This window comes from uncultured Butyricimonas sp., from assembly GCF_959596855.1.
GTDB classification, from domain to species: domain Bacteria; phylum Bacteroidota; class Bacteroidia; order Bacteroidales; family Marinifilaceae; genus Butyricimonas; species Butyricimonas muris.
Window position 1 is genome coordinate 1 of sequence record NZ_CAUFYA010000029.1, and the last position, 57,671, is coordinate 57,671.

Sequence of the window (57,671 nt, forward strand, 5' to 3'; positions counted from 1 at the left end):
CGTGATTTGTAATCTCGGGGTCGTTGGTTCGAATCCGACAAGAGGCTCAAGAAAGTAAAGTTCTTTCAGTTGCTGTTGTAGCTCAGGGGTAGAGCACTTCCTTGGTAAGGAAGAGGTCTCGGGTTCAAATCCCGATAACAGCTCAGGGATAGCAGTCAATTTCTTGACTGCTTTTTTTGTTTTATAGAACTATTATTCAGTTCCGCTATTTCTCAAATTATTTACTCCCCCGTCGGTTGCGACAAACCGATGAAAATCTAAAATAAAAAACATGGAAAAGAAGAAAGTAGTAATCGCAAAAATACAAGTAATCAAGGGAAAGGAAAATAAATTCATTGCACTCGTTTCGCCACTGACCGAGCTGTCTAAAGCAGAACCGGGCAATCTGGTTTACAGTTTATATCAAGACACTTCGGAAAACAACCGGTTTATAGCATACGAGGAATATACCAATGAAGAAGCATTTAACTATCATTGCAGCACCGCTCATTTTCAAGCTTTCGTAGAAAATGTAAAACCATTGCTTGCCGCAGAGATTGATATTCAAGTCTTTTAGAGTAAAGAGGGGACTGCCGTTCCCGGTCAGTCCCGCGTGCATGTTACTCGTGTAGAGTAACACGCTTTTTACTATCTTAGGCAAGATGTAAAATCCTTTATTATTTCAAGAGCAATTATTATCTACCGTGATTCAAAAGCCGAAAAACGGGGGGACAGCAGTATCACGCCTCGCATTAACCTGCCCTTAACCTGCCCATAAATTGGTCTTAACCCGACAGGCCTATTTAACGACACGTTTACGGCAGGTTTACACCCGTTTACCCGTTAGCGTGACACCCTTAGGCAGATTTTACACGTAATCTTCTCGTATCTCTCCGGTAAAGCACCTTCACCCAGTGTTCTATCGTTATTGCTCCGTTGTAGATATACCCCGAAGCGTTTCTACACTGTATCTATAACAAACGTGCGACCACATTACTCCTCAAGTATTGCCCGTTCGAATACTTAAAACAGGGGAAACGGGACTCAATTAAAAAAGGAGCTATGTCTATTACAAACATAACCCCCAAAATCCATGCAAACTTCGCATGCGTAAGTCTGGTGTGAACAATTAGACATCACCTACTTCAATAACTGTTCTTGAATAATCTTCTCGTATTTTTCCGGTAAAGCACCCGTTTCTATAATCGGTTTACCCCCGACAGGGATAAAAAACAAAGTCGGCAGTGCCACCACGTTGAATATACTGCACAATTCCTTCTCTTGATCGGCGTTCACTTTCAAGAATATAACTTTATCCTTGTATTTCTCCGCCATCTTTTCCAATTCGGGAATCAATCGCATACAAGGCCCACACCACGTCGCCCAGAAATCAATCACGACAGGTTTGTCGCCCTTGAAAACGAACTCTTTATCCGCACGGTAATCATACACGTGTTCGAGAAAATAATCACGGGTAATCGAGTTCAGTTTACCCGCTTCTACCGTTACTTCCATCCCGGATTGTACCTCATCCTTCACTTCCGCCAAGTCAAAAGATTGGAAATACACTTTCTGTTTTTGAAAATCAATAGAAATAATCCCCTCGTTCAATATCCCGGTCCCCAGCACGGAACAGGGTAAATCCTTATTTTCCGACACGAGTACACCGGGCAAATCATTTTTCACGAAAGTACACTTCTTTGCCAACTTCGTGTCATTCGTGGTCACGGCTTCTGCGTAACTGTTGAACAATTCAGCGGAACTTCCGGTCGTACCGTTTATTTTGGTATAATCGGCGGGAGTCAACGTGAACATTCCATTGTTCCAAGTATCAAATACTAACGACAAAGCAATACCGTCAAGGGTTACGAGAAATGTAGCCACACTTCCCGGCAGCGTGCTCATATCCGCCCGATGATCCAATTTCATGTACGAGGGACGGTAAGGTACGGAGGTCGTGATCTTCTTCCGCTTGCTGTCGATTGTCAGCACGACATTTTGGAACAACGCACCCCCGATTATTCCCGCCACTCCAAGTTTCCGCAAATAAGGTTGCTCTTCCAACACGAAAGCCGATACATTGTTCCCGAACACGTTGTTCCCGAAAGCCATCGTGCCGATGGAAACGCTTCCGGCAGTGGGGACTTTTTTGTACAAAAATGTATCGTAACGGAAATCACCTTTCGAGGCGGTATCTATATGGAATTTTTCGGCATATTCCGGTAAGATGGCATTATGACCGGACAAGTCCAGCACGAAATCCGCCCGCTCACCGTTGACGACCATTTCGATAATGATTTTACCGTCCGTTTCCCGATAATCCCTTACCTCAGTTGCGGTATTTTTGGATTGGGCAAACGTCAATAACGGGAGTAACACGATTGCCAACGACATAAATATTTTACTTTTCATAGGTCTTAGAATTTTCTAATTTCAACTTTCTTTTCTTTACCGTCCTTCAAGATTACGATTTCGGTGCTGTCCCCTTCAATAGCATCGAGCAAAGCATCTATCTCAAACTGACTTTGTTTCAACCCGGACAAATCTTTCCCGTCTACCCGAATAACATGATCTCCCAACGCAACCTGTTCCCGCACGCTGTTCCATACCGTCGTAATCTCGAAATGGCCTCCCACGGGCAATATCCCCACGTTCCAAGTTTTTAACCTGCCGGACAAATCTTCGATCGTATCTTCATAAGGGAAAAAGTAAAAACGGTCACGGGCATAATCTATCACCACTTTGCCATATTGCAACATCTCCACTCCCAACAAAGACATTCCCATTTTGATCGTGACGCTCTCCATGTTCGTGAATTTCTTTCCCGTAAAGTTGACCTCGTTGATTCTGACCTTACTCATTTCCGCGGTATTCTTCAAGTCAAAGCCGCCTATACCGACGTTTTTTATCCCGTTAGCCGTTCCCAACAAACAGTTGCCCGCATTGTCTTTTAACCCGGTGTAATCATCGGCGGAAAGCGATAACAATCCGCTGGCACCGGTATCGAATAACACACGGCGGGTGATTCCCCCGAAATCAACATCCACGATCGAGTGATTGGCACCACCCGGGTAAAACGGCACACCGTCCGTAATCTTCAACCCCGCGGGACGGTATGGGTAGTTGATGATCATTATCTTGTTCCGGGCATCAAAGGTGACAACCGCTTGCGCGAAAGCGTCGCTCCCGAGTATGCCAGCAACCCCGAGTTCACGAAAGAAACCGTTCGGCGGGAAAATGATACTCTTCATCTGAGCCAATTTATAATTCGGGCTTAACTGCACGTCCTTTAAAACGGCTTCCTCGTAAGAAAGGCTCATCCCGTTCACGTCTGAAACCCCGCGGACACCCATCCCTTGCATCGCTTTCATTTCCGCAGCGTACTCTCTCACCGTGCCTGTCTGCCCGCCCGTGTCCACGATATATTTCACGGTCACCCCGTTTACCGTCACGGGAATAATGATTTTCTCGCGGATGAACTCGTAATGAATCGTGTCACATACCCGTTTCGTATTTTGCTGCGCGTTCCCATTTAAATATAAACACGCGATGCTGAGAAACACAAGTAATATTTTAATATTCCGCATACGCTATTCCTTTTGATAAACGATTATTCTCTCCCCTTGTCGGGTCTGTATCGCCAGCTTGGTTTTCTTTTTCGTTTTTAACTCGGGAATCCCGTTAATAATACTCTCGCAGAAATCGTATTTCCCCACGGGCTTCCCGTTGATCTTCGTGACTTTGTCACCGACCTCGACCACGCCTTTCATATCGCCCCACACGACAGACACGATCAACTCGCCCTCTTTTACCCGCAACGCCACGTTATAATGTTTGCTCTCCAGATCGTTTTCCGGCTCATAAGCTTCAAAATAAAAGCGGGCACGCGGATAATCGAGCGTGACGTTACCGTAATCCAACAATTTAATACCTAACAAAGTAAAGGGCGGCGTAGATGTTTCGGCACTCACGTTTCTAAATTTCGTACCTCCCACGGACAACAGAGGAAAACATACACGACGGGATACATTAGCGGCAGCCATTCCGGCAACCCCGATGGAACCTTCCCCGTATCCTTCCGCCAGAATATCAAACGCGGCAGCGGATTGCAATGCCTCGAAATCCGTGTCTTTCAACAAAAAAAAGCCGGGACATCCGGTATCAAACAAACAGACGATGTTATTTCCCGCACCTGCCTGCAACGCTATAACCGGTATACCCGACCGCGTGAAAGGAATCATTTTCCGCAATGATATCGCAGAAGCCCGCTCGGCAGAAGTGAGCGTGACCGTTTTCGCCTTCCCGTCAATCTCGACAATCATACGCCCGAGCAAATCGCTACCGATTAACCCGTCGGCACGGAAACACTCGAAGGGCGAGGGTTCCGGCAATTTCATCGCCGGCACGTTTCTGAAATTGATTTTCTCGTCGGAAGTGAGCAAACTTTCGATTGCCACAATCGGATAGGCTGCCACGTTACTGTTCACGTCCGTTACCTGTAAAGAATCTACCACGACCAATCCCAATTCCTCGCATATCTCTCCGGTCAAAGCCGTACGCCCGCCCGTATCAAAAATAAAAGAGCGAGGCGTTCCGTTCATTACCATATCCACGATCATTTTACCCCCGATTACCCGGTAGGGCAGCACAGCCTTATATTGCTGTGCCGCCACCGGATATATGATCATAAAAAACAGCCATGAAAAGATTATCTTATTTCTTATCCTCATATTGAAATCATAAATTATTTACTCCATTTATCGGCAGCCACAAGGGCACGGTAAGCGTTCAGTACTCCGCCCGACAAGCACAAATCATCGAAAAGGAATAAATCCTGTGCCTGTTTCCCACCGACTTGAATCCCTTTCTCTACCTCTGCCCCCTTTCTGGATGTTACGTTTTGTAACAATATATCACGTACTTGAGAGCCCGACAATTCCGGGTAATAAGCCTTAATCAAAGCTGCCACCCCCGCCACGGACGCTGACGCCAGACCGCCACCGCTTCCCGTTTGGTATGTATCACCTGTATAGGTAGAGTATATATCGATACCCGGAGCAAATAAATCCAGTTCCTTTGCCCCGTAGTTCGCGTTCAACGACGGGTTCCCCTCCTTGTCCGAGGAGCTGACGATCATGAGGTTTGTCAATTCCTTGTCGCCGGTCATCCGACGGTTCGGGTAAAACGTCTGTTTTGCCAGATCCTGAGATAATTCCCACGCGGGTACAATCACCAATACTCCTTTGCTTTCAGCATAGCGCAAAGCCTTGCTCATCCACGCCTTCTGCCCGTCGGGATACAACGTGTTCTGTTGAGGTAACACGATCACGTCAGCACCGTGATCCACCGCGTAACGGATGGCTAACACCATATCTTTGATGTACGGCTCTCCGCCCGAAGCAGATACGCGCAATGTCATGATTTCCGCCTCATCCATGATACCGTCACCGCCTAAGCCGTTACCTCTTTTTCCTCCGATAATACCCGCCTGCATCGTCCCAGCACCCGCATCGGATGTCAGCAACACGCTGTTGCCGTATTTGTTATCGTTTATATCCAAATAATCGTCACCGACAACATCCTTACGACCATCATAACCGTAATCTTTCAACGCTTCCTCGTAGGATTCTTTACTTCGGGCAACACTGGTTTCCACGAATGTTTTGTACACGAGATCAATGTCATCGGTTTTATATAGCTGGAATGCCGTGGCAATAAGCGTGAATGTAACATCTCTTAACGTATCTTGTGGTGCATTCGGGTCATAACAAGTCTGAAATTCCTGTAACGAGATCTTCCGTCCGGGAAATTTCGCATTCAATTCCTCTTTAAACTTTTGCCCGTATTCCTCTATAACATAAGCCATATTCCACCCGCCATAGATTCGGGCAAGTTGGGATTCGGGCATAACCACATTCTTATAATAAGAATACTCGGACAAGTTCTCCGGCGCCGGAACTTTAACTCTTTTCCCGTCCATTATCTTGAAAAATTCCCCGTTGCTCGTGATATAATCCCCGTATTTATCTTTCAGACGCAGAAATTCCCGATCACCCTCCCGCATCAGTATTTCCATGACTTGCCCGTCCTGACCGCCCAAGAAGTTCCAACCGTTAATATCATCCGCCAAACCATTCTTGTCGTTATCCTTACCGTCCGCCTTTTCTTTCGGGTTTACCCAGATAGCCTGCCGCAAATCCTCGTGCTCCACATCTAACCCGCTTCCGATCAACGCAACTATCGGTCTTTTCTTTATTTTCTTTCCTTTCAGAAATTCATAAGCTTTATTTATCTCTGCCCCGTACACCCCGTCTTCCTCGAAAGAACAATTGTACCAATCCAGATCCGCTTGTTTCTTCGGAGACTGGCTTTCCTGTTTTATCAGTTGTGCACTCGCAACACAAGCATACAACCCGATCGCAAGTAATAAAAAATACTTTTTCATCATCTACAGAATTTATCATGTTATACAATACGAAAAAAATATAAAGTTACTCGTGCGGCTGGAATCAAAAATCTAAAATCATAAATCTAAAATTATTCCCGTCTGGCTTTTAAAATTGCCTCTCTTACTTGCTCTCCCCGTAAGCCGCGCTTAAGGATTTTACCCTCTTTGTCTACCAGAAGGATAAAAGGTATACCATAGAAGCCATAGGCTTTTTGAAGCTCGTTCGGGGCATCGCCAATCGTGAACCCCTCTTTATTCCAAAGCATTACCCAAGGCAAATTCTCCATTTCCAACATCTTCCGCCAATCCTTTTCCCGTTTATCGAGCGAGATACTGATAAATACCAGATCCTCCCCTTTCAAATCGTTATAGATCGGCAAAAGGCTTTTCATCTCATGCCTACAAGAACCGCACCATGAAGCCCAGAAATCAATTAACACCAGTTTCCCCCGAAAGTCACTTAAACGAACCATATTACCTTCCGGATCTACATAATTAAAATCGAAGGCTTGTGCCCCTACCGCAAATCGAGCCAGACTATCCACCCGTTTCGTCAACCATTGCACGGTCAAAGCATCCCGATCTTCCCCCGTGATTTGTTCCAGCAACATTTGGTTCGGTTCATACGCCTCTATTTCGGACAGATATGCCAACGCACTGTACATCGTTCCCCGTAAACGCCCTTTTACTTCCGGATTGATCGTTTTCTTTTTTTGGCTTTTCTCCGCAGGCATCCATTTCAACAATTCCAAGAAATCGTCAATCCCGGAAAAACTCAAAGAACTGTTCTCCGGTTTCATCTCATCGTAATATCCTTTAATCGAAACTTCGGTATTCGTTAGGTATACCGCCTGTCGCGTAGTCCCGATCCATAGGATATACAAATCCGGTTTTATATCCATGACGTCAGTCGCAAATACCCCATCTCGAGGGACTTGAACCGCTAACAAGGATTCTCCGTTTATCGTTTCTACCCGAATCTCCGTGGGATTCAACATACGCAATTTACCCGATAGTCTGAATCCCGTTTGTGCAAAAACAGATATCGTACTTCCCCAAAAAAGAAGCATTATTCCCAATCTCAACATATGTCAGTTTTATTATTTATGGGCTGTCCGATACTCGGGACAGCCCATAATTATAATCAATTGATAGCAGCGTCGCCTATCTTCTGCAAATCAATTCCATATTCCTTGAAATGATTTATAATCGCCGTGTATTTTTTTCTAATTAATCCATACTTGTCTTTACGGTCATTCAGTATACCATGGAAGGATTCATCCGAAGCCTCTACTTCACGAGTCAAATCATCATACGACGTGAAGAGTATCGCTTCCAGATAATGCCGCCAATCCGTGTTCGTTTTATCATTATTATCATACATGACAAAACCACGTTCGTAATAGTTACCATAAGTCATATCCGTATCGTAATTGCTATAACTGTAAAATTCCGTCGATGCCGGTATCTTATCGTTACTCTTCAATCTCAACAAGAAGGTCAAATTTATATCCAACTTCATTTCAGCCTTCTCCCCGGATGACAAAGACAGTATTCGCTCCGACCCCCAGTTAAATGCCAAAAGATCAAAGCTACTGTATATATTTAGTTTCCGACGTTCCCCGTAACCATCAATTTGCTCTAATTCTTTGCATAACAACATCTTTAAAGGCAAACACCGTTGTAAAGTGGAATCCGGATAGAAAGACAGAAATAATTCCTCTATCAAATCCAATTGTTGTCCCACGTACTTCTCGTCTGCTTGTTCTCCATAATAACCTGTTATCCAAGAATAACCATTCTCATCGGTATCCTCTTTCGCCTCATTCCACTTCGTCGGGGACCAATACAAATCTCTCGGACTCCATTTGTACAAAGCGAAAATGTTGTAACGATTCTTCCAGTCAACAATTTTATCATCATAATCATGTTCACCCTGCGGTACAAAATAACCGTACACATCCCCTTCGGAAGGGCTCAACTTATGCTCGTCATTACAAGCGAACATACTTATTGTAAAACTTAAAAGTAAATATCCTATTATTTTATTCATAACACGCTCTGTTTAAAATTCGACAACTAACGAGGATTCTGTTGTAAATAGGGATTACGGTCGCTTGCCTCCTTCGGGATAGGCAATACATACCACGGGGAATTAGCTTCCAACACGAAAACCCGAGCATCATTCTCCGACTCGACGAAGAATTTATGTTCGATACGAGGCATTCCCATCCGGCGTAAATCAAACCAACGATGGTCTTCGAAATCCAACTCCCTACGCCTCTCATCTTGATAGAATTTATACAGGTTCTCCGGCGTCGATACATCCAGCTCCGCCCGGTCTTCAATATTGACATATACCGCTTCCAAAATGTTATAGCGACTCGCTCGCAAAGTATTCAAATCGGCTAAAGCTGCCGTGCGGTAACTGTTATCACGCGTTTCCATGTACTTCTGTATATTTGCTTCCGCCCGGTTCAAATACACTTCGCCCGTGCGAATCCCTTTTGACCCCTTGTCCGTACCCGTTCCCTTGTAACCGAAACAATAATAAGTCTGATAGGTCGTGTAGTCTATTCCCCTCTCGTGCTCGGAAATTAATCTCAAGTCATCCTCCTCGAACAAAGCCACCAACTCATCCGACATGGTAAAAGCGGGACGATAACCAAAACCTCCATAAGTGAAGAAAGTAAGGACTGCCTGTTGGCTCTCGTAAATCCATAATACCTCTGTGCTAACATCCAAATCGAAGAGTCGCGTGAAAGTATAATAATCCCAATCCGCTCCTTGCGCCAATGATGTCAACACAGGCTTTTCGTTCAATACTTCCGTCGCGTACGCCGCTGCTTCATCCCATTTTCCCATGTATAAATACACGCGGGACAAAAGCGCTTTCGCCATCAAGGGCGAAGCCTTGTATAAAGTCACGTTCTGCCGGTTTTCATCCATCAATTTAATGCCTGTCAACAAATCACCCTCGATTTGCTCGTACACCTCGAACACGGAAGAACGGGTAAAATAACGGTCATCAACCTCCATCGTCAGCTTCAAGGGAACTCCCGGATTTACTTTAGGATCACCCACCGTGTAAGGCAATCCATAGAGATTCACGAGAAAAAAATAACTCCACGCCCTCATCACCAACGCCTGTCCCCGCACATTCTCTTTCATTGCCTGCTCCCCTTTCACACGATCCAGATATTCCAACACGGTATTACAACCCATAATTCTCGTGTAGAACTTCGCCCACGAGTTCATCCCGTTCAGATTAACCAGATCTTCATACATTTTCTCGTCCCATGAAAATATCAAACGACCATTCTCCAGTATACTTCTATATTGATCCTGATTCTGCATCCCGTTACATTTGGCATTATCAGTCAATAGTTCCAGATAAGGACATTCAAAAGAATTCATCGGATAAACCTCACCAGTCATCAATTGAATCAAATCGTCCACCGTCGTCGGGCGAATCTCGTCCTGACTTGTCTCTTCCAAGAAATCGCTACAACCGCTTAAACCAAACACGAGTAGCACACCCCATATAATTATTTTATACTTCATACTCTCTTTTCATTTATTAAAAACTCATTCTTACACTAAACGTATAGTTCTGGCTTATAGGCTGTGAACCTGTGGCTACTTCCGGGTCTTTTCCCTTGAAATCCTTGCTCACGATAATGAACGGATTGGAAACGGAAAAAGACAAACCTACATTCTGGGCAAACTTCGAAACCAGCGATGAGGGGAGATTGTAATCCAACGAAATATTATTACATCTCAGGAAAGAAGCCTTGGCAACCCGGATATCCGAGAAATTGTACATCCGATAAAGTAAATCCGAACCGGAAGGTAATTCTATCGAGACTCTTCTATACTCCGGCAATGAAGGAATATTCGTGTTTTTCTCGTCACCCGGCTTTCTCCACCTCTTCACGAGGTCTTTCGGCAGATTATTATATTCATTCGGCGTCGTGTTGGTCATATCCGAATCAAACATCGGCGCTAAAAATTTCTTCCCTCCCAACTGTACGTTAAACGATGCAGACAACGTCAACGTTTTGTAACGAAAAGAGGTCGATAATCCTGCCGTTAAATCCGGATCCAGTTTACCCATATATTTCATGTATTGCGTCGCATCCGTTTCTGCCAGAATATTGTTTTCCATTCCACTCAGGTTAAATTCGGGATTCCCGTTCTCCGCCGAAAGTCCGGCAAATTCAAAAGCCCAAAAGCCGGAAACCGGATACCCTTTCTTATGCAACGTCCCGGACTTTGCCACCTGCCAACTTTCGTTTGAAGCCAACTCGCTCGTCAACTTATTGTAATTCTTCGACGTGTTGAAACTCACTGACCACACGAAATCCTTCGTCCGCACGGGTGCGAAACTCAAGCTAATTTCCCAACCGGAATTTTTCATCGTTCCTCCGTTCATCGGCATGTTAGCAACTCCATTTTCCAACGGAACTTCCTTCATCACGATAATATCTTCTCCTCTTTTCCAGTAATACTCGAAAGAACCGGAAATCTTATTCTTCCAGAACACGAAATCCACCCCTAAATCCGTCGTTTTATTCTTCTCCCACTTCAATTTCGGATTCGGCAAACTCTTGATTTTAAGCAAATATTCACCCGTCGCATCACTGATTCCTTGTGAACCGTCCGGGATATAAGCTATCAAATCCGGTCCCGCACCTTCACTCACGTTTCCTTGGAAACCATAAGAAGCACGGATGCTGAACTCGTTAAGTATATCCTGTCCTTCTAGGAAACGCTCGCGTCCCATATTCCATCTCAAACCAACAGACCATACCGGTTGATAACGGGCACTTTTATCCTGCCCGAAACGATTGGATGCATCCGTACGGATACTGGCATTCAACACGTAACGTTCATCATACGTGTACGTGAAAGCGCTATAAAAAGAAAGCGTGTTTATTTTGCTATCCGAGATTTTCGTGGATATTTGGTTGTAAAGTGTATTCTCCCGTAAATCTCCCATAGTATTCTGTGTCGTCAGAGGAGGATTGACCACAATCTTACCGCGTCCCGGTATATAGCCGTAAAGTGTTTGCGACAAACCGTCGTATTTTGCGCTCGTCACCTCTTGACCAGCCATAGCGGTAATTAAATGAGTACCAAAATTCTTCACGTATGAAAACTGATTCCTCCACGTGTAGTTTGACTTTCTATTCTCTGTAATAGACAATTCACCGCCATGAGGCAAACTCGACATCTTATAATCCAGATCCGAAGACAAGTATTCGCCGAACTCGTACCCGCGGATATTAGCGATATAATTCGAATATTCGGTAGCGTGCGCCTCCCCGTAAGAAGACGAATAACTGTACCCGAAGGTAGACTCGAACTTCAATCCTTTCAAGATTTCTAACGTCATTTGCAAATTCGCGTTAATGGAATTTGTCGTGTTTTCATTCCCGGTATTTTCCAACTCGTTCAGTACATTATATTTGCCACCATTACGAGCCGTGTAGTAAAAATATTCACCCTGATCATCATAAGCCTCAATCACCCGGCTGGTGGTTGACGCGTAAGTGTAAGGCGCTACTTTATTGAAACCGCTTGTTTTAGATACATTTCCCGCCAGTCCGGCATTTATTTGAAGTTTATCCCACAACAACGTGTTCAAACTCACGTTTCCCGAATAACTCTCCGAATCATTTCCCTTGGCGGTTCCGTTATTCTTCGTGATACCGAAAGATGCATAATATGAAGTCTTTTCACTTCCTCCCGAAATACTCAGGTTATGCTTATGGCTAAACGGGTTCTCGAATAAAAGATCGAACCAATCCGTATTCGTAACCTCCAATTTTTTCACCCCCTCGTTAAACTGGGCATAAGTGATTTTTTCCTGCAAATAAAGTTGCATAAGCCCCTCGAATCCCACGGAAGTCAATGCCTGACTTCCCACCAAACCTCTCTCGAAAATCTCTTTCGACACATCCATACGCTCCTTGGAATTCATCAGATTCATCTTATCATAGGTCACTTTGGAGCCGACCGAAAAGTTGCCGCTATAATTAAGCGACAATCTTCCTTGCTGCCCTCTCTTCGTCGTGATCACAATTACACCGTTCGCCGCCTTCACACCGTAAATAGCTGTCGCTGAAGCATCTTTCAACACGGTTATATCCTGAATATCGGACGGGTTCAACCAAGCAATGGCACTACCCACGAAATTACGGATCACATCAATATTATCCTGATTGTTTCCGAACAAAGTAAACTCCTCTGTCTTAAACGGAAGCGGGTCTTGCTGAATAATTCCGTCAACCACCCAAACCGGCTCTTGGCTACCCAAAAGAGTAGAAGTACCGCGGACACGCACTTTCTGGCGGGTTCCCACCAAACCGTCTTGATTGGTGATGACCAAACCCGGTAGCTTCCCCTGTAATGCCTGTTCCAATGACTGCGTTCCGTTCAATACCAATTCGTCCGCACTAATCGTACTCACGGAACCTGCCATATTGGATTTCTTGACAGTTTGGTAACCAGTTACCACGACTTCGTCCATTTCACGGGCATCCTCTTCCAACACCACGTTCAACTCTTTCTGCCCGTGCCATACCACTTGTTCCGTTTTCATTCCCACGAACGAGAATAAAAGAGTGACGCTATCTCTTCTTACCGTCGTGAAAGTAAATTCTCCCTTCACGTTGGAAGCCACCCCGACACTCGTTCCCTTTTCGATAATTGTCACGCCGGGTAAGGGCTCTCCGTTTTTATCTTTCACGCTACCCTTAATGACTAACATTTTATCTTCCGGCTCCTCGTCCTTCGCCCGAATCACGATCAGACGTCCGTTAATCTCGTAAGTCAATTTCGTTTTAGCCAGACAGATATCCAACACTTCTCTCAAATCTGCTTGCTTCACGTTAATATCAATAGCTGAAATATGATCCACATCCTCGATAGAGTACAGAAAAGTAAATTCCCCCTTCTGTTCTATCATTTTGAATACACTCTCCAACTTTCCCCCCGTCACGGAAATATCATATTTCGCTGTCTGGGAATACGCTCCTGCCATACTTTGCAGAACGCTCATCAAAAGTAATAACACTGTCACTCTCATTTTCAAAAAAGTAATTTGCATTTTTCTCCTGCCGAGAAAACTCGATTCTCGCTTTTTTTTCATAGTTTTGTACTAATTATTAAGGTTAAACCCGATTGCAAGCTTGTTGGCGCAAGCAAACAATCATGAAACTTTAAGCAAGGACGTGTTGGCGCACGTCTTTGTTTTTTATCTAATTCTCACAATAATTTTCTGTTCATCCACTGTAAATGATACTTTACCTGTTTTTTCCAACATCCTCAAAGTTTCCGCAATATCGGAATATCTTTCCATTGTACCGGAGAACAAAATATCCTTCGCCCGGCTCTGCTCGTAGAATACAGTCACGTTATACCACCGCGCGACATCGTCCAGAATAGACTCCAAACGCTCGCGACGGAAGACAAACTGTCCTTTCGTCCATGCCCGATACGCCTCGGCATCCACTTCCCGTACCTCCAGTTTATTTTCCCCGACAATCAAATCCGCCTGTTGGTTCGGTTCAAGTATCACGCTCTCCGATAGTGTTTTTACCTCCACCTTTCCACTTAGCAAGGTAGCGGTCGTCCGCTCGTCGGAAGGGAACGATTTCAAGTTAAAGGAAGTACCCAACACCGTTACCTGCATCCCGTTTACTTCTACACGGAAGGGTTTCGTATCATCTTTTTTTACTTCAAAATACCCCTCACCCCAAAGTATTACCCGCCGTTCATTCCCCACGAAAGCAACCGGATAAGTCAACTTCGACCCGGCATTCAGCCACACCCTCGTTCCATCAGCCAAGGTCACGTTAAACTCTCCCCCTTTCGGGACTTCCAGCACATTCAACCTTTCCGCCTGCACATCGGTTTCCGCTTGATAAACCAAAGTATTGTCTATTTGCTCTATTTTCCCGGATAGGCTATCGTTCACAATCACACCGCTATTTTTTCCCAAGACAACTTGTTTGCCCGTCTCCAGATGCAAAATAGCTTTCCGCTCTCCCGGTACTATCGCCACCACCTTCTTCACCTCCTTTTGCTCATCTACCCGTCCCGTCATCATAACGGCGAACCATCCCGCCGCAACCAGCACAATCACGGAAGCCGCGTAACCAATCCATCGCCACGACAAGTTCCGGCGACGGGGCGCAATTTGTTGCTCCAACCGACGCCATACCTCTTCCCGGTGAATCGCACGATACTCGTCATAACTCCTGCTCAACGCACTTCCCTCGAACAACTCGTCAAATAGCTGACGATTAAAATCAGACTCATCCACCCAAGCGAACAACTCCCGTTTTTCCTCATCGGTAGCAATCCCTATTTTTACTTTGTAGATTAAATCCGCTATCTGAATATATCTTTTTGTCATATATTTATTGCATTTACACTACAAAAACAACCGAGAAGAAAAAACGGGTAGTGAAAAAGAGAAAAAAATTTGGAATGTCTTAAATAAAAAAAAGAAGATAGAAGTTATCCCTTAATTTCTCACGCAACAATTTATAGGCATTCTTTTTATGGAATTTCACCGTGTTCAACGTGATCTTCAATTCCTCGGCAATCTCCTGATTATCCATTCCTTCCATATACAACAAGCATACTTTCCTGCTGTGTTCGGGCAAAGAATCAATCGCCGTGAATATCAACCGTCGGGTTTCCTCCTCTATCACCGACTTCATGTAATAAAGTTCGGTGTCCTCCTCCCGTAGCATATCATTCACGTATTCCCGCTCCACTTTACGATGCTTCAACACGTTCAACGCCTTGTTGCGCACCGTGGTATAAAGATAAGCCTTCACCGAAACCTCATCCGGAAATTCCCGTCTATTCTCCCACAAAGCCAGAAAAGTATCCTGCACCAGTGACTCACATTCTTCCCTCTCTCCCAGATAACGACCAGCGAAAAGAACTAAAGTATTGAAATATTGATTGAACACGCTCTTGAAATCAAGACGTGTACCGTTACCCAATATAATACTGTAATTCCTGTTCATAACTGCTTCTTTACTCACCTCAAAGCGTAGCAAATATGCGAATAAATTTTGAGTATCCATCCGTTTGAAACAGAAATTCGTTTTTCCCGTATTACAAAAAAATACAAATCATTTACAATTATGAAACATAAACTACAAATCTTACTGGCACTCTTTATCGCCATAAACTTGCAACCGCGATTCCTAAAAGCCTGCACCGGAATATCTTTTACCGCTAAAGACGGTTCCCGTGTCGTGGCTCGTACCATCGAATGGGGCGGCAGCAACCTCAACAGCCAATACGTTATCGTACCGCGAGGCTTCAAACAACAATCTTACACGCCCGACGGGATTGACGGAATGCCATTCACCGCCCGGTACGGCTACGTCGGTCTAGCCGTAGAACAAAAAGAGTTTGTAGCAGAAGGTCTTAACGAAGCCGGGCTTTCTGCCGGGTTATTCTACTTCCCGCATTACGGGAAATACGAAGCGTTCGAGCCGAACCAAAAAGCGACAAGTATATCCGACCTACAACTCGTTTCCTGGATACTAGGCAGTTGCAAAAATATCGACGAAGTAAAAGAGGCCATTAAAAAAGTACATATTATTGGCATCGTCCCACAAGCCTCCACCGTGCACTGGCGTTTTGCCGATCCTTCCGGACACCAAGTAGTTCTCGAAATCATTAACGAGAAACCTATCTTTTACGAGAATAAACTAGGAGTACTAACCAACGCTCCGGGATTCGAATGGCAAATGACCAATCTTAATAATTACGTCAATCTCTTCCCCGGTATGGCTTCTCCACAACAACTGAACGATATAAAACTTTCCTCCTTCGGCAACGGTAGCGGATTTCTAGGAATACCGGGAGATATCACTCCCCCCTCTCGTTTCGTGCGTGCCGCTTTTTACCAAGCCACCGCCCCCCAACAAGAGTCAGGCTTAAAAACCGTTCTTCAATGTTTCCAGATTCTAAATAATTTTGACATTCCTATCGGGATTGAATATTCACCGAACACAAACCCCATTGACATACCTAGCGCCACGCAATGGACTTCGGCAACCGACATGACCCACCGGGTAATCTACTACCGCACGATGCACGACAGTGCAATCCGTAGTATAGATTTAAATAAGATCAATTTTGCCCGTGTCAAATACAGAGCCATTCCTCTTGACACAGTACAACAACAACCTATTATCCAGATAGATATTAAATAATTAAAACGAGGAGGAGAGTTAAACACTCCTCCTCGTTTTAATTATTTTTCTTCAATTGAATAATCTTCTCCCACCGAGCCTTTTGAGCGGGAGTAGCCGAAGCTAAAGGACAATCTTGATATTGCAAAAATGGACCAGCTAAACGAAAAAGCACCCAAAGTGCTAATTGAGAGTCACCTTGTAAAATAGGTATCTCTTTTTCACACACATCCAACAATTCGTCAATATCACCACCCTCCACCACCTTAGCGATTTCCAAAGAAGCTAATAAACTTTTCTCGTTCACCAATTTCATTTTTTTGAGCTCTTTCTCTATCGCCTTCAAACGCTTACTTCCGACATTCACCATCTCCCCTCCCATTATAGCCAAAATTTCATTACAAAGATCTTCTCCCAATCGTTTATCCACCTCTTCACGACCAATCGCTACGTAAAATCTTTCTCGTTTATCTCTTAAAAATTTAAAAGCTTTGGAATCGGAAGGACTCAATTGCGAATTACCAAAAATAAACCAATAATCTTTGGATACCTTTTCTTCATCACTTGCCACTTTCAACAACTCATCTACCACCACCACCGCTTTTGACCATTCATTAAACTTGTTCAATTTCTGAAGATATTGAAACAAAAATGCCTTATCTCGATCTCCGGTACGAAATTTCTCCTCCCAATTTCCTAATGATTCTGTACCCTCTATGCCTTCTTTTACCAATCGGATAAATTCATCTGCCTCGTATGCGCCAGAAATCTTATGTTGTATAGAACCATCAGGCAAGATAAGGAAAAACGTGGGATAGGCTGCAACATTATATTTTTGACCGAATTTCTTCCCCTCTTCTTTTTCCATATCAAACTTCACGGCAACAAACCTCGGATTAAAAAACTCGCCCACTTTTGCGTCGGGAAATACCTTTTCAGACATCAACTTACAAGGTCCGCACCAAGTCGTATAACAATCCACGAAAAGCAATTTATTCTCCGCTTTCGCTTTCGTTAAAGCCTCCTCAAAAGTAAGAATTTCAAAATTCACGCCCCCCTGCCCCCGAACTGCGATACAAGCCGCAAAAAAAACAATAAATAGTATAAACCTTCTCATCACGAATAACTCTAAAATATTAATTTTTTTAATCCACCAACAAGACCAATTTATACGTCTTTCCCGGCTCGAACCAAGTATCATACACCAACAACATATCATCAGACAATGCCACTCGCCAATCCTGCTCGGGTGCTAAACGAGGATTTTTCAAACGCTCCGGAAAAATAACAGCAAACGGTATTTTACCAACCGTGGCAGGCTCTCCCGGTATTTGGTCATCAAACGTTCGCATATAAATTCCATCCAATCGATCCACAGAAAAATTCTCTTTCGTTTTCAATGTAATCACATACTTTTTCCCCTTACGAACCGTCTTCACGGTATAAGTCTCTTCCTCCGGTCGGAATCGCACATCCCATTTCGGATCCCCGAAATAAGCCAATAAATCCCGCTCCTGCCAAAAACCAAGAATATCCCCAACAGCTTCTTTACCCATCACCTTCGCCATCCGATCATATATACCGGATATATCATTCATAACATCCCAATTGAAATCAAAACTTGCTTCCAACAAACTCGGAGAAAAATTTTGTAACGTATATAATATATGCTGTTGTCCTAAAAAATAAGCCTCTGCCATCGTGTAACGCCCGGGCGTTACATGCCAGAATTTCAAACCACCCCACACGGCTTGCCCCAACATCACTTGGTTTACCGGGTATCCCACCATTGAAGTTACATTCGGACGCCCCATCCATGCCAACGCACAACTCTTTTCGGGCTTATCCACATCACAACCGTAAGATCCTGCGGCAATATATACTTTCCGCTCACCCGCCCAATTCATCTCGTTATCCGACGTGTCTTGACGAGATATCTGATTATCTTCAATTTTAACCTCCTGCATCACGTGATGAAAAATACCATCCCGGGCATAAATTCTCTCGTGTACGCTGAAGTTATCAGGCATGGACAAATGGTAATTAGAAGTATAAGACTCACTCAACACGAAATCAGGCTTCACTCTTCGATAAAGATCATTAAATTTTTCAACCTGTTTCACGGCTGGCCAATACTCCATTGCCAACGTATCTCCTCGTTCCATTTTCATTCCTGATTTTCCCCAACTCACATACCCAAACCGCTCCCAGTCCGCCTCAGTCAATTCCACTCTATTCTGTGATATCAACCCGTTGCGAATCTCAAGTGGCTCTTTAGCATTATTCACCATCTTCATCGCCATATCCGCATCAAGCCCCGTGATAATTCCCCACATGAAATCGGCATATATCGAAGAAGTTACTTTACGCGACAAAATATGCATTCCAATAATATAATCCCGGGTAATCTGCTCCGGTTTCTCTACCACCGCAACATAACGAGGGCGCATACGTCGCAATGCCTCCAATGTCTCAGCAGGCTTCTCCGCGTAATATACCACCTCCGCACCGTGCAATCTCTGTAAAGCCTCTACAACCCCATTCCAAGCTTTATCCTGTTCTACCGATCTACTAGCCAACACAACATATTCGCATCCATCCACTTTCATTGACCGACGATTGCTGGCAAATACACTACCAGCAATCAACAAAAACAACACAACAATACTTTTTCTCATCTCCTTAAATTCCTTTCAATTCTAATAATCGTTTCAACGTTTCTGGATCAGAAGGACGCGTCATATCAGCATCCACAATTTTCCCTTTCTTATCTAACAAAATAAAACGAGGTATTCCATTTATGTGATAGGCTTTCATAAACTCCTCTTTCCCCTCTGCATTTAATTGTACGCCCCCCATCTTCTTATCTTTCACGTATTTCAACCATGCCTTCCGACTCTCGTCCACCGACATACTCACGAAAACGATCTTTTTACCACGCATCTTCCGCTCCAATTCTTTCAAATGGGGAATCTCAGCACAACAAGGTCCGCACCACATCGCCCACACATCAATATACACGTATTTTCCCCTCAAACTTTTTAATGTCACGATTTTACCGTTCACATCCCGGTAACGAAAATCCGGTGACGCCATCCCGGCTTTCAGCGTATCCGCCACATTCTTCTCCACGCTCCCCGAGGTAGAGGCAATGGCTTGTCCCCCGGAGAAACCGAGAAGGACAAGCACGAAAAATATATAAATCTTTGTCATTTGTTTTTATTTTGTATCCTTATAAAATAATTTCAACGGTTTATCAGCCACACCGACAAAACTGTTCACCAATTGCAGGTTTTCCGTTTTATAAATATAAACGCTTCCCTTCAATCCGGTTGCCGCAGGGTCGTAAGTTCCAACGTACAAATACTCTTCATCAGGACTTTGCGCCATACAGGTAATTTCTCCGGGCACGGTGATAACCGACTCCACCTCAGAAATATCGGAGCCATGCCTCCAACGATATATGGAGTTACCGCTATTGTAGAAAATGCTATTACTATACTTCGTGTTATACAACATATCGGATTCCTCGGTCAAAGTCAACGGAGCAGAAAGTTCGTAAGACTTATCACTCCATTTCTCGTCCCCACTTTCATGCCCGAAAATTGCCTCCATATTCCACAATACCTCAATCCCCGAAACATAATTCGTCACCCACACCTTCCCGGGGTCATTTTTAGATTGGCTTACCACGAGCAAACTCTTTTTCAAATTTGTATTCCCCACTATCAAAAAATTGACAATCCGACGTCCTTCAAAATCAGTGCCGGAGTCAAGTGATGCCTTTCCCAAAAGATTTGTATAGCATACCAATTTTTCATCCTCCGCCACCACAGGCAGTGACATCATTACTTCATCCCAATCATTCCAAAGCATCGCCTGATACATCTTCGTTCCTTTCATCTTTGCCCCCCAAGCATCGCTCATCAATCCGTTCGACGTCAATTGAGATCCTACCACGATTCCATTCTCGGACAGCACCACCAATTCATCTCTACACGGAGACAATGCCACCGGTTGTATATTCAATTCCGACACCAAAAGAGTCAAATCTATCTTGCGCAACACGAGTAGCGTATTGGGCTCCAATTCATACGCACATCGGTTGGACTTGGAAATCACAAACACGGAATTTTTATACGCCCCATAATTCATCAAACTCATGTCCAAAGCATCCACTAACTCATAGTCTGGATTTATTCTGCTCCACACCTCCCAGTCAAAGTCTTCTTTCTTTGCCTTCAGCAATTCATTCGCATCTTCCAGCACAGAACAGAAGGACAACCGACCTTTCCCCGCATCATCAGAACTTAACACCAGCAATCCCCTTTCCATTCCAGCCTTGATTTCCACCATCATGTAGTAAAAAGCACTACTAAACCCATCAGACACCCGCAAACGTACCAAGAACTCCCCTACTCGATTAAAAGAATGTTCCAACACCGGTTTCTCCGAAACCAAATACAACGAATCCATCACCGGCTTTCCGTCTTTCCATCCGTTTACGTATCCCACCTTCCATTCATACACCACCTCATTTTCGGAATGATTCACCTCCGCTTCAAAATGCACTGGCATCATAAATTCTGCGTACGCCCTCTTTCCCTCTTCGTTGACGCCCTCTCCCTTAACTTTGACAATCGAAAGCTCGGGGATTTCGTTCACAAATCCGGTTGTGTCGTCATGAATACAGGAAACCATTCCCGCAGACACTACAAACAACCACAACAACAATCGTATATATATCTTTTTCATATTATGTTTTATTTAATTAAAGATAAGGATCAGGCATGCTTGTATAGTCTCCGTCTTTCGGATTATTTTTCAAATGATCATACAAGGGACGGGCCACATATTTCCGAAGCAAGGTCCCATAAGGCTCATGCCATTTCTTACTAAACCAATAATAATAATAATGAGTTCCATTAGAAACATATTCACAATCCCTACCCAAATTCGGTTCAAAATACGACGTCCACACATAAGGTTCTTTCTGTTCCACCGCATGATAGAACCGCATAAACAACTCGTGCAAGCGAGGTGTCCACGGCGCCCCAAACATATTACTGTTTGCAGACCACCAATCGGGTTCTGTCAGTTTATACGGAAGCAAAAGGAAACACTCCTGCGAAACCATCACGGGACGGAAGTTGTCATTTTCCACAATTCTCAACCCAAGCGAAAAAGTGTCCGTTTCGGAATAGGCATAAGAAAAATTCAAGAAACCGAAAGTTTCGCCAGCCGTGATATTACACGTGTCCTTGAAAGAGAAACAGTCGGCAGGTATCGTGGTCAAGGAATCGACCACCTCCACCTTGAAACGCCGGTCGACATCCCGGGTAAATCCGAGGATATCCACCCTCTCACCGTACACTATCCATTTTTCTCCTCCCGATGCCCTTGTAAACACATGAACAGTGTCTTTCCCTCCCAGAAAATACACCCCGTCCTTTGCCTCGGCGTCGTACCACAAATATTCTCGTTCGCAGCCCCCAAAAGCGAAAACCGCCAAAAGGGAGCAACAAAGTCCAAAAAATCGATTCAATATCGTATTTATTTTCATATTCTGCTCTATTTACATTGTGAAATCTTCTCTAAACTCAAATTCATCGTCCGGAATAAGCAATTGCCACATCTCTTCGGTCATGGTGACGACGTTCCTATCCACCGCTTCCACGGTTTCCGGGTGACGATGTTTCATCCTGAACCACACCTGCCCCTCCTGTGCCAACTCTCTCCGCCACTCCTTATCAATGTTCTCCAACGTCAACTCACCCTCAAACCGTTCCAAACCGCGCGAAGAGACTAAATCCTCCAAATATTTCCGTGCTGTTTCCGGGTGACTCTCCAACGCCGCCTCCGCTGCTATCAAATACATTTCCGTCACGCGGATCTGATTCACCCCTTCCACGCCCGCTGGCATCAAGGAAGAAATACCCGCCTCCACAGGATCGATTATTTTGACCCATCGGGTAGAACCACCGGTACCTGGAGGTGCGATAAGCCACTCCTTACGCCAATCGTTTCCCGCCTTAGATTCGTAGAGACTCATATCACTATCGGAAGGTTTATACGCACTGTAATCGGAAGTCGTCAGAAAACACTCGGCCATCGGATCGTACAAATTCTTATTGGATAGCCCCCAAACGGCTTCCGTTTCAGCCACCACTCCCGCCACGACAAAACGGGCATCTTTCGGATCACTGATCAAAGGAAACTTCTCGGAATCAATGACCGCCCGGGCATATTCCCCCGCCTTTTCCAAATCACCCGGTTCCCCGCGCATGTAATAAACCCGCGCCAGAGTAGCCTGCACGGCATACCAATTAAAATGCACCTCACGATTTCGGCAGATCACAAACTCATGCGAACGCACCCGCGGCAACATCAAGAGCGTGTCGTCCTGCCGCAACAGTTTCTCAGCTTCCAACAAATCGTCGATGATCAAATTGTAACACTCCTTTACTGTCGAGAACGAGGTCACCGAAGAACCAAACCGGGTAATATAAGGAATGCCCCGCTCTCCCAATTTTACCGGAGCATACATCCTGAGCAAATCAAAATGCAGGTAAGCTCGCAATCCCAACGCTTCTCCCCGGTAAAGATCTCCGAACATGAGGCTCTCTCCCTCGTAAGCATCCAAATTCGCCAAAAAACTATTGATGTCGCTAATCGAACGGTACATCGTTTTCCAAATCGAATTGCACACCTCCCTTCCCGCCGGTTTCAAAAAATCATAATGCAGCACATCATACAACGCAGTATTTCCAGGTTTATAAAACTGTGCTAACAAATCCATCCGGCAAGGCACATAAAAACCGTATAATTCCGGTTTTGCCAATCCGCTATATATCCCATACAGCGCATCTTCCACACCTTCTCGGTCTGCAAACAACGTCTTTTCCAACACTTGCGTATTATCTCGCGAAGTCAGAAAATCATCGCACCCTCCCCACAAGAGAGCCACGAAAACCCATAATATCGTTAATCTTTTCATCGTATCGTCAATTTTTAGAATGTCGGACTAATGGTAAAATTGTATCCTCTCATATAGGGATAACCGGTACCCCGTTCATACTTCACCGTACTCAACCGGGCAATGTCGCTGAAACCGATCCCCAACCCTAACCGCCTCAATCCGATTTTTTTCAACCAATCACCTTCCAAATTATAAGAAATGTTGATGGAGGAAAGATACAATTCGTTATTGCGCTCCACGAAACGTTCCGTGTGACCGGTTGACGGCTCTTTTACATTCGGATACATCACGTAATCGTTCACGCTCTTCCAACGTTCGGTGAACGCCCGACGGTCCACGTTGTTTTCGATGGTGATATTCTCAATTTTTCCTGCCCGCGTGGTATTATAGATATCTCCTCCGAACGTATAGGTCAAGCCGGCAAACAGCGTGAGGTTTTTCCACCGAACACCGGTCGAAATTCCCCCCTGCATAATAGGGATTTTGTTCCCGATCGCCACCTTGTCCTTCGGATCATAAATAAAAGTGTAAGTACCATCCTTTTTGATAAAAATCTCTTTTCCCGTTGCCGGGTCTATACCGGCGGAACGCACGGCATAAATTGCGGTGGAGGATTCTCCCTCCTCCAACTGGATTCTCGGCGAAGAGGTGTTTTCGTCCCGATTTTCCGAATTTATATTTTTCAGTGAATTACTGATCTTTTTGATTTTGTTCTCCGTGTGACTCGTCGTGAAATTCAATGTCCAGCTCCAATCCTGCGTACGAATAACCGTTCCAGCAATAGCAAGTTCATACCCCCAGTTGGCACTTTCGCCCAAGTTGTATTTAACCTTGTCATATCCTATGGAAGGCGGCAACGAAACATCCATCAACAAATCCTTAGAAATCTCCTTATAGAAATCCAACTTCACTCCTAAACGGTCATTGAATAAGTTGACATCCATGCCGACATCCAATTTCAACGTACGTTGCGATTTCAGTTTGTCATTTCCCATCGCCGACGGCAAAGCCCCGAGATTGTCGTCATACGCATTATCACTATAACTATATATAGTTTGTGCTAGAACTCCCCCGAAATTGTTGCTTCCCACATATCCCGCACTTCCCCGAATCCGGAAACTCTGTACCCATGCCAAATCAGCAATGAATTTCTCGTTATGCAGGTTCCACCCCAAACCAACTGACCAAAAAGGCGCCCAACGCCGGTCTTTAGAAATCGTGGCATTACCAGAAGTTCGATACGAAAAATCCACGAAATAACGGTCCTTCAATATAAAATTGACATTACCGAAATAAGCCACCGTTGCACTATAGGATTCACTCCCGGTAGGATTCCCCTCTTCAGGATAACGCTGCGCAAAGTTCAAGTTATTCAAACGATCTTTCGTAAATCCCACCCCCGAAAAAGCAAACGAACTTCTTTTGTCTTGCGATATGTCCAATCCACCATGAAAACTCAACATAGTCCCATGCTCGTCCAAAGCAAGATTGTAATTTAACACACCTGAAAAAGCCCAAGAATAATTCTTGTCCCCGCTCAAATTATAAGAACCTTTTTCATCTTCCTTAATGCCATCTTTCAAGAAACGAGAATCCTCCGGAGAAACAAAAGCATCCGTCTGACCGTCTCCCATAGTATAATTGGCATTAGCGGTAAAATATACTCCTTTCACGATATCCCATCTCACACTTAAGTTATTGGAAAAACGCTTGCTCTCCGCTTTACTGAAACTGCTCAACGTGGCATTGTAAATCGGATTAATCTTGTCGTATGACAACACTTTTACCCATTCCCCGTTTTCATCCACAGGCGAATCATAAGGATTGATTTCCACCCACGAATTATAGCTACCATAAGGCGAATCCTTGGAATTCAATTTATTGAAATCGGAACGGAAACTCACCGTCAGTTTGTTGTTCCAAAAATAAGAGAAATAGAATCCCAAATCAAAACTGCGGCGATAGTCCCCTTTCATAACACCCCGATCATCCGAATAATGAGCGGAAATACCGTAGTCCATGCCGCTTCCCCGTCCGGTGATGCTCAAAGAATGGTTATGCGACCAGGAATTGCGCAACGGAATAGATTTCCAGTCGGTATTCACACCGGCATTCACCCGTTTCAATTTCTCGTAATAGAGTTCATCGTATTCACCTATGTTACTATCGTATTTTCCAAACAATCGTTCCAACTCCAATTTCTCCCACGGCGAACAAAGATTAAAAGAAGAAACATCAGGAAATCCAATGTTAGGCACAAAATTATAACGTACCCTCAATTTACTTTCCGTCACCTTCTTTCTCATGACCACGATAACACCGTTGGCAGCTTTTTCCCCATACATTGCCGTGGCGGAAGCATCTTTCAGAACATCCACTCGATCAATGTCAAACATATCCAAGTCATACAATTGCTGCAGGCTGATTTCCACCCCATCCATGATAATCAAAGGACGATTCAATCCTTGTTCCATCTTTTCACTATCAAGCGAATTCATACCCCGGAGGATAATTTCCGGCACCTTATTAGGATTCGAACCGTTGACATTGTCATCCACGATACGCAAACCGGGAACAACAAAAGACAACGCCTTGAGCATATTCGTCTTCGATATTTCCAACAATTGTTCACCCTTTACAGACGTCACCGCCCCCGTGTAACTGTTACGGTTTTGCGTGAAATAACCGTTCACCACAACCTCGTCTATCGACTCTACCTCTTCTTTCATCACGATACTCACCTCTTTGCCCGGGGTAACCTTCACTTCAACATTCCGCATTCCCACGAAAGAAGCCACCAAAACGATGGATTCTTGCTCAGGTAACTCCAACCGGAATTTTCCATTAACGTCCGAGGAAACACCGATAGAGGTACCCTTTAACACGATCGTTACTCCCGGTAAAAGTTCCCCGGCCTCATCCTTCACGACACCATTAACAACAACCTTCTTTTTCTCCTGCTTGTCATCCTTTACACGATAGATCACAACCGTTTCCTCGTTAATCTCATACCTCAACTTCGTGTCACGCAAGCAATAATCCAAAATCTCCTTCATCGATTTTTGCTGCATGTTCAAAGACACTTTAACATCCTTGATCTCGGTCGTCCAATACATAAACGTGAAATCGGTCTTTTTTTCCAATTCCCAAATCACTTGTTCCAGAGAAGCATTTTCCAAACGCACATCCAAAAGTTTATTCTGGGAATGCACCGCAGCTGTCACCTGAAAACAAGTAAGCATAAGCAAACACATTTTCAATGTCATAACTAGTAAAATTTTTTGCCAGATTCCTCGAAAAAAGGTCCCTGAATCTCGTTTTTTCTTCATAATTTTGAAAGATTAATAAATGAACTACTATTTATTAGTTGTCCATGCGTTTGTGCTGGTGACACAAACGCATGTTTTGTCTTATTCGCTTGATATATAAAACACACCATCCTTCCGGGATATAGAAATACTCGGATTTTTCTTCAACATTTCGATAATCGGATTCATGTTATTGTACCTATTTAACTTGGCTCCCACCCGCATATTTTTCACGTCTTCATTCATAAATTCGTAACGCACATTATACCAACGAGCCAAATACTTCATCACATCCTCCAAACGCTCGTTCCGGAACACGAACTTCCCCTCTCGCCAAGCCATGTAACGCCCGACTTCTACTTTATTAACCTCCATAGTCCTTGCAGCCTTTTCGTAAACCACCTGCTCCCCGGGAATAATATCCTTGAATTGCCGACCGTCAAAGACCTGTACTTTTCCCGCCGTTAATGTCGTCGTCACCACCTCTTCATCTTCATAAGCTCGCAGATTAAAAGAAGTCCCCAATACTTTGACCGAAATATCGTGAGTCTTTATCACGAACGGATGCGCGGCATCTTCGGCGACTTCAAAATAAGCTTCACCGGACAACTCCACCACTCTCTGCGCCCCTTTGAAACACACGGGAAAACATAATTTCGATTCCGCGTTCAAATAGACTTTCGTGCCGTCTGACAAGGTCAACGTGTATTCCATCCCCGTCAAAGTACTTATCGTATTTCGGATTTCCTCCTCATCCTTTACATCATGCGCAACATAATCTATTCCCATCGAATCCGTCACGAGCAGAGTCCCGTCCGTTTCCTTCATCATGAATGTTTGGTCTTTCACGATATCCACCGTTTTCCCGTCAGCCAATGTCAGACGTGCCCCGGTAGTCCCCGCTTCTATCTGGTAAGCAAAAACAGGTTGTTTCGGCTCTTCTTCCCGAGAACGATTCAACCAAAAGAATAACCCGCAAGCGATTAGTATTATCCCCACCGCCGCGTATCTGGAAACGAACTTGAACCGATTTACCCGACCACCTTGCTTCTCTCCCGAAAGCACCTTTATTTTTCGATTCTCCTCGAAAACCTGCCATCCCTCCTGACAATCAAATCGCTCCGCGACACGCACAAATTCGTCATAATTCTCTCTGTTGAAAATCTCCTTAGCCAAACGGCCGTTTTCTCTTTCCCAAAGCTCATACTTTTCCCTCTCCTCCCCCGAGTGAGTATTCATGAAAATAGCTGCTAGAATTTCCGCTATCTTAAAATGTTTTTTCGACAAACTCATAATATTTACTATTGCTATTTTATACTATAACACGCAAAGTGCAAAATAGGAATAGTCGAAAACCGAAAAAAATTACAAAAAAATAATCCTAACCCACGAAATTAACCCCATCCCCCAAGAAATCGCCCTTATTTCACTCAAATTCCACTGTAAATCCGAAGAAGAGTAACCGTAATAATACCTCACCTACCGTACTCTCTCCGTTCCCGCTCTTATGTTGCTACAAAAAAGATTATAGCAACATAAAAGCGGAAACATCCCATAAACGAACAAGGGAGATTATTACTCCGGATTTACTGCGGCTTCAAGGCGGCTTTACCACTACTCTACCAAGATTGAAATCAGCAAAACAATAACAACAAATAAAAATGTTCTTTCAATTGCTCTCTCAATTTACGATAGGCAGTTTGTTTCAGAGATTTCACGGAACCTTCACCAATCCCCATTTCTTTTGCAATCTGGGGATTTGTCAATCCGTCAAGAGAATAACGAATGATAGTCCGCATCTGCGGCGGTAACGCATTTACAGCCTTCCACACTAAAAGATAAGTTTCCTGCGCCACAACCCAATCCTCGAAAACACCCTCGGATTCCAACTCCCGCCCGTATTTCTCCAAATACCCCTGACTTACTTTCTCGTGTCGCAAGATATTTAAACAACGGTTGCGGGTGATCGTGTAAAGATACGCTTTCACTTTATAAATATCGCCAAAACGCTCTCGTCTTTCCCAATAATCGGCTAAGGCTTCCTGAGCAACATCCTTACATTGCTCATCATCTTTCAGGTATTTAGCGGCAAAAACACATAACATGATATAGTAATCATCAAAGAATTCCTTGAATGCCTTCAGATTCCCTAATTTTATATCCGATATAATATCTCGCATTACATCACCATGTTATCTTTATTTATGAAACAAAAATAAACAATATTCATGTATTACCCTGAAAAAAGTCGAGAAAATTCTTCATAAAAGAATTCCCTCGACCTTACTAAAATACATTTATGCTTCCCGACTATTTTTTTAATCTTCTCTCTAACATAAATAATAACGCTTCATAATGCATAAGCTCCGCACCTTGTGACGTGGAAACTTTACTCTCCAACAAACGTTGAATCCGTTTCCCTAACGTATATATATGAATGTCCGAATTATCTATAGCCAACACGGAAATTTGCCTTTGCCATCCATACCCGGAACCGAATTCAATAGTTTCCGGCATATCCCGGCATTCTTCTCTTCTTAATTCACCGGCAAATTTATTCGTGAGTCCGGATTCATCCAACCCGTAAGCAAGCACATCTTCCAAGGAAGGTCTATACGCATCTTGTGCATTCACAACCCCGAATAATCCTCCGGATTGTTTATCCTTAAACGTTTCCGCTACCATATTCACGGCAGCCATTTGCAACATTTTGTCCCCCTCTGTCAAAGGTTTGCCATTAATCGTATTTTCAAAAACCAAATTGTAGTAATCATCAAAGAACTCCTCTACCGTGTAAGGATCCGTCGCAACGTGCGCGGACAACATCACACCCTTATACAATTGATGCAAACTCAAGGCTAATGATTTTTGGATCATTACTCCCATATCAATTCCAAGAGGGAATTTACTAATCAATTTCTTATCACATACCCAATCCGAATTGCGAAACTCGTTCATCACCCATTTCATCGAAGCTTTCTGTTTTTCTCTGGGAACAGAAACAACCCGTTCTCCCGGAGTCCCTTCTTTCACCTCGGATAAATAGATTCCCCCGATATTATACATCACGTTACGAATATACCGATAATACTGGTTACAAATACCTTGATAAAGACTCAACTTGTGAGAATCGTCCGGATCATCTTTAATCCAAGAATCCAAATTTGACAAAATGTATTTCAAATTTTTAATCCCGTACTCTCCCGCCTTCATCGGATCATCACCCAAATCTTCCTCCAGCGCACTCGGATCATAACGGCTATATACTTGTTGACGACCGTAACGATACATCGGATCCCCGGCTTTGGCATCTACCATTTTTTCCAGAATTACCGCTTCTTCATTCATACTTTTAGCTGTCGGGAAATACTCGTAATTCCATTTTACCAGATATTCATCATATACCCCCAAATCAGGGGGAGTCAATCTGACACCTTTATCCCCGGGTTGCGCGACATAATTGAAACGGGCATAATCCATGATAGAAGGTGTTGTCCCGTATTTTTTCGTGAACTCCGCCGAACGTAAAGATTCTACCGGGATTGCGGCAGACGCCGCCATATTATGCATAAATCCGAGTGTATGACCGATTTCGTGAGCTACCACGTATTCGATAGATTCATCCATAATCTTTTTAGGCATTTTCTTGTTTCTCACCAACGGATCTATTTGTGCAGTCTGGACAAAACGCCAATTATTAATCATCTGCACCATATTACTGTAAACTAACACGGAAGCACTGATAATTTCTCCCGTGGTAGGATCCACGTACGAGGGACCCATGGCATTAGCGATACTCGTGGGTAAATAACGCACACAAGAGTACTTCAAATTATCCGGATCAAAGATCGTATCATTTTTGGGGAAATCCCGTACCTGCATCACATTCTTGAAACCGATTTTCTCGAACGCTTTATTCCAGCGCAAAATGCCTTTCTTAACCGGTTCGATCCATTCTTTCGGGAAAGCCGTATCCACGTACCACACGATCGGCTTTTTCGGCTCTACCAGTTTACCTTGCTTGTAAGCATTGACATCCTTGGGTTCAACACGCCAGCGATGTGCCACGGAATAAGTGACCAACCGGTCTTCAGCTTGCGTGAAATGTTCCTTATCCGTCAAAAAGATGCCGACACGCGAATCACTCTTACGGGGACGCATTTTATCCTCGGGCAACAACATCAGGGAACGAGTAGCAACCACCGTCACATCCGCTCTCGCGTAGGTTGACATTAAATAAGTCAGACTCACCGTGTAAGGCATAAGTACCTTTACCGTCAGATTATCATCAAACGTTTTGATACTACTCACAACCGAAGCACCATATTTCATTTTCGGCAAAATATTAAAAACGGAATAGTTTCCCCGGAATAATGGCAAATACTCGTTCTCTTCCGTGAAAAATTTAGTTACCTCGAACACGACTGTCGTTTGATCCGGTTTAAAAGCTGAAATTTTAAACGCCTCGACAACAACATCTAAAGAATTAGCCTCAATCGCCGACTTGATATTTTTTTCTTTCGCGTCATAAGTAGTCGTGGTATTTACACGTTGCAAATAAACTAACGAATCGACCAACTTGAATTTCACGTGCATCATCGTTCTGTGTGCCATATCGGCAAACACGCTGTTACTTGTTTCCGAAGCCGCGGAAGAAAGCACCATTTCCCGTCCGAAATATTCAAGAGGCATTTCAAAATAGAGTTTCTTGTCTATCTTGTGCAGCGTGATGAAATCACTTTCAGAAGTTTCAAATGCCTTGTCTGCAAACAAGCGATCATACGCAGTTTTCCGTTTTTCCGAAAATTCCTTCAATTTTCTTTTCGCTTCTTCCTGCGCCATTTTTGCACTATCATTCACCAAGGTATCACTTTCAGCGACCTCTTTCCGGTTGGATTTCTTTTTATCCATGACCTCTTTCAATTTTCGCCGCACCTCGGCCTCTTTAGTACTATCCTTGGTCAAGGTATCATACAGACATCCGTAACCGCTCTTTACCTCATTCGAGGCAAACAACTTTCCATAACCCGGTAATAATATTAATATTACCAACAATGCATACATACAATTTTTCATACTATTCTATTAAAAATTAGGTAATAAACTTCCATTTCTATTCGATTACAAATAGAGTCACAGGGAAAGAAGGTTCAAAAAGTCTTTAACCACTCTTCGAACAACTTCTCCCATAAACATTAAAACTCGCTCTAATCCGTCAATACTTTCCCGGTCAACAATTCCAGATCTATATCATGCAATCTCTTCATTTCGCTCACGAATAACTGTACTCTGGTTTTGCACGCCGGATAACTCCGAAATCGCATATTGATGATCGTTTGACTCGTCGACATCAAATAATCTATCGTTTTTTTGAAATCTTCCTGAAGGTTCAATTTGTAAGTACTCCCGTGAATAATTCCCATATTATATCCTGCTATTAAATCTGTTGCTAACGAATAATCCAAATCCAACGCTACCGGAACTTCAAATTTCCCGTTATCAATAATATAAGTCCAGAAAGCACTATTGATATTCTTTTTGAAAGTACTTTTCGTCGTTGCTGTCATGTTCTGCAGGCTCTCGTTGATATTACCGAAAGTAATACTGATATTTGTTGTCAAATTCGCCGCATTTGAATATCCGCTCCAGATGCTGTCCGCCAGATAAATATAATGAGGCAGGCGTCCCACGAAAAATTCTCCCGGGTAAAGATCCAACCATAAATCGAACAAACTGTTCACTCCCGCTTCAAGATTCTCTTTTTTAGGCGGTACGATACGGTAGATTCCGTACCCCTCGATAGACTGGATATTCCATAGCGGATCATGCGCCCCGTACTCGTACAGAATAAATATCTTATTCTCGTTGTAAAAATCGAGTATCAACGAATCGTACTTCTCGTTCCCCTGCGGGAGAACGTATTTCACGGATAAGGCCTCGGAAGGAACAATCGGATCGTCATCCTGATTACATCCTCCTATCATGAAAGAACACACGGCAAATACAAAAACTACCGGTTTCAAAAAAATCTTCCTATTCATATGTCTTCTACTATTTTATTATAAACTCACGGGTAAACGCGGAGACGATAACGTCTCGTTCAATTGCAAGCCACTATTCAAATCTGTCACGTAAGCAGGAATTTCCAACACGTACAGAGGGTCATGCTTCTCCAACACGTATTTCTCTCGTGTATTCCCGTCAAGAGCCCAAATCTTTTCCAAACGGGGCATACCGAAACGACGCAAATCGAACCAGCGTTGTCCCTCGTAACACAACTCCTTCCGGCGTTCCAGACGATAGATATCTATTAATTCATCGGCATTTTTCATCTCAATACCGGGAAGGGCAGCTCCGCCCGCAGACACGTAACGTTTGGAACGGAAGTCGTTCAACAATTGCAATGCCTCATTTCCTGCCCCGGCATTTCCCGCCTTGTATTGTCCCAACAATGCTTCGATCGCGTTCAGGTAAGCCTCCGTCACCCGCACTCCTTGCGTGTAAGCTGATGTTGAAGTCGGGTATTTCAAAACGGAAACCATGACACTCGTACTAATAAGTTCCTTAATAACCTGTCCCGTTTCATAATCGTAATGCGAGTCAAATACACTATCCCTTGCCACAGAGAAGAAACCGTCAGCACGGGCATCTTTCCAATCTTCACTTTCAAAGGATTCATACAGACTATAAGAAGCGACAAACGCACTGCTGGAAAGACTGGCATCACCTATGCCCCACACGTTATCCTTGGTCCCGTACATCCAGAGAATATCATCATTTTCAGCCGTAAAAATAGCCGTCGGTACACCTTGTGTATAATCACACAATTTTTTTTGTCCCATAACCACCCGGGCATGCTCCAACGCCTTTTCCCAATTTTCCATGTACAAATAGATTCTTGAAGCCAGCAAATGGGCAGTGAGAGAAGATACCCGGTATTTCGTACTTTCCTTTTTCCCTTTATCAAAATATCTTATACTATTCTCGATATCTTCGACGATCAACGAATAAACCTGTTCTACCGTACTCCGGGCAAGACTTAACGCCCCGATTTCCGGTTCGGTAACAATAGGAACACCCAAACTTACCTTGGGATCGTTTTTCTCGTCATTATAAGGCCAACCGTACAAATTCACCAGCTGGAAATAATGGAACGCACGCAGACAATAAGCCTCTCCTTTTAAATAATTTTTGTCAATTTCCGAACCGACGGATTCATCCGCGTATACCAGAATAATATTGCACCCCAAGATACATTTAAAATGAGCCTGCCAAGGTAACACCCCCTTAGTCGCACTATAAGTATTCCCCGCCGTATTATTAATGACATCATTTACAGCCCCGGGTTGCCACGTGTAGAATAATTTATTCTCGATATCAGCATCCCTGTATCCCGAAGAGTAAGTACTGGTCGGATAATTATTCTCCACGTCATCATCCATGTAATAGAGCATCCTATTCACAACCTGACTATTAGGCAGATATCCCTCGTACAACAATAATTCACTAAATGCTTGGGTAGATTCCGGAGTTACTTCATCCGAAGGAGTTTTCGCCAAAAAATCATCACAAGCCTGACAGATTAGCACAAGACTTATCAACAGTAATATATTCAATCTTCTCATGGTACTCCTATAAATTTAAATTAATTGAAAAATTATACGATGGAAGAATCGGTACATTCATGGAACCGGCTTCCGGATCTTCTTTATGCAACCGTTTATTCTTTATCACAAACAGATTCGTTCCCGTCAAACTGAAAGACAAAAAGGATAATTTCACGTTTGACAATATCTTCTCGGGCACTTTATAGGTCAAAGTCATCGATTTGCAACGCATGAAATCGGCACTCACTACTCGATGCTGGGAAGCATCCCACATTTCATAGATATTACTTGTTCCACCGGGGTGTATGCAAGATGCCGATTCCGTGGGACGCAAGAAACCCGGTTTGTTGGTTGTATTTTCATCCCCGGATTTTCTCCAGTGTTCAACAAATTCCACGGGCAAATTTGCATCGAATTTCGGAACGGTAACCGTATATTGCCCCTTCTGATAAACCGTACGCAACCGCTTCATTGCTCCCAAAGCAAAAGCGAAACTCGAATTAAAGGATAAATTCCGATAGGATAGGTTCACGTTAAATCCTCCTACTATATCCGGATTTTTACTACCGGAATGTACCAGATATTTCATCGGATCACTTCTTAATTCTTCTTTCGTGTAAGAGGTGTTTTCCCCTAAATCAAAAATAGGCATTCCATTGCTTCCCAATTCTTTAAAGTTCCACGACCAGAAAGAACCCACGGAGTAACCTGAAAAAGCGGAATACCCGTTCAAATAACTCAAGTACACATCTCTATACCCGGGACGTTTAACCTCGTTACGCGTAAAAGCCACGTTAGCCGACAAAACGAAGTTCCAATCTTTTGTTTTCACGACATTCCCCCTCAATGACAATTCAACACCCTCATTAGTCAACTTACTATCATTAAAATAAGTTTTCTCAACCCCGTACGCCAATGGCAATTGTCTATCATATAATACCTTATCACCAAATTTGATATAGTATTCCGCTGATAGCGAGAATCTGTTTTTCCAGAATCCCAAATCCACTCCAAAATTCACGGTACGCGTCTTCTCCCAATCCAGATCGGAATTGGGGATATTTCTCAATTGTAATTGGAATTCTCCCACGTAAGGATTTATCGCATTATTTCCGGTCAGATACCCGGCTATCAATTTCGGACTCACGCCATACACCACGTTTCCCTGAAAACCGTAGCTCACTTTCACGTCGAGAGCACTTAACAAATTCTGATCTTTCATCCACTTCTCCTCCAACATGTTCCAACGACCACTCACGCTCCATATAGGAGAGAAACGGAACTTCTTGTTCTCACCGAAGCGATTGGTTCCATCCACGCTAAAACTAGCATTCAGCACGTAACGACGTTTGTAATCATAAACCAATGCTGCCATTACTTTCACGGCATTGTTGGGTCTGTCCGAAAGTGTCACGCGGTGTTTCGACGTCGAAGAACCATAATTATTGCCTAAAAAACCGGAATCATCTTTATTATATTCATAAAAAATAGTCTTTCCCCTGTCCGGGAAATAACCATAATCACTGGAATTAAAGCCACTGCTTTTCTGTGAAGAAATTTGACCTCCACCCATAAGATTCAACGAGTGAGCCTCCTTCCACACGTGGGTAAACCGAAGTGTTCCGCGAAGTTCCCATCGGTTATTATCCTGATCGCGGCGTTGGTAATATCCCCCGTACGGGTATTGGGAAAGCTTACTTTCCATTCCCCCGATATCGACAGTACCGTAATCATACCCTCTTTTTCGTGCCATATAGGCACTTTGCTCCGTGGCGTAACCAATCTCCACTCCATGTGCCTCCTTATAAGCAAAAAGCAGTTCGCCCCGTAAACCCTTCCAAATATCCATTTTCAAATTTGCAGAAGCAGAAAATTCCGTTGTCTGGGTTTTCTTGGAAGTGTTTGCCAACTCGTCGAAAATATTAAACGTGATCGGGTTCTCGAATTTATATTTTATCCCGTCAACATCCCCGGATAAAGATTTTATCTCGGTGATATAACGCTCGTCAGGAGCAATCGTTCTCGATGTCTGCAAGGCATAATACATCGGGGTAGTTCCCATGAAACCCCATACTTTACGGCTCGAATAACCCATTTTTAAATCCGCTTTCAACCATTTAGCCAATTCCGTGTTCACCCGCACGTTAGCCGTGTAACGTTTCGTGTCGTCACCTTTTTGAGTTCCCCGGTCATTGGCAAGTCCCAATGAAACATAATACGTTGTATTTTGATTTCCACCGGAAACTGACAACGAATGATTATCACTTACCGTGTTCTCGAATAGCAAATCAAACCAATCCGTGTTAAGTTGCTCGCGGTATTGATACTCTTTCAAGGCATCCTCCAGTGACCCTTTCCCGTTCAAATAATCAATCATGGTTTTCTCGAAACCGTACTGTGGCAACACTTCAAACACAAGGCAATCGTCAAACATCTCTTTCGTGATAGCCATTCTCTGTTTAGAATTCATCATGTTAGCCGACTTCCGGTAACTCGGACGCTCCGTGAATTTCAAATTTCCCGTGTACGACACCGTCATTTTTCGGGCACTTCCTTTTTTAGTAGTAACCACAATAACCCCGTTGGCCGCTTTCGTTCCATAAATAGCGGTAGCTGCCGCGTCTTTCAGAAAAGTGATACTTTCAATATCCATCGGGTTCAAACCGGAAATGGCATTACCGAACATAGAGTAATCTTCCCCGTCCGACAAAGCCATTATATCTTCATTCGACAGGTTCATGATATCTTCCTGAATCACCCCGTCGACCACCCATACCGGAGCGGCATTACCCAACAATGTTGCCGTTCCCCGCATTCTCACCTTTGGCAAAGAAGAAGGACTGCCGGAACCATACAGCAACATCAAGCCCGGAATTTCACCCTGTAGAACATCTTCCACGGAAGTAGCTCCCGGCACCATAACATCTTCCATTTTCACCGTGTAGGTCGAAGCTGCCGACAATTCTTTGGCAATAGTCTGGTAACCCGTTACAACAACTTCGTCTACCTCTTCCACTTTTTCCCGCATCACAATCTCGTATACCATCACTTTCGTCACCGGAACAACTTGCGATTCCATTCCCACGAAACGGACAAGTAATTTCTCTTCTATACCGTCCTTCACGTTGATAGAAAAAAATCCCAGCGAATCCGTCACGGTTCCCTGTCGCGGGTTACTTTTCAAAAACACCACAACTCCCGCTAACCGATGCCCTTGCTCGTCTTTCACCACGCCATGAATCCTACGCTCTCGCTGTTGTGGTTGACTAACCGTCGCTTTCTTTGCGGATATCAATATCGTTTTATCAGAAATCTCGTAAACTAAATTAGTATTCTTCAGGCAGAGTTTCAACACTTCCTCCACGGTCGCATTTTTCACCTTCAGATCGACTCCTTTCACGGCTCTCACGTCCTGAATATTATACAGGATATAATACCCGGACAACGCGCGCAACTCCTTCAGCACCTGTTCCAGTGTCGCACCTTTCACTTCCATTTTAATTTGCTGTTGTCCCAATCCCGGCAATGCAGACAGCAAAGTCGGGAACAGCATCATGATTACAATTAGTCGCATCACTCGCAAAATTTTACTTTTCCACCCATGCAGGTGAACAATTAATCCTTGTTTTTTCATACATTTGTTACGTTTTTAATTTATTCTCGCGTCAATTGCCAAACCGAGGCGAGTTTAATTACAATCTGTCCGATAAGATTTACCCGATCTTATCGGATTTCTTTTATCACGATATTTCGACCCTTAATCGTGTAGTCCACGTTCTGGGTCTTTTTCAGCATATCCAATATTTTTGAAATATTCTCGTACTTCCGGATCACCCCGTAAAAAGTCTTTTCCCGCAACACGGGCGACTCGATCGTGATATCCACGTCATACCAACGGGCTAATTTACGCATCATACTCTCCATATTCTCCTCGTCAAACACAAAGAGCTGATCTTTCCATCCCACGTAACTCTCCACGCTGACTTCCCGGCTCTCGATATTCCCCGTGCGTACATTCATCTCTGCCTGTCGTCCGGGAGTCAGCACCACCGGTTGTCCCAGCTGCATTTCCGAAGTTACCCGCACACTTCCGTTTACCAACGTAGTCTGTATCACGGGCTCATTCCGATAAGCCATTACATTAAACGCGGTACCCAACACCCGTATTGCCATACCTTCACAATGTACCTCAAACGGTTTTCCCGTGCGTGTCACCTCGAAATAGGCTTCACCTTCCAGATACACATCCCGTCGCTCACCCGTGAAAACCACCGGGTAACGCAACCGGGTTTCCGAATTCAACCACACTCGTGTCCCGTCTGCCAGTGTCAATCGATACTCTCCCCCGCGGGGAATAATTATCGTGTTGTACTCCAACTTTGTCCCCGAAACATTTCCATCCACTTGATAAGCGAGTATATTTGAATCATTCTTTACCGTTATTCCGGCCATACACGAAAGGTCTTTTGCCTCTCCGGCTGTCAAATCTATCCTGCTGCCGTCAGCCATTTCCAATATAGCACGTTCTCCACCGGGAAGCACATCCGCCACCACCGGACTCGGCTTCTGTTCTTCGCCCGTGAATAAAAGGAGTCCTACAGCCAGCAAAGGTATCAATAACACAGCAGCCACCCGCACAAACCAACGTATCCGTCGAACTTTTCGTCCGGTCTGCCGCACGCCGGGCATTACCCTCTCCTTCACCTTTTCCAAAGAATAAGCCTCATATTCCCGTAATCTTCCGGCAACAAATTCCGCCTCCGTCACCCGCTCGTAAAAAGCCTTGTGTTCATCACTTTCCGCCAACCATTCTTCCAAAGCTTTCTCTTCATCCGGAAGAATAATTCCTTTCATTCGGGCTGCAATCCACGAAGCTATCTTCAAATTATTCTTGTCATTTACCATACTTGCATTTCTACCATTTGAACAAATAACGACTACCCTATCAAAAAGAATGACAAGTTTTCCATTTATTTTCAAAAAAAATAATCCATCTTAAAAATCAACCGATATGAACGAAACAAAATCCGATATAAATTCTTGGAAACGACACCGTGTTTTACACGGATTTCGCCATACCGGATTATTCGGCAACAATCTCTACAGCCATAAAAAAGCTTCCCCGAAAACCACTAACACGACTCCTGCACCAAAACGATTTTTCAAGGTCGTCATCGCCCGTTGTTTTTGTGTTTTCACCGTGTGGATAGATACTTTCAACGTGTCGGCAATCTCTTGATTACTCAAACCTTCCAATCCCAATTTGAATACCCGGGCACATTCGGTCGGCAATTCTTCTATCGCCCGATAGAGTTGCCCCAGCAATTCCTCCTCGATCATCTTCTCGTCCAAAGTATCTTCGCTCAACTCCCGAATCAGCTCGTTTTCATGCTTCTCTATCACTTGCTGATGCTTTAATTGATCCAAACACTTATTCCGGGCACTCTGGTAAAGAAATACACGAATCGGCAGTAAAGCAACAAAATCTTTCCGCCGCTCCCACAAACTCATAAAACTTTCCTGTACAATGTCTTCCGAGAAAACATCATTTTTCAGAATAGAGTTACAATAAAAATAAAGAGACTTGCCGTAAGTTGTCAACAAGAAAGCCAAAGCTTCCTCATCGCTTTCCCGGAGTCTTTTCACCAGATAATCCGGCTCTTCCCGAAATCTCTTGTTTTGTAAACTTCTATCTATCACGATGCATAAATTTATACAGGATCATTTCAATATTAACGGTATTCGCTTCCGGCAAATAATTCCATTTGTCGTAATTCCCTCCACGGTAACGGTATATTTCCCGTAAGTATCAGCGGTATAGAACGACAGCTTTGCCGGATTTCCCTTGTCTATCGTCACAACCGGCTTCCAGTAAATCGTGGAACGTTCGTCATAGCGGTTGTCCTTGCGTACGGAATCCACGTCATATTTCGGTACATAGAATTCATCCGGTACTTGATACCCCAGTAGCTTAAACGGTAATACGTTCGGACGTCCCAAGGGTTTCGGAGTCCATCCCGGTTCCGCTGAAATAATCAACACCCCGTTCGCTCCTCGTTCGCCAAAAAAGATCTGTCCCTGCATACGGTCTAACAAAGAAATATTCCGTAACGCACCTACCGGAATCAACCGGATTTGATCCATCGGCTCCTCGAAATCATTCACCAGTACATAAAGTTTACGCCCGAACTGCTTGAAACAATCTTCCCCCTCGTCATCCTTCTCGAAAGTGACACCGGGCAACAATTGGATAATCTGGGTAATATCGAACATCCCATTCTCGGCAATTTTGGCGGAATCCAACTGGTGGTTCGCCAGATTATCATAGAACGAGTAGGACTTCTTGATTTTCCGCCGGACGACTTGCACCTCGTCCAACACGTATATTTTCTCGCCATTCTCGTAATAGTAATTCAACCCGTGTTGCTTGTAAAATTCCTCTTCTTTCTTTTTCTCCTGCATATTATAGGGTAAATCATAAACGGCAGGCAGAAATTCATCCTCATCCACTCTCACGGTAACACCCCGACGCCCCTTCGCGCTCAATGCCTGTACCAGAAAACTCGTGCTGTCATGGAATGCTATTCCGTCCACGACAAAATTTCCCGTTTCGTCCGTTTCCACCATACGGCAAAGCCCGTAATTGGAAATCAACACGATATTCGCTCCTTTTGACTTCTTCCCCCAGAAATTATTTACCCGTCCGGACACGATTTGTCCGATTTCCAACGGGAATTTCATTTCAGAGAACTCTCCTTTAGCAATCTTGGAAATGTCAAAACGGGTCCACCCGTGAGTCATCATCACGAGGTCAAGGTGTGCGGCAACCTCCGGGGTCGTATCGTTAAAGTAATACGCGGGATGATCTATATACCCCTTTATATCGGAAGTCATCAGCAGATTGGACAAAATATTATCCTCCAGCGAATCCTGCACCACCTTATCATTGTCCGTGACAGAAATTGAAAAAGAGCCGTCCAGATATCCCTTGAAAGGTTCATCGAAATCAATTTCCATCTCCACCAGTTCCCGGCTGACATAAGTCGGTTTATTCGTGGTGATCTTCAATTCGGGACGTTGTTTGAGCTTCCTGAAAAACAAACGCTGGCTATACACGTTAGCATCCCCGTCCATCAACACGATATGTGAAATTCCCTCCGGAATAACACTCATATCGATACTTCCTTTCATTAATCCGTTTACCCGGTTGGACCCCAGAAGCATACCGCGGCAATGTACCAGAACATACAACTCTTTCGGTAATTTCGCATTCACGGCCTTAATTACCCGATAATGTAACATGGAGTCCTGCCCGATAAGCGAAATACCCCACCCGTCGTCAGAAACCTTGGGCAAATCAAATCGCTTTTCTACCCCTTCTTCCGTTCTCATGACGGCATAAAATTTCTTACCCGGATTCACCGGTAACTTGAAACATCCCATCCCGTCATGTACTGTTTCTATCGTGGCAATCACCACGGAATCCTGATATACTTCTCCGCTGGCATGAACGGCACGCCCATCCGCCCCGATAGCCTTGAACGCCACTTTCTGCCAATTATTGGACAACAACGAACCGCCTTCCGGGAAAAACTGCACGTCAAAATCCCGCAAATGGGCAGGTATATGAATATATCGCTTGAAAGGAAACGGACGTCCCTCCGGAAACTCCACCTCTATAGTTTTCATCGTGGTGTCAATCTTCACCTCGAATTTCCCCTCCTTATCCGTCCGGGCGTTTTTCTTGGAATACTGATCCTTTTTAATTCCGGCAATATAGGTCAGTAAAACCCTATCATAAGGCTCTCCCTCGCTGTCCAGCAACCGAATCGTCGCCGTGTAATTATTCTCCCGGTTTTTCGTGTAAGTCACATCCGTCCACACCTTAGAATCTTCCGGATTTATAACCCGTATTTTCTTCTTGAACAGGAAATCCTCCCCTTGATTCTGCATATAGTAAGTATATCCCCGCAAACAATAATCCCCTTGTTGCAAATCCTTCGGGATGTTCACCTGACCGTAAAAAGAGGAATCCCGTGACACCACCTTGATACGCTGCACGATAGAATCCCGTCGGTCTACCAAATCAACATACACGAATCGACTGTACACGATAGGCTGCAAGCCCGCCGCATGAACAAGATACGCCCGAAACCAGACTTTTTCCCCCACGTTATAGACACTTTTATCCGTGTGCAGATAAAGTTTTTCCTGCTGCAATTCCCGAATCTGTGCCGTGAGGTTACTCAATAACTTTTTCTCGAACGGGGACATTTCCTTAAACGCATAAGCCAGTAAAATAATCCCTAAAATGACAACGACTTTTTTCATACACCTACCACATAAAATTATTTATTCCTTTTAAACAGACTCCTCATCACGTCCGCCAAATCATCCAGACTATCATGTGAATCCGCGTGCGGTATACTCTTTAGCGCTCCAAGTTCCTGTTCACCTATACCTATTTGCATCGGGTAAATCAAAATACAACTATGCCTATTGAAATATTTGTTCAGATACGTCGGCACCAACGTCATGTTTTTCACGTAAGACGGGTAATTCCGACGGCTCATCACGATCATCAAAGCATCGTTCTCCTTCACATCACGGGAAATAATCAGGAAATCATCCCAATCGGCAAATTCATTAAATTCGACTTCAACAGCATGTTTCGCATTCACTTCCTGCAAGACCGACAACACCGAGGCATCAGCATAAAATATAATTTTACTACTCGAATTTTTAGCAATATTCCATATCCGTATCACCCAATACGGAAAACCGATTTCCCGTTCGGCACGAGGGGGAACTACCACGATATATCGTTTGATTGTCGATAAGGGTTGCGACGGACGGTACACCAAAGTAGTCGTCGCACATTTCGACAAAACCCGGTCTGTCAGATTACCTAGGAAAGTATCCGATATCTCGCCCTCTTTACGGAGTCCCAACACGATATCCGTGATCTTATGTTCTTTCGTGGCATTTTTAATACCGTTCACCACGTCGTCGTCGTAGCGCAAAGAAGTCACTAACTGGTTGTCCGTGGCGGCTGCCGCTTTCGTGGCTTTTTCCAATAACAGATTCGCTCTTTTTTCTGCCGTCGAATCACCCGTGTCCGCTTTAATCACGTTCAAAGCGGTCATGACCGACTTCGCTTTCTTTGATTTTATGGTTACGGCAAGATTGACCAACTCTTCCACGTTCTCGATATTACTCAACGGGATCAATATCCGGTCTTCCGCATCCTCGTCACTTTCCATCTCTTCCTCGGCAAACTCCGCCAAGGCTACCTCTTGCGCCCCTTTCTGCGTGGCAAAGGAAGCGACAATACAAGTCACCAGAATCATCACGATCGTACCGTTCAACACGCTCTCGTTCAGCAAACGAATCGGTTCCCCGTTCGGTGTCGTCCCTAATATCACGTTATACCCGACCAACACGGCTGCCAAAGTTGCCGCGGCTTGTGCGTTACTCAACCCGAAAATCAACGTTCTCTCCGAACTCGTGAATTTAAAATTCCGTTGAGTCAACCATGCCGGAATAAACTTGGAAACCGTGGCTACCACCGTCATAACTACTGCTACCCATATCGAAGTCAGATCATTAAAAAACACGTGAAAATTAACCAGCATCCCGACTCCTATCAAAAAGAACGGAATAAAAAGAGCGTTTCCCACGAACTCGATCCGGTTCATCAAAGCGGAAGTATTCGGAATCAGACGATTCAATGCCAACCCCGCAAGGAATGCCCCGATAATTGCCTCCAACCCGGCGGCTTCCGCCAAGAAAGAAGCCAAGAAAACCAATCCCAGCACAAAAATAAATTGCCCTACCCGATCATCATAACGCTTGAGATACCAATGTCCCACGACGGGAAAAACCCACAAGACAATAAACGCGAACAATACCGTCGAAACTCCCAGTCTGATCCAAAAACCTTGAGTCAGTTCCCCGGTAGACATTCCGACAATCACCGCCAACACGAGCAAAGCGAGCAGACAAGTAATAACAGTCCCCCCGATCGCAACATTAACCGCCCTGTTTTTCGTGATCCCGTATTTACTGACAATCGGGTAAGTCACCAAAGTATGCGAAGCAAACATACTCGCCAACAATATGGAAGTCGGATAAGAAAAATCCAATAAATAGACTCCCGCAAACGTTCCCAGAATCATCGGAATAAAAAACGTGTACAAACCGAATATTAAACTTCTCTTGCTATTCTTTTTGAAATCCGCCATGTCTATTTCCAGACCGGCAACAAACATGATATACAATAATCCTACCGTCCCGAACAACACGATACTGCTATCCCGATCCATAACGTGCAAACCGTAAGGACCTATCACCGCCCCGGCTATGATCAAACCGACAATATCCGGAATCCGGAACCGGTGTAACAAGAGAGGTGCAAACAGAATAATAAAAAGAATTACAGAGAATATCAACACCGGATTGGTCAGAGGCAATGTAACACTTAATATATTCAGATGCATCATAGGAAAAAAATTTAATTCTTTGCATTACAAATTTATTCTTTTTTAATGAAGAGAAAATCAAAAAAAGATAAATTTGTAGGCAAAATCATCAAAACTTTTAAAATAGCAAGTATCCATGAGAACTCTCATTAGCCTATTTCTGTTTATATCACTACTTTACTCGTGTCAAGACACGAACGTAAAAAAGCAACCCGTTGATTGGGTAGACCCACAAATCGGTTCAGTGCATTGTCGTTGGTTCTTCTATACACCCGCGGCACTCCCTATGGGTATGGCAAAATTAGCCCCGACGACAAACGCCTATGGAAGTTACGGAAGTTGGACTCCCTGTGGATATGATGACCGCCATCATTCAATCGAGGGCTTTGCCCATTTTCACGAGTTTCAAATCGGGGGAGTCGTGACAATCCCAACCACGGGCACATTGAAAACACTTCCCGGTTCTCTTGAAAATCCGGATGAAGGTTATCGTTCCCGCATCGACAAGAACACGGAATGCTCCACACCGGGGTATTATTCCGTGAATCTCACCGATTACAATATCAAAGCCGAACTCACGGCAACAACCCGCACGGGTTTTCACCGCTACACTTTCCCCGAATCATCGGAAGCAAGAATATTATTCGACATCGGACACAAACAAGGCGAAAGCGCAACCGTGACCGACGCAGAAGTAACCTATCATCCCGAAAGCAACGAGGTGACCGGTTGGGTGGAAAACTATCCGGTTTACGCCATTTTCTGTCAGCCGGAGGGAAAAGTGAAAATCTACTTTGCCGCCAAACTGGATAAGCAACCAGAATCCGTCGGTACATTTATCAATGACAAGATTACCGAAAATTCTCACGCCGTGCAAGGTCCCGGATGCGGATTATTCTTGAATTTCAAGACAAAAGAGCAGGAACAGATACAAATGCAGGTAGGACTATCCTACACGAGCATTGAAAACGCCCGCAACAATCGGGAAATAGAGTCAAAAGGCAAAACATTCGACAACGTGAGAAACAGCGCTCGCGAAACATGGAACGAAATGCTGGGACGCGTACAAGTCGAGGGTGGAACCGATGAAGACAAAACCAAATTCTACACCGGACTATACCATGCTTTACTCGGCAGAGGCATTGCCAACGACATAAATGGGCAATTTATTCAACATGACAAAACGGTCGGTCAAATTCCCTTGGATGAACACGGGCTACCGCAATACGCCCACCACAACACGGACGGCATGTGGGGCGGCTTCTGGAACCTCACGCAAATATGGACTCTCGCCTACCCGGAAATCTATTCCAGCTACGTGAAATCCAATCTCGACTTCTACAAAAATTCCGGTTGGTTACATGACGGCGAAGCCGCAGGAGTCTACACGAATGGCGTGCAAACCAACTTTCAAGGGCTAGTGATTTGTGCCGCTTATCAGGCAGGCATCCGGGACTTCGATATCCACACGGCATGGGACGCCGTGCGTAAAAACGAATTGGAATACATCGGCAGGGACATGGGTAACGGGAAATACGATAACGAATACTTTATCAAGAGGAGCTATATACCCCTGAAAGATTACCTGTACCCGAACGAATGGGTATGCAATTTCGGGGCATCCCACACGCTGGAATACGCATTCAGTTGCTATGCCGCAGCACAATTGGCAAAGGCCTTGGGCAAAACAGCCGAGTATGACACGCTGCTACATTACTCGCATGCTTACAAAAACCTTTTTGACCCCGAAACAAAATACATACGCCCGCGGGAAGAGGACGGCACATTCATGAAAGATTTCGACCCGATGAAAGGCTGGAAAGGATTCCAAGAAGGGAATGCCGCCCAATACACGTGGTACGTTCCGCATGACGTGAAAAATCTAATCTCCCTCATGGGAATAGATGTCTTCAACGAAAGATTGGAAAACACGTTCGCCGAGTCACGCAAGACTCTTTTCGGCGGCGGCAAAGAAATCGACAGTTTTTCGGGTGTCGAGAAACTGTACAACCAAGGTAATCAACCTTGCCTGCACGATGCTTGGTTATTCAATTATTCCGGCAAACCTTGGTTGACTCAACTATATAGCCGTCTAATTTGTGACGAGTTTTACGGACTCACTCCCGAACACGGCTATGGCTACGGGCAAGATGAAGACCAAGGACAACTGGGAGCATGGTACGTACTGGCTGCCATGGGACTGTTCGACGTGCAAGGGGGAACAAACATCACCCCGTCCTACCAAATCGGTAGCCCCAAATTCAACAAGATTACAATCAAACTTAACCCGAAATATTATTCCGGAAAAGAATTTATCATTGAAACGGAAAATTGCTCCCCGACAAACTATTACGTTCAATCCGCCACGTTAAACGGCAAACCGTTGGACGACTGCTGGTTCTATCGTAAGGAAATCATGAACGGCGGACATTTAAAATTAAAAATGGATTCTATTCCCAATACCCAATGGGGTATCGCATCCATACCCCACTCGAAATAAAAAAATAGAGGCGTTTCAATGAAACGCCTCTATTTTTTTATTATCAAACAATTTATTTTACCTCCCAAACGTCACCGCTGTTCAATAAATCGTCAACACAATGAATCGGTGATTTTGCTTTCACGTCTTCAATCTGTCCTTCCAGTGCATCATTATAAGTAATGCCTTCCACATCACGGATAACTCCCAATGCCACGGGATATTCCGGAGCTTTCATGTGCACCAGCATCCAATGTATAGAGGGATTCACACTATGAGCGTCATGTACCATGATATCGTCAAGAGTGATGCCATCTTTACCTATCTCCACAACTTTCAACTTTCCGGCTTTCATATCGAACATGATACCTTTATCTTTGTTCTTTCCAAAAACCATCGGTTCACCGTGTTTCAAAATCAACTGACGTTCCTCTTTCATTTCTTTATCGGTAATCGCGGCATGAGCACCATCGGCAAAAATCACACAATTCTGAAGAATCTCCACAACTGCAGTCCCTTTATGACGCACACCGGCCTCGATCACCTCGGCAGTCAAATTAATATTCATATCCAACGAACGAGCAAAGAATTTTCCTTGTGCACCGATTACCAATTCTCCGGGATTAAACGGAGTTTCAATCGTACCGTAAGGAGAAGTTTTAGTCTTCGTACCCAATTTCGTGGTCGGAGAATACTGTCCTTTTGTCAAACCGTAAATCTCGTTATTGAACACTAAAGTGGTAATATCGATATTCCGACGGATAGCGTGAATAAAGTGATTACCCCCGATTGCCAACGCATCTCCGTCACCGGAAACCTGAAGGATATTCAATTTCGGGTTAGCACTCTTTGCCCCGGATGCTATCGCGGCAGCACGCCCATGAATCGTGTGGAAACCATACGTGTTCATGTAGTAGGGGAAACGAGAAGAACACCCGATTCCGGAAATAACTGCCCACGATTCTTTCGGGTACCCCAATTCAGCCATGGCCTTTTGTACAGAGTTGATGATACCATGGTCACCGCAACCCGGACACCAACGAATCTCTTGGTTGCTCTTAAAATCTTTCGGTGTATATTGTTCTGCCATGATTATTTTCCTAATAATTCGGTTATTTTTTCTTTCAGCTCAACTACCGTGAAAGGTAATCCTGCTACTTTGTTATATTGATAATAAGTATATGCCGGGAATTTAGCTCTCAAATATTGAGCAAATTGTCCCAAGTTCAACTCGCAAACAATAATCTTTTTGAATTTCGCAAGCACTTCACCCGTGTTCTTCGGAAGCGGATTAATAAAATTGAAGTGAGCCAAACTAACATCCGCACCCTCTTCTCTCAGTTCCTTTACCACGGAATACAAGTGACCGTAAGTACCACCCCATCCGACAACAAGCACGTCGCCACCATCTTGGCTTCCGAACACTTCCTGTTCCGGGATATAATCGGCAATCTTAGCCACTTTCGCATCACGCAAGTCAGTCATCACCTGATGGTTTTCAGGAACATAACTAATCTCTCCGGTAACATTTACTTTTTCCAAACCACCGATGCGGTGTTCCAGACCTTTCGTTCCCGGCAAAGCCCACATTCTAGCCAAAGTTTCCGGATCACGAGCGTAAGGCTTGTAATCATCTCCCTCTTTAGCCACTCTCGGGGTTATCACCGGAAGATCTTTCATTGCCGGAATCTTCCACGGTTGCGCACCGTTTCCAAGATAACCGTCAGTCAACAGAACAACGGGAGTCATATGTTCAACAGCTATTTTAGCTGCCCAGAACGCGTAATCAAAACAGTTACCCGGGGTACTTGCTGCTACAACAGGCATAGGACTTTCACCGTTACGCCCGTAAAGAGCCTGCAACAAGTCGGATTGCTCCGTCTTCGTGGGAAGACCTGTTGAAGGACCACCGCGTTGAACGTCAACAATAACCAAAGGCAATTCAGCCATTACAGCCAATCCGGCAGCTTCGCTCTTCAATGCAAGGCCGGGACCGGAAGTAGTAGTTATAGCCAGATTACCCACGTAACTTGCACCGATAGAAGTACAAATTCCGGCAATCTCATCCTCTGCCTGATAGGTTTTCACTCCTAAATCGCGTCTTAATGCTAATTCCTGTAAAATATCCGTTGCCGGAGTAATAGGATAAGAACCGCAGAACAAAGGTAAATTAGCCTTTTCAGCCGCTGCAAGGAATCCCCACGCAGTTGCCTTGTTTCCGGTAATCGTACGGTAGCGACCTTTTTCTATATGAGCGGGAGCCACATTGAAGTGTACAGCTAAAGCGTGTACGTTGGCAGCATAATTAAATCCGCTTTCCAAAACTTTCACGTTAGCTTTCGCGATCTCCGGTTTCTTACCGAATTTTTGGTTAATAAAATCTCTCGTGTGATCTACCGTACGGTCAAACATCCAGTATATCATACCAAGAGCAAACATATTCTTACATTTAACGATAGATTTTTGATCCAGACCGCTGTCTTTCAAAGCTTCTTCCGTCAAAGTTGTCACTTTTACCGGGACTACATTATAATCCTGCAAGACAACATCTTCCAATGGATTTGCCTTATACCCTGCTTTCTCGATGTTCTTATCATTAAATGCATCCAAATTCACGATAATCGTTGCACCCTTTTTAGCCCAACGCAAATTAGCTTTCAGAGCGGCAGGATTCATCGCCACAAGCACATCAGCAAAATCACCCGGGGTTTTCACCGGATTATCCCCAATATGTACCTGAAAACCGGAAACACCACCTACAGTTCCTTGCGGTGCGCGTATCTCCGCGGGATAATCCGGAAACGTTGATACTCCGTTTCCAAATAAAGCTGCAGCATCCGAGAACTGCGAACCCGTCAATTGCATACCGTCTCCCGAATCCCCCGAAAAACGGATTACAATATTTTTTTTGTCGATAACTTCTGTCTTTTCACTCATGACTTAGTTACTTGTTCTTTAATATTAAATTACAAAATGTATATTACAAAATCACACAATTTTTATGTTGTAAAACATGCGTAAAGGTAGCCAATACAAATATCTAAACAAGTTTGCATCATTATTTTTTTCTCTCGATATATACCATTGACAATCAAGCCTGAGCATGTTGAAAAACATGTTTTTCAACACAAATAAAATAAAACAGTTCTAAACAAGGCTCGTTTTTCCGCCTTTTTTTGTTACTTTCTTGTTACGGTTGAAAATTCCAATGAATAATTTCCCTTTCAAAATGGAACAAAAACCTACCCAAAATTGTATAGATAATAAGTTTTGTATAATTTTATCGAATATATCGTGTATAATAACATATTAAATATAAGACATATTACCATGAAACATTACTTGATTCTTCTCTGCTTGGTTATGGGGATCGCAAGTTGCGGAAAGAAATCAAAACTCTCCGATTTCATCGAAAATCCCGACGACCGAAACCCGTACACGATCAGCGCCAATCACGTGGGACCTATTCAAAGAGGCACGAATATCAACAAGTTATACTCGTTATACCCTAAAAAACAAATCAAACTGATTAAAAACAAAGAAGGATTCTTCAATCAAGAGTTTGACGACTACAACGTGTATGACCGGGAGGGGAAATTATTATTCACTGCCACCTCCGAAGTCGCGGGAGATACCAGTTCATACATCAACCGTATTATCATCCGGGATACCGTCTTCAAGACGGCAGAGGGCATCGGGCTCAACTCCACGCTGGGACAACTCCGGGATGCCTATCACAATATTCATTTCCTTCCCTCTTCGGGCGAGATCGTTGTTTCTGTTCCGAAAGTCAGCACAAACTTTCTAATTAACAAAGCTAACTTGGATGATTCTTGGTGGGATAACACGAACAATGAAGTAATCGAGAAAAACATTCCGGACAGCACACAAATAGACGGGGTTATTGTTTTCTGGAACACGAAAGAGGCCGCATCACGGGTTCCGGCTGTATTCACGGCAAACTTCTGGAATGAAATGCTTACCAAATTAATCACTTGGTGCGTGATACAACTTCCCTCCATCGCGATATTAATCGTCCTTTTCGTTTCATTACTCCGGGCATTACGCTTCACAACCAAAAAAATGAAAAAAATTGCCGTATCAAAAGCCCACAAAGCCGCAGATATTGACGACATGGAAGCGGAAAAACGGATAAACACACTCACGGGTATTATATATGGTATCGGAAGAATCTTCTTATGGGTCATCTTCCTTTTGATTCTTCTCGGCAAATTCAATATCAACATCGCCCCCATCCTTGCCAGTGCCGGTATTGTCGGTCTGGCTGTCGGCTTCGGCGCACAGGAACTCGTTCGGGACTTTATTTCCGGTTTCTTTATCCTGCTGGAAGATCAATTGCGTACCGGGGACTGGGCTGTTATCAACGGCACGGAAGGTTTGGTCGAGAAAATAGAACTACGTACCGTTACCCTACGGGACAGTTCCGGCATAGTACACATTTTCCAAAACGGAAAAATTAATACCCTCTCGAACATGACAAAAGAATGGTCTGCCATCGTCCTGCAAATCGGTATAGCGTACAAAGAAGACACGGACAATGCCGTCATGCTCATGCAGCAAGTCGGTGATGAAATGTATAACGACCCAGTTTACAAGGAACTGATGCTTGAACCGATATCCATCAGCGGCGTCAATGACTTCGCGGACAGTGCCGTTGTTATCCGTCTTGTCCTCAAAACCAAACCCATGCAACAATGGGCTGTCGGAAGAGAATATCGCAGACGTTTGAAAAAAGTATTTGACGCAAAGAACGTCGAATTTCCGTTCCCGTACAGGACTCTCACGTGGGGCGATAGTTCCAATCCCATCAAACTAAAAATAGAAAACTCCGATTCGGACACTTCCGATATTCCAAAATAACTTTTAATTTATATTGCATTATGGCTAGATTTCTGAAAGATCGGACAAAATCACAAGGAGCCGCTCCCGGTTCCCTTATCTTTATCGGGAAACAGAAAATGACTAAAAATTCGATCCATGTCATACAATACACCCCGGAAGGAGTCAAAGAATCCTTTCCGGAAACAGTCGACGGTATCAGTAATATGGTATCCAACGACCACATGACATGGATCAACATATCCGGTCTTCAGAACACAGGCCTGATTGCCGAAATAGGAAAAGCATTCGATATATCTTCCCTTTTTCTGGAAGACATTTTAAACACAGACCAGCGTCCCCGGTTCAGCGATGAATCCGACCACCTGTACATTATTGCCAAATCTTTCTATTTAGGCAAAGAAGATGATGTCGTGCACATGGAACAACTCTCTTTCATCGTCGGCTCACACTACCTGATTACGGTACAGGAAACCGACGCAGATTATTTCAAGGATGTAAAGAAACGCCTTTATGACGGGAAAACCCGTATCCGCACTTATGGCACGGACTATCTTTGCTATGCGCTGCTGGATACGATTGTAGACAGCTATATCATCAACTTGGAAATACTGGGTGCCGATATTGAGTCAAGAGGAAAAACAATTCTCGAATCCGACGTGAAAACAATAGAAGGTCTTTATCATTACAAAACGGAATTATCCTACATCCGGAAAAACGTCCGTCCTTTCAAAGAAGTCACCTCCCGTTTCACGAACTGTGATTCGCCCCTAATCAATGAACGCACGTACACCTATCTGCACGACTTGGACGACTTGGTTCTACAAGCACAGGAAGCTATCGAAATCTACTACTCCATGGTATCCGACCAGATCAATCTTTACCAAACCAACACTAGCAACCGGATCAACGACGTCATGAAAGTATTGACAATTTTCTCCGCCATCTTCATCCCGCTCACTTTCATCGCCGGCATCTACGGAATGAACTTCCAATACATGCCCGAACTAAATCACCGCTACGCTTACTTCATCCTATGGGGTATCATGATTCTCATCACCATCATCATGCTACTCTATTTTAAACGGAAAAAATGGCTTTAGTAATTTTAGATTTACGATTTCAGATTTATGATTCCAGTCGCACAAATCTGCGCTTTTGATTGCTAAATTACAAATTGAATAAGTACGTGGGAATCTAAAATCATAAATCTGAAATCGTAAATTACTAAGCCTGTCCCTTCGTTCCCAAATCCAACGGGAACATCGGAGTTCCGGGACCACCACCTTCGGGCAAGTTAATTTTACCGAAATTCATTTCAAATTTACGGATGTTATCTTGTAACGCCAACATCAAACGTTTGGCATGTTCCGGGGTCAGTATGATACGACTCTTCACGTCAGCCTTCGGCACACCCGGCATAATACGAATAAAATCCACGATAAACTCCGACGAGGAATGGGAAATTATAGCCAGATTAGCATAAGTCCCTTGTGCCACCTCATGACTTAATTCGATATCAAGTTGTTGTTTTTTCTCTTCCATAATGGTTCGGTTATAGTTATAAAACAATAGAGGCGCCTTTCGGCGCCTCTATCTTATCGTTATTTTTCCATCCTTTCGAGATCCGCCTTAGAGCCTACGATCATACCTCTAAACTCTTTCATACCTGTTCCCACTGGTATCAAGTGACCGCAAATCACGTTCTCTTTCAATCCTTCCAGAGGATCGACCTTACCGTAAATTGCAGCTTCGTTCAACACCTTCGTGGTCTCTTGGAATGAAGCAGCAGAGATAAAGCTTGCCGTCTGCAATGCAGCGCGGGTAATACCTTGTAATACCTGTGCCGAAGTTGCGGGCACCGCATCCCTAGCCTCTATCACCTTCAAGTCACGACGTTTCAATTGAGAGTTAATATCTCTCAACATACGTACCGTGATAATTTGCCCCGGTTTCACCCGATCCGAATCTCCGGCATCCAGTACAACTTTCTTACCGTAGATTGAATCGTTTTCTTCCATGAACTCACCTTTGTCAACGATTTGGTTTTCCAAGAATCTCGTGTCTCCGGCATCTTGAATCAATACCTTACGCATCATTTGGTGTACGATAATCTCGAAGTGCTTATCGTTAATCTTCACACCCTGCATACGATACACATCCTGTACCTCGTTCACGATATATTCCTGTACTTTGATCGGTCCCTCGATATTCAGAATATCGATCGGGGTAATCGCACCGTCAGACAACGGGGTTCCGGCACGTACATAGTCGTTCTCTTGAACCAATATCTGTTTTGACAGAGATACCAGATACTTCTTCACCTCTCCGGCTTTAGAAGTTACGATGATCTCGCGGTTACCGCGCTTGATCTTACCATAAGTTACCTCCCCGTCAATTTCCGATACAACCGCGGGGTTCGACGGGTTACGAGCTTCAAACAACTCGGTAACACGAGGAAGACCTCCCGTGATATCGCCTGCCTTACCAACAGCCCTCGGAATCTTCGCGATCGTACTACCTGCCGTTACCTCTGCACCTTCTTTTACAACGATGTGAGCGCCTACCGGCAAGTTGTAACTCTTGATCATATTTCCTTCCGCATCATTGATACGCAAAGCGGGAGCTTTCATCTTATCACGGAACTCGATGATAATCATCTCTCTAAATCCGGTCGTTTCGTCAGATTCTTCCTTGTAGGTTTCACCCTCAATCAAGTTCTCCAACCCGACAGTTCCGGCAAATTCAGTAATGATCAACGCATTGAACGGGTCCCATTCACAAAGCAACTCACCTTTATTTACTTCATCACCATCCTTCACGAACAATTTAGCCCCATAAGGGATAGCGTGAGAAATCAATATAATATTCGTGTTTTTATCCAGAATGCGCAACTCCGTCAAACGTCCGACAACAACGTCACAAGTCGTTCCGTTATCCAACACATGCTCGACAGAACGCAATTCCTCATACTCGACATAACCGTCATATTTCGCTTTCAACGAGTTCTCGCTGGAAATATTTCCGGCAGTACCTCCCACGTGGAAAGTTCTCAATGTCAACTGGGTACCCGGCTCACCAATAGACTGTGCCGCAATAACTCCGACAGCCTCACCTTTCTCAACCATACGGCTGGTAGCAAGGTTACGTCCATAACATTTAGCACAAACTCCTTTCTTCGCCTCACAAGTCAGTACGGAACGTACTTCAACTCGCTCGATCGGTGATTTTTCAATAATATCGGCAATCACTTCCGTGATCTCGTCACCCGATGCCACGATCAATTCACCGGTATTCGGGTGATAAATATCATGCACGGACACGCGTCCCAATATTCTCTCGGACAAAGAAGATACGATCTCCTCGTTATTCTTGATAGCCGAAATGGTAACCCCTCTCAACGTACCGCAGTCTTCCTCAGTAATCGTGATGTCATTTGCCACGTCAACCAGACGACGAGTCAGGTATCCGGCGTCTGCCGTCTTCAATGCCGTATCCGCCAAACCTTTACGAGCACCATGGGTTGAAATGAAGTACTCCAACACCGAAAGCCCTTCCTTGAAGTTTGCCAAAATCGGGTTCTCGATAATCTGACCACCGGTAGCTCCGGATTTTTGGGGTTTCGCCATCAATCCACGCATACCACCCAACTGACGAATCTGCTCGCGAGATCCGCGGGCTCCGGAATCCAACATCATGTAGATAGAATTGAATCCCTGATCGTCAGATGCCAACTGCTTCATCAAAGTTGAAGTCAAGTTAGCGTTCACGTGTGTCCAAATATCGATAATCTGGTTATATCTTTCATTATTGGTAATGAATCCCATGTTATAGTTCATCATCACCTCTTCCACTTGATCGTATCCCTCCTGCAACAAATCTTGCTTGTTCTCCGGCACGATAACGTCACCCAAGTTGAATGACAAACCACCCTCGAACGCCTTACGGTAACCCAAGTCTTTGATATCATCCAAGAACTTGGCGGTCACATCCACCCCGCAACGTTTGAACACGTCACCGATGATGTCACGCAAAGCTTTCTTCGTGATCAAGGTATTTATATACGGATAATTCTTCGGGGTAAACTGATTCAATATCACACGACCGACAGTAGTCTTAATCATGTGGTTGATCGCGTTCCCTTCATTATCTACATCATCAATTTTCACTTCAATCTCGGCATGCAAATCCACAGCCCGCTCGTTGAAAGCGATAATCACTTCCTCGGGAGCATAGAACTTCAAACCTTCACCTTTCACGCCTTTTCTCGGTTTCGTGATATAGTACAAACCGAGTACCATATCTTGAGAAGGTACCGTGATAGGCGCACCGTTAGCCGGATTCAAGATGTTATGCGAACACAACATCAAAATCTGCGCTTCCAGAACAGCCTCGTTACCTAACGGCAAATGCACAGCCATCTGGTCTCCGTCAAAGTCGGCATTAAATCCGGTACAAGCCAAAGGATGCAAACGGATAGCCTTACCCTCGATCAATTTCGGCTGGAAAGCCTGAATACCCAAGCGGTGCAAAGTCGGCGCACGGTTCAACAAAACCGGATGCCCTCTCAACACATTTTCCAGAATGTCCCAAACAATCGGGTCACGACGATCCACAATCTTTTTCGCACTCTTCACCGTCTTCACGATACCGCGCTCGATCAACTTACGGATAATAAACGGCATGTACAATTCGGCTGCCATATCCTTCGGGATTCCACATTCGTGCATCTTCAAGTCCGGTCCAACGACAATTACCGAACGTGCGGAATAATCAACACGCTTACCCAACAAATTCTGACGGAAACGTCCTTGTTTACCTTTCAAACTGTCGGACAAAGATTTCAACGGTCTGTTATTCTCGATCTTTACGGCGTTAGACTTACGAGAGTTATCGAACAATGAATCCACGGCCTCCTGCAACATACGTTTTTCATTACGTAAGATCACATCCGGAGCCTTGATCTCGATCAATCTCTTCAAACGATTGTTACGGATGATTACCCGTCTGTACAAATCGTTCAAATCGGAAGTCGCAAAACGACCACCGTCCAACGGAACCAGCGGACGCAACTCGGGCGGTATCACAGACAACACCTTCACGATCATCCATTCCGGTTTATTAATCTCTTTACTCTCGCGGAAAGCCTCTACAACCTGCAAACGTTTCAAAGCTTCGTTCTTTCTCTGTTGAGAAGTCTCCGTATTCGCTTTATTTCTCAAATCATAGGACAAATCATCCAAATCCAGACGCTCCAACAACATGGAGATCGCCTCGGCACCCATCTTAGCAATGAAT

General features: G+C 44.2%; 36 protein-coding genes and 1 tRNA gene (1 of these 37 running past the window's edge). 6 read left to right on the forward strand and 31 right to left on the reverse strand.

The window, feature by feature from the left end:
- Positions 1-71: 71 nt before the first annotated feature.
- Positions 72-143, forward strand: a tRNA-Thr gene (locus Q5866_RS12835).
- A 128-nt stretch (positions 144-271) separates the two neighbouring features.
- Complete coding sequence (locus tag Q5866_RS12840; RefSeq protein WP_303180636.1) at positions 272-556, forward strand: putative quinol monooxygenase; 285 nt, start codon at positions 272-274, stop codon at positions 554-556.
- 563 nt (positions 557-1,119) lie between these two features.
- On the opposite strand, the gene Q5866_RS12845 is transcribed toward Q5866_RS12840, so the two are convergent.
- From Q5866_RS12845 to Q5866_RS12890, 10 genes are all read right to left on the reverse strand, one after another.
- Complete coding sequence (locus Q5866_RS12845; protein ID WP_303180638.1) at positions 1,120-2,391, reverse strand: thioredoxin domain-containing protein; 1,272 nt, start codon at positions 2,389-2,391, stop codon at positions 1,120-1,122.
- Positions 2,392-2,396: 5 nt separating this feature from the next.
- Complete coding sequence (locus Q5866_RS12850) at positions 2,397-3,566, reverse strand: aspartyl protease family protein (RefSeq protein WP_186976678.1); 1,170 nt, start codon at positions 3,564-3,566, stop codon at positions 2,397-2,399.
- Between the two features lie 3 nt (positions 3,567-3,569).
- Complete coding sequence (locus Q5866_RS12855) at positions 3,570-4,709, reverse strand: retropepsin-like aspartic protease (protein ID WP_303180639.1); 1,140 nt, start codon at positions 4,707-4,709, stop codon at positions 3,570-3,572.
- Between the two features lie 14 nt (positions 4,710-4,723).
- Entirely contained in the window at positions 4,724-6,424 is a 1,701-nt protein-coding gene (locus Q5866_RS12860; protein WP_186976682.1) for a S8 family serine peptidase, read from the reverse strand.
- 92 nt (positions 6,425-6,516) lie between these two features.
- Positions 6,517-7,515: a TlpA disulfide reductase family protein gene (locus Q5866_RS12865; RefSeq protein ID WP_303180641.1), complete on the reverse strand. Its 999-nt coding sequence runs from the start codon at positions 7,513-7,515 to the stop codon at positions 6,517-6,519.
- Positions 7,516-7,571: 56 nt separating this feature from the next.
- On the reverse strand, positions 7,572-8,480 hold the full coding sequence (locus Q5866_RS12870) for a hypothetical protein (protein WP_186976686.1): 909 nt from the start codon (positions 8,478-8,480) through the stop codon (positions 7,572-7,574).
- A gap of 26 nt (positions 8,481-8,506) precedes the next feature.
- Entirely contained in the window at positions 8,507-9,991 is a 1,485-nt protein-coding gene (locus Q5866_RS12875) for a RagB/SusD family nutrient uptake outer membrane protein (RefSeq protein ID WP_186976688.1), read from the reverse strand.
- Positions 9,992-10,007: 16 nt separating this feature from the next.
- Entirely contained in the window at positions 10,008-13,583 is a 3,576-nt protein-coding gene (locus Q5866_RS12880; protein WP_303180642.1) for a SusC/RagA family TonB-linked outer membrane protein, read from the reverse strand.
- A gap of 105 nt (positions 13,584-13,688) precedes the next feature.
- Positions 13,689-14,852, reverse strand: a complete 1,164-nt coding sequence (locus Q5866_RS12885; protein ID WP_303180644.1) for a FecR domain-containing protein — start codon at positions 14,850-14,852, stop codon at positions 13,689-13,691.
- A gap of 79 nt (positions 14,853-14,931) precedes the next feature.
- Entirely contained in the window at positions 14,932-15,477 is a 546-nt protein-coding gene (locus Q5866_RS12890) for an RNA polymerase sigma-70 factor (protein ID WP_099290803.1), read from the reverse strand.
- A 120-nt stretch (positions 15,478-15,597) separates the two neighbouring features.
- On the opposite strand from Q5866_RS12890, the gene Q5866_RS12895 reads away from it, so the two are divergent.
- Complete coding sequence (locus tag Q5866_RS12895; protein WP_303180645.1) at positions 15,598-16,680, forward strand: choloylglycine hydrolase family protein; 1,083 nt, start codon at positions 15,598-15,600, stop codon at positions 16,678-16,680.
- A 37-nt stretch (positions 16,681-16,717) separates the two neighbouring features.
- Here the strand turns inward: Q5866_RS12895 and Q5866_RS12900 are convergent, their stop codons facing one another.
- The 17 genes from Q5866_RS12900 to Q5866_RS12980 all read right to left on the reverse strand — a co-directional run bounded on the left by Q5866_RS12900 (position 16,718) and on the right by Q5866_RS12980 (position 45,055).
- Complete coding sequence (locus tag Q5866_RS12900) at positions 16,718-17,776, reverse strand: thioredoxin domain-containing protein (RefSeq protein ID WP_303180646.1); 1,059 nt, start codon at positions 17,774-17,776, stop codon at positions 16,718-16,720.
- A gap of 28 nt (positions 17,777-17,804) precedes the next feature.
- Complete coding sequence (locus Q5866_RS12905; RefSeq protein WP_303180648.1) at positions 17,805-19,337, reverse strand: hypothetical protein; 1,533 nt, start codon at positions 19,335-19,337, stop codon at positions 17,805-17,807.
- Between the two features lie 4 nt (positions 19,338-19,341).
- On the reverse strand, positions 19,342-19,872 hold the full coding sequence (locus Q5866_RS12910) for a TlpA disulfide reductase family protein (protein ID WP_303180649.1): 531 nt from the start codon (positions 19,870-19,872) through the stop codon (positions 19,342-19,344).
- 6 nt (positions 19,873-19,878) lie between these two features.
- The gene (locus Q5866_RS12915; protein WP_303180651.1) at positions 19,879-21,414 is read right to left on the reverse strand and encodes a PKD domain-containing protein; all 1,536 of its coding nucleotides are present in this window, start codon (positions 21,412-21,414) and stop codon (positions 19,879-19,881) included.
- Between the two features lie 16 nt (positions 21,415-21,430).
- A complete protein-coding gene (locus Q5866_RS12920) occupies positions 21,431-22,222 on the reverse strand; it encodes a DUF4843 domain-containing protein (protein ID WP_099290524.1) in 792 nt (263 codons plus the stop codon).
- Positions 22,223-22,234: 12 nt separating this feature from the next.
- Positions 22,235-23,656, reverse strand: coding sequence for a RagB/SusD family nutrient uptake outer membrane protein (locus Q5866_RS12925; protein WP_303180653.1), 1,422 nt, complete (start codon positions 23,654-23,656; stop codon positions 22,235-22,237).
- Between the two features lie 14 nt (positions 23,657-23,670).
- Positions 23,671-26,880, reverse strand: coding sequence for a SusC/RagA family TonB-linked outer membrane protein (locus Q5866_RS12930; RefSeq protein ID WP_303180655.1), 3,210 nt, complete (start codon positions 26,878-26,880; stop codon positions 23,671-23,673).
- A gap of 168 nt (positions 26,881-27,048) precedes the next feature.
- Positions 27,049-28,239, reverse strand: a complete 1,191-nt coding sequence (locus tag Q5866_RS12935; protein WP_303180657.1) for a FecR family protein — start codon at positions 28,237-28,239, stop codon at positions 27,049-27,051.
- 341 nt (positions 28,240-28,580) lie between these two features.
- Positions 28,581-29,126, reverse strand: a complete 546-nt coding sequence (locus tag Q5866_RS12940) for an RNA polymerase sigma factor (protein ID WP_099290528.1) — start codon at positions 29,124-29,126, stop codon at positions 28,581-28,583.
- Positions 29,127-29,256: 130 nt separating this feature from the next.
- Complete coding sequence (locus Q5866_RS12945; protein ID WP_255301855.1) at positions 29,257-32,022, reverse strand: zinc-dependent metalloprotease; 2,766 nt, start codon at positions 32,020-32,022, stop codon at positions 29,257-29,259.
- Between the two features lie 131 nt (positions 32,023-32,153).
- Positions 32,154-32,987, reverse strand: coding sequence for a hypothetical protein (locus Q5866_RS12950; protein WP_099290530.1), 834 nt, complete (start codon positions 32,985-32,987; stop codon positions 32,154-32,156).
- 18 nt (positions 32,988-33,005) lie between these two features.
- The gene (locus Q5866_RS12955; protein ID WP_099290531.1) at positions 33,006-34,571 is read right to left on the reverse strand and encodes a RagB/SusD family nutrient uptake outer membrane protein; all 1,566 of its coding nucleotides are present in this window, start codon (positions 34,569-34,571) and stop codon (positions 33,006-33,008) included.
- 7 nt (positions 34,572-34,578) lie between these two features.
- Positions 34,579-38,127 (reverse strand): SusC/RagA family TonB-linked outer membrane protein, encoded by a 3,549-nt coding sequence (locus tag Q5866_RS12960; RefSeq protein WP_176554917.1) that lies wholly within the window; start codon positions 38,125-38,127, stop codon positions 34,579-34,581.
- Positions 38,128-38,276: 149 nt separating this feature from the next.
- Positions 38,277-39,458, reverse strand: a complete 1,182-nt coding sequence (locus tag Q5866_RS12965) for a FecR family protein (protein ID WP_303180660.1) — start codon at positions 39,456-39,458, stop codon at positions 38,277-38,279.
- Positions 39,459-39,653: 195 nt separating this feature from the next.
- Entirely contained in the window at positions 39,654-40,253 is a 600-nt protein-coding gene (locus tag Q5866_RS12970; protein WP_176554918.1) for an RNA polymerase sigma-70 factor, read from the reverse strand.
- Positions 40,254-40,274: 21 nt separating this feature from the next.
- Complete coding sequence (locus Q5866_RS12975; RefSeq protein WP_303180662.1) at positions 40,275-42,884, reverse strand: hypothetical protein; 2,610 nt, start codon at positions 42,882-42,884, stop codon at positions 40,275-40,277.
- Between the two features lie 17 nt (positions 42,885-42,901).
- Positions 42,902-45,055 carry a cation:proton antiporter gene (locus Q5866_RS12980; protein WP_186976716.1) on the reverse strand — a complete coding sequence of 718 codons (2,154 nt, stop codon included), beginning with the start codon at positions 45,053-45,055 and terminating at the stop codon, positions 42,902-42,904.
- A gap of 115 nt (positions 45,056-45,170) precedes the next feature.
- Between Q5866_RS12980 and Q5866_RS12985 the strand changes: the two genes are divergently transcribed.
- Entirely contained in the window at positions 45,171-47,534 is a 2,364-nt protein-coding gene (locus tag Q5866_RS12985; protein ID WP_186976723.1) for a GH92 family glycosyl hydrolase, read from the forward strand.
- 52 nt (positions 47,535-47,586) lie between these two features.
- Here Q5866_RS12985 and Q5866_RS12990 read toward each other — a convergent pair whose 3' ends face one another.
- Together Q5866_RS12990 and Q5866_RS12995 are read right to left on the reverse strand one after the other, a co-directional pair.
- Positions 47,587-48,603, reverse strand: a complete 1,017-nt coding sequence (locus tag Q5866_RS12990) for a 2-oxoacid:ferredoxin oxidoreductase subunit beta (RefSeq protein ID WP_099290538.1) — start codon at positions 48,601-48,603, stop codon at positions 47,587-47,589.
- Between the two features lie 2 nt (positions 48,604-48,605).
- On the reverse strand, positions 48,606-50,450 hold the full coding sequence (locus Q5866_RS12995; protein WP_186976725.1) for a 2-oxoacid:acceptor oxidoreductase subunit alpha: 1,845 nt from the start codon (positions 50,448-50,450) through the stop codon (positions 48,606-48,608).
- A gap of 393 nt (positions 50,451-50,843) precedes the next feature.
- Here Q5866_RS12995 and Q5866_RS13000 point away from each other — a divergent pair, with 393 nt between their 5' ends.
- A complete protein-coding gene (locus tag Q5866_RS13000) occupies positions 50,844-52,394 on the forward strand; it encodes a mechanosensitive ion channel family protein (RefSeq protein ID WP_222621185.1) in 1,551 nt (516 codons plus the stop codon).
- A 20-nt stretch (positions 52,395-52,414) separates the two neighbouring features.
- The gene (gene corA, locus Q5866_RS13005; protein WP_186976727.1) at positions 52,415-53,476 is read left to right on the forward strand and encodes a magnesium/cobalt transporter CorA; all 1,062 of its coding nucleotides are present in this window, start codon (positions 52,415-52,417) and stop codon (positions 53,474-53,476) included.
- Positions 53,477-53,600: 124 nt separating this feature from the next.
- Here the strand turns inward: corA and Q5866_RS13010 are convergent, their stop codons facing one another.
- Both Q5866_RS13010 and rpoC read right to left on the reverse strand, forming a co-directional pair.
- Positions 53,601-53,918: a DUF3467 domain-containing protein gene (locus Q5866_RS13010; protein ID WP_099290541.1), complete on the reverse strand. Its 318-nt coding sequence runs from the start codon at positions 53,916-53,918 to the stop codon at positions 53,601-53,603.
- Between the two features lie 59 nt (positions 53,919-53,977).
- Positions 53,978-57,671: the 3' portion of a DNA-directed RNA polymerase subunit beta' gene (rpoC, locus tag Q5866_RS13015; RefSeq protein ID WP_186976729.1), read on the reverse strand. Its footprint extends 551 nt past the window's final position; 3,694 of the gene's 4,245 nt are visible here — the last part of the coding sequence; its start codon lies beyond the right edge, outside the window; its stop codon occupies positions 53,978-53,980.

Bases quoted from the DNA above. Each gene is read 5' to 3' on its own strand.
- Q5866_RS12880 (WP_303180642.1), bottom strand. From the start codon at position 13,583: ATGAAAAAAAAGCGAGAATCGAGTTTTCTCGGCAGGAGAAAAATGCAA.
- Q5866_RS12935 (WP_303180657.1), bottom strand. From the start codon at position 28,239: ATGAGTTTGTCGAAAAAACATTTTAAGATAGCGGAAATTCTAGCAGCT.
- Q5866_RS12900 (WP_303180646.1), bottom strand. From the start codon at position 17,776: ATGAGAAGGTTTATACTATTTATTGTTTTTTTTGCGGCTTGTATCGCA.
- Q5866_RS12850 (WP_186976678.1), bottom strand. From the start codon at position 3,566: ATGCGGAATATTAAAATATTACTTGTGTTTCTCAGCATCGCGTGTTTA.
- Q5866_RS12940 (WP_099290528.1), bottom strand. From the start codon at position 29,126: ATGCGAGATATTATATCGGATATAAAATTAGGGAATCTGAAGGCATTC.
- Q5866_RS12960 (WP_176554917.1), bottom strand. From the start codon at position 38,127: ATGCGACTAATTGTAATCATGATGCTGTTCCCGACTTTGCTGTCTGCA.
- Q5866_RS12985 (WP_186976723.1), top strand. From the start codon at position 45,171: ATGAGAACTCTCATTAGCCTATTTCTGTTTATATCACTACTTTACTCG.
- corA (WP_186976727.1), top strand. From the start codon at position 52,415: ATGGCTAGATTTCTGAAAGATCGGACAAAATCACAAGGAGCCGCTCCC.
- Q5866_RS12950 (WP_099290530.1), bottom strand. From the start codon at position 32,987: ATGAATAGGAAGATTTTTTTGAAACCGGTAGTTTTTGTATTTGCCGTG.
- Q5866_RS12895 (WP_303180645.1), top strand. From the start codon at position 15,598: ATGAAACATAAACTACAAATCTTACTGGCACTCTTTATCGCCATAAAC.
- Q5866_RS12965 (WP_303180660.1), bottom strand. From the start codon at position 39,458: ATGGTAAATGACAAGAATAATTTGAAGATAGCTTCGTGGATTGCAGCC.
- Q5866_RS12930 (WP_303180655.1), bottom strand. From the start codon at position 26,880: ATGCTTACTTGTTTTCAGGTGACAGCTGCGGTGCATTCCCAGAATAAA.
- Q5866_RS12955 (WP_099290531.1), bottom strand. From the start codon at position 34,571: ATGAGAAGATTGAATATATTACTGTTGATAAGTCTTGTGCTAATCTGT.
- Q5866_RS12920 (WP_099290524.1), bottom strand. From the start codon at position 22,222: ATGAAAATAAATACGATATTGAATCGATTTTTTGGACTTTGTTGCTCC.
- Q5866_RS12975 (WP_303180662.1), bottom strand. From the start codon at position 42,884: ATGAAAAAAGTCGTTGTCATTTTAGGGATTATTTTACTGGCTTATGCG.
- Q5866_RS12860 (WP_186976682.1), bottom strand. From the start codon at position 6,424: ATGAAAAAGTATTTTTTATTACTTGCGATCGGGTTGTATGCTTGTGTT.
- Q5866_RS12875 (WP_186976688.1), bottom strand. From the start codon at position 9,991: ATGAAGTATAAAATAATTATATGGGGTGTGCTACTCGTGTTTGGTTTA.
- Q5866_RS12980 (WP_186976716.1), bottom strand. From the start codon at position 45,055: ATGATGCATCTGAATATATTAAGTGTTACATTGCCTCTGACCAATCCG.
- Q5866_RS12840 (WP_303180636.1), top strand. From the start codon at position 272: ATGGAAAAGAAGAAAGTAGTAATCGCAAAAATACAAGTAATCAAGGGA.
- Q5866_RS12990 (WP_099290538.1), bottom strand. From the start codon at position 48,603: ATGGCAGAACAATATACACCGAAAGATTTTAAGAGCAACCAAGAGATT.
- Q5866_RS12905 (WP_303180648.1), bottom strand. From the start codon at position 19,337: ATGAGAAAAAGTATTGTTGTGTTGTTTTTGTTGATTGCTGGTAGTGTA.
- Q5866_RS12945 (WP_255301855.1), bottom strand. From the start codon at position 32,022: ATGAAAAATTGTATGTATGCATTGTTGGTAATATTAATATTATTACCG.
- Q5866_RS12995 (WP_186976725.1), bottom strand. From the start codon at position 50,450: ATGAGTGAAAAGACAGAAGTTATCGACAAAAAAAATATTGTAATCCGT.
- Q5866_RS12865 (WP_303180641.1), bottom strand. From the start codon at position 7,515: ATGTTGAGATTGGGAATAATGCTTCTTTTTTGGGGAAGTACGATATCT.
- Q5866_RS12845 (WP_303180638.1), bottom strand. From the start codon at position 2,391: ATGAAAAGTAAAATATTTATGTCGTTGGCAATCGTGTTACTCCCGTTA.
- Q5866_RS12870 (WP_186976686.1), bottom strand. From the start codon at position 8,480: ATGAATAAAATAATAGGATATTTACTTTTAAGTTTTACAATAAGTATG.
- Q5866_RS13010 (WP_099290541.1), bottom strand. From the start codon at position 53,918: ATGGAAGAGAAAAAACAACAACTTGATATCGAATTAAGTCATGAGGTG.
- Q5866_RS12910 (WP_303180649.1), bottom strand. From the start codon at position 19,872: ATGACAAAGATTTATATATTTTTCGTGCTTGTCCTTCTCGGTTTCTCC.
- Q5866_RS12885 (WP_303180644.1), bottom strand. From the start codon at position 14,852: ATGACAAAAAGATATATTCAGATAGCGGATTTAATCTACAAAGTAAAA.
- Q5866_RS12925 (WP_303180653.1), bottom strand. From the start codon at position 23,656: ATGAAAAGATTAACGATATTATGGGTTTTCGTGGCTCTCTTGTGGGGA.
- Q5866_RS13000 (WP_222621185.1), top strand. From the start codon at position 50,844: ATGAAACATTACTTGATTCTTCTCTGCTTGGTTATGGGGATCGCAAGT.
- Q5866_RS12890 (WP_099290803.1), bottom strand. From the start codon at position 15,477: ATGAACAGGAATTACAGTATTATATTGGGTAACGGTACACGTCTTGAT.
- Q5866_RS12915 (WP_303180651.1), bottom strand. From the start codon at position 21,414: ATGAAAAAGATATATATACGATTGTTGTTGTGGTTGTTTGTAGTGTCT.
- Q5866_RS12855 (WP_303180639.1), bottom strand. From the start codon at position 4,709: ATGAGGATAAGAAATAAGATAATCTTTTCATGGCTGTTTTTTATGATC.